General features: G+C 68.0%; 65 protein-coding genes and 3 tRNA genes (1 of these 68 running past the window's edge). 30 read left to right on the top strand and 38 right to left on the bottom strand.

Annotated elements, in window-relative coordinates; translation table 11 throughout:
- Window positions 1-43: 43 nt before the first annotated feature.
- Together DTA22_RS28215 and DTA22_RS28210 are read left to right on the top strand one after the other, a co-directional pair.
- Complete coding sequence (locus tag DTA22_RS28215) at window positions 44-688, top strand: class I SAM-dependent methyltransferase (protein WP_112301650.1); 645 nt, start codon at window positions 44-46, stop codon at window positions 686-688.
- A gap of 52 nt (window positions 689-740) precedes the next feature.
- Window positions 741-1,172 carry a nitroreductase family deazaflavin-dependent oxidoreductase gene (locus DTA22_RS28210; RefSeq protein WP_037228416.1) on the top strand — a complete coding sequence of 144 codons (432 nt, stop codon included), beginning with the start codon at window positions 741-743 and terminating at the stop codon, window positions 1,170-1,172.
- 25 nt (window positions 1,173-1,197) lie between these two features.
- On the opposite strand, the gene DTA22_RS28205 is transcribed toward DTA22_RS28210, so the two are convergent.
- The 4 genes from DTA22_RS28205 to DTA22_RS28190 form a co-directional block, all read right to left on the bottom strand.
- Window positions 1,198-2,001, bottom strand: a complete 804-nt coding sequence (locus DTA22_RS28205; protein WP_112301649.1) for an NAD(P)H-binding protein — start codon at window positions 1,999-2,001, stop codon at window positions 1,198-1,200.
- A gap of 88 nt (window positions 2,002-2,089) precedes the next feature.
- Window positions 2,090-3,403, bottom strand: coding sequence for a serine hydrolase domain-containing protein (locus tag DTA22_RS28200; protein ID WP_112301648.1), 1,314 nt, complete (start codon window positions 3,401-3,403; stop codon window positions 2,090-2,092).
- A gap of 113 nt (window positions 3,404-3,516) precedes the next feature.
- On the bottom strand, window positions 3,517-5,085 hold the full coding sequence (locus DTA22_RS28195; protein WP_037228058.1) for an MFS transporter: 1,569 nt from the start codon (window positions 5,083-5,085) through the stop codon (window positions 3,517-3,519).
- Window positions 5,082-6,320 carry a cation:proton antiporter gene (locus tag DTA22_RS28190; RefSeq protein WP_112301647.1) on the bottom strand — a complete coding sequence of 413 codons (1,239 nt, stop codon included), beginning with the start codon at window positions 6,318-6,320 and terminating at the stop codon, window positions 5,082-5,084. The genes DTA22_RS28195 and DTA22_RS28190 overlap by 4 nt, the downstream gene beginning before the upstream one ends.
- Before the next feature lie 148 nt (window positions 6,321-6,468).
- Here DTA22_RS28190 and DTA22_RS28185 point away from each other — a divergent pair, with 148 nt between their 5' ends.
- The gene (locus DTA22_RS28185) at window positions 6,469-6,897 is read left to right on the top strand and encodes a DUF6325 family protein (RefSeq protein WP_112301723.1); all 429 of its coding nucleotides are present in this window, start codon (window positions 6,469-6,471) and stop codon (window positions 6,895-6,897) included.
- Window positions 6,898-6,925: 28 nt separating this feature from the next.
- Window positions 6,926-7,261, top strand: a complete 336-nt coding sequence (locus DTA22_RS28180) for an SHOCT domain-containing protein (RefSeq protein ID WP_112301646.1) — start codon at window positions 6,926-6,928, stop codon at window positions 7,259-7,261.
- 20 nt (window positions 7,262-7,281) lie between these two features.
- On the opposite strand, the gene DTA22_RS28175 is transcribed toward DTA22_RS28180, so the two are convergent.
- Window positions 7,282-8,355: a D-2-hydroxyacid dehydrogenase gene (locus DTA22_RS28175; protein WP_112301645.1), complete on the bottom strand. Its 1,074-nt coding sequence runs from the start codon at window positions 8,353-8,355 to the stop codon at window positions 7,282-7,284.
- 207 nt (window positions 8,356-8,562) lie between these two features.
- Between DTA22_RS28175 and DTA22_RS28170 the strand changes: the two genes are divergently transcribed.
- From DTA22_RS28170 to DTA22_RS28160, 3 genes are read left to right on the top strand one after another with little or no spacing between them, the layout of a single operon-like run.
- Window positions 8,563-10,011, top strand: coding sequence for an MFS transporter (locus DTA22_RS28170; RefSeq protein ID WP_174233876.1), 1,449 nt, complete (start codon window positions 8,563-8,565; stop codon window positions 10,009-10,011).
- Window positions 10,008-10,748 carry a fumarylacetoacetate hydrolase family protein gene (locus DTA22_RS28165; protein ID WP_112301644.1) on the top strand — a complete coding sequence of 247 codons (741 nt, stop codon included), beginning with the start codon at window positions 10,008-10,010 and terminating at the stop codon, window positions 10,746-10,748. Before DTA22_RS28170 ends, DTA22_RS28165 begins: the two co-directional genes overlap by 4 nt.
- Complete coding sequence (locus DTA22_RS28160) at window positions 10,745-11,512, top strand: SDR family oxidoreductase (protein WP_112301643.1); 768 nt, start codon at window positions 10,745-10,747, stop codon at window positions 11,510-11,512. Before DTA22_RS28165 ends, DTA22_RS28160 begins: the two co-directional genes overlap by 4 nt.
- 4 nt (window positions 11,513-11,516) lie before the next feature.
- On the opposite strand, the gene DTA22_RS28155 is transcribed toward DTA22_RS28160, so the two are convergent.
- Window positions 11,517-12,425: a LysR family transcriptional regulator gene (locus DTA22_RS28155; protein WP_112301642.1), complete on the bottom strand. Its 909-nt coding sequence runs from the start codon at window positions 12,423-12,425 to the stop codon at window positions 11,517-11,519.
- Window positions 12,426-12,525: 100 nt separating this feature from the next.
- Here DTA22_RS28155 and DTA22_RS28150 point away from each other — a divergent pair, with 100 nt between their 5' ends.
- Entirely contained in the window at window positions 12,526-12,891 is a 366-nt protein-coding gene (locus tag DTA22_RS28150) for a YybH family protein (protein WP_037228071.1), read from the top strand.
- Window positions 12,892-12,977: 86 nt separating this feature from the next.
- Entirely contained in the window at window positions 12,978-13,451 is a 474-nt protein-coding gene (locus DTA22_RS28145; RefSeq protein WP_052032922.1) for a hypothetical protein, read from the top strand.
- Between the two features lie 16 nt (window positions 13,452-13,467).
- Here DTA22_RS28145 and DTA22_RS28140 read toward each other — a convergent pair whose 3' ends face one another.
- Window positions 13,468-13,827 (bottom strand): Rv2640c family ArsR-like transcriptional regulator, encoded by a 360-nt coding sequence (locus DTA22_RS28140; protein WP_037228076.1) that lies wholly within the window; start codon window positions 13,825-13,827, stop codon window positions 13,468-13,470.
- Between the two features lie 93 nt (window positions 13,828-13,920).
- On the opposite strand from DTA22_RS28140, the gene DTA22_RS28135 reads away from it, so the two are divergent.
- On the top strand, window positions 13,921-14,379 hold the full coding sequence (locus DTA22_RS28135) for an ArsI/CadI family heavy metal resistance metalloenzyme (RefSeq protein WP_112301641.1): 459 nt from the start codon (window positions 13,921-13,923) through the stop codon (window positions 14,377-14,379).
- 59 nt (window positions 14,380-14,438) lie between these two features.
- Here the strand turns inward: DTA22_RS28135 and DTA22_RS28130 are convergent.
- From DTA22_RS28130 to DTA22_RS28120, 3 genes are all read right to left on the bottom strand, one after another.
- Window positions 14,439-14,511, bottom strand: a tRNA-Arg gene (locus DTA22_RS28130).
- 45 nt (window positions 14,512-14,556) lie between these two features.
- Window positions 14,557-14,648, bottom strand: a tRNA-Ser gene (locus DTA22_RS28125).
- A gap of 99 nt (window positions 14,649-14,747) precedes the next feature.
- A complete protein-coding gene (locus DTA22_RS28120; protein WP_037228087.1) occupies window positions 14,748-15,473 on the bottom strand; it encodes a dienelactone hydrolase family protein in 726 nt (241 codons plus the stop codon).
- A gap of 61 nt (window positions 15,474-15,534) precedes the next feature.
- Between DTA22_RS28120 and hisC the strand changes: the two genes are divergently transcribed.
- Both hisC and DTA22_RS28110 read left to right on the top strand, forming a co-directional pair.
- Window positions 15,535-16,611 (top strand): histidinol-phosphate transaminase, encoded by a 1,077-nt coding sequence (gene hisC, locus DTA22_RS28115; protein WP_037228421.1) that lies wholly within the window; start codon window positions 15,535-15,537, stop codon window positions 16,609-16,611.
- A gap of 89 nt (window positions 16,612-16,700) precedes the next feature.
- Window positions 16,701-18,401 carry a bifunctional metallophosphatase/5'-nucleotidase gene (locus DTA22_RS28110; RefSeq protein ID WP_112301639.1) on the top strand — a complete coding sequence of 567 codons (1,701 nt, stop codon included), beginning with the start codon at window positions 16,701-16,703 and terminating at the stop codon, window positions 18,399-18,401.
- An 8-nt stretch (window positions 18,402-18,409) separates the two neighbouring features.
- Here DTA22_RS28110 and DTA22_RS28105 read toward each other — a convergent pair whose 3' ends face one another.
- Complete coding sequence (locus DTA22_RS28105) at window positions 18,410-19,411, bottom strand: alpha/beta hydrolase (RefSeq protein WP_037228092.1); 1,002 nt, start codon at window positions 19,409-19,411, stop codon at window positions 18,410-18,412.
- 250 nt (window positions 19,412-19,661) lie between these two features.
- Entirely contained in the window at window positions 19,662-20,294 is a 633-nt protein-coding gene (locus DTA22_RS28100) for a maleylpyruvate isomerase family mycothiol-dependent enzyme (RefSeq protein ID WP_037228094.1), read from the bottom strand.
- A 142-nt stretch (window positions 20,295-20,436) separates the two neighbouring features.
- Between DTA22_RS28100 and DTA22_RS28095 the strand changes: the two genes are divergently transcribed.
- From DTA22_RS28095 to DTA22_RS28075, 5 genes are all read left to right on the top strand, one after another.
- A complete protein-coding gene (locus DTA22_RS28095) occupies window positions 20,437-20,703 on the top strand; it encodes an ArsR/SmtB family transcription factor (RefSeq protein WP_245973379.1) in 267 nt (88 codons plus the stop codon).
- Entirely contained in the window at window positions 20,703-21,686 is a 984-nt protein-coding gene (locus DTA22_RS28090; protein ID WP_037228099.1) for a TIGR03086 family metal-binding protein, read from the top strand. The genes DTA22_RS28095 and DTA22_RS28090 overlap by 1 nt, the downstream gene beginning before the upstream one ends.
- A 24-nt stretch (window positions 21,687-21,710) precedes the next feature.
- Window positions 21,711-22,502: a VOC family protein gene (locus DTA22_RS28085; RefSeq protein ID WP_037228102.1), complete on the top strand. Its 792-nt coding sequence runs from the start codon at window positions 21,711-21,713 to the stop codon at window positions 22,500-22,502.
- Between the two features lie 3 nt (window positions 22,503-22,505).
- On the top strand, window positions 22,506-22,868 hold the full coding sequence (locus DTA22_RS28080) for a TfoX/Sxy family protein (protein WP_112301638.1): 363 nt from the start codon (window positions 22,506-22,508) through the stop codon (window positions 22,866-22,868).
- A gap of 154 nt (window positions 22,869-23,022) precedes the next feature.
- Window positions 23,023-23,247 (top strand): hypothetical protein, encoded by a 225-nt coding sequence (locus DTA22_RS28075; RefSeq protein ID WP_146777804.1) that lies wholly within the window; start codon window positions 23,023-23,025, stop codon window positions 23,245-23,247.
- Here DTA22_RS28075 and DTA22_RS28070 read toward each other — a convergent pair.
- The 16 genes from DTA22_RS28070 to DTA22_RS28000 form a co-directional block, all read right to left on the bottom strand.
- Window positions 23,241-24,125, bottom strand: a complete 885-nt coding sequence (locus tag DTA22_RS28070) for a hypothetical protein (protein WP_112301636.1) — start codon at window positions 24,123-24,125, stop codon at window positions 23,241-23,243. The genes DTA22_RS28075 and DTA22_RS28070 overlap by 7 nt on opposite strands.
- A 48-nt stretch (window positions 24,126-24,173) precedes the next feature.
- Window positions 24,174-24,497, bottom strand: a complete 324-nt coding sequence (locus DTA22_RS28065) for a hypothetical protein (protein ID WP_112301635.1) — start codon at window positions 24,495-24,497, stop codon at window positions 24,174-24,176.
- Between the two features lie 9 nt (window positions 24,498-24,506).
- Window positions 24,507-24,935 carry a hypothetical protein gene (locus DTA22_RS28060; RefSeq protein WP_112301634.1) on the bottom strand — a complete coding sequence of 143 codons (429 nt, stop codon included), beginning with the start codon at window positions 24,933-24,935 and terminating at the stop codon, window positions 24,507-24,509.
- 81 nt (window positions 24,936-25,016) lie between these two features.
- Window positions 25,017-25,253 (bottom strand): hypothetical protein, encoded by a 237-nt coding sequence (locus DTA22_RS28055; protein WP_112301633.1) that lies wholly within the window; start codon window positions 25,251-25,253, stop codon window positions 25,017-25,019.
- Window positions 25,250-25,615: a terminase gene (locus DTA22_RS28050; protein WP_112301632.1), complete on the bottom strand. Its 366-nt coding sequence runs from the start codon at window positions 25,613-25,615 to the stop codon at window positions 25,250-25,252. Before DTA22_RS28050 ends, DTA22_RS28055 begins: the two co-directional genes overlap by 4 nt.
- A 130-nt stretch (window positions 25,616-25,745) precedes the next feature.
- Window positions 25,746-26,531, bottom strand: a complete 786-nt coding sequence (locus DTA22_RS28045; RefSeq protein WP_112301631.1) for a hypothetical protein — start codon at window positions 26,529-26,531, stop codon at window positions 25,746-25,748.
- Window positions 26,528-26,677, bottom strand: coding sequence for a hypothetical protein (locus tag DTA22_RS36130; RefSeq protein WP_160118537.1), 150 nt, complete (start codon window positions 26,675-26,677; stop codon window positions 26,528-26,530). The genes DTA22_RS28045 and DTA22_RS36130 overlap by 4 nt, the downstream gene beginning before the upstream one ends.
- Window positions 26,674-27,042 (bottom strand): helix-turn-helix domain-containing protein, encoded by a 369-nt coding sequence (locus tag DTA22_RS28040; protein WP_112301630.1) that lies wholly within the window; start codon window positions 27,040-27,042, stop codon window positions 26,674-26,676. The genes DTA22_RS36130 and DTA22_RS28040 overlap by 4 nt, the downstream gene beginning before the upstream one ends.
- Complete coding sequence (locus DTA22_RS36125; RefSeq protein ID WP_160118536.1) at window positions 27,039-27,203, bottom strand: hypothetical protein; 165 nt, start codon at window positions 27,201-27,203, stop codon at window positions 27,039-27,041. The genes DTA22_RS28040 and DTA22_RS36125 overlap by 4 nt, the downstream gene beginning before the upstream one ends.
- Window positions 27,200-27,466, bottom strand: a complete 267-nt coding sequence (locus DTA22_RS28035) for a hypothetical protein (protein WP_112301629.1) — start codon at window positions 27,464-27,466, stop codon at window positions 27,200-27,202. Before DTA22_RS28035 ends, DTA22_RS36125 begins: the two co-directional genes overlap by 4 nt.
- 35 nt (window positions 27,467-27,501) lie before the next feature.
- Window positions 27,502-28,221, bottom strand: coding sequence for a hypothetical protein (locus DTA22_RS28030; protein WP_112301628.1), 720 nt, complete (start codon window positions 28,219-28,221; stop codon window positions 27,502-27,504).
- Complete coding sequence (locus tag DTA22_RS28025) at window positions 28,218-28,397, bottom strand: hypothetical protein (RefSeq protein ID WP_112301627.1); 180 nt, start codon at window positions 28,395-28,397, stop codon at window positions 28,218-28,220. The genes DTA22_RS28030 and DTA22_RS28025 overlap by 4 nt, the downstream gene beginning before the upstream one ends.
- Entirely contained in the window at window positions 28,394-29,236 is an 843-nt protein-coding gene (locus DTA22_RS28020) for a helix-turn-helix domain-containing protein (RefSeq protein ID WP_146777803.1), read from the bottom strand. The genes DTA22_RS28025 and DTA22_RS28020 overlap by 4 nt, the downstream gene beginning before the upstream one ends.
- Before the next feature lie 278 nt (window positions 29,237-29,514).
- Window positions 29,515-29,706, bottom strand: coding sequence for a hypothetical protein (locus DTA22_RS28015; protein WP_115948483.1), 192 nt, complete (start codon window positions 29,704-29,706; stop codon window positions 29,515-29,517).
- Window positions 29,706-30,584 carry a tyrosine-type recombinase/integrase gene (locus DTA22_RS28010; protein ID WP_112301624.1) on the bottom strand — a complete coding sequence of 293 codons (879 nt, stop codon included), beginning with the start codon at window positions 30,582-30,584 and terminating at the stop codon, window positions 29,706-29,708. The genes DTA22_RS28015 and DTA22_RS28010 overlap by 1 nt, the downstream gene beginning before the upstream one ends.
- A gap of 394 nt (window positions 30,585-30,978) precedes the next feature.
- Complete coding sequence (locus DTA22_RS28000; RefSeq protein ID WP_409372730.1) at window positions 30,979-31,170, bottom strand: DNA-binding protein; 192 nt, start codon at window positions 31,168-31,170, stop codon at window positions 30,979-30,981.
- A 117-nt stretch (window positions 31,171-31,287) separates the two neighbouring features.
- On the opposite strand from DTA22_RS28000, the gene DTA22_RS27995 reads away from it, so the two are divergent.
- Both DTA22_RS27995 and DTA22_RS27990 read left to right on the top strand, forming a co-directional pair.
- A complete protein-coding gene (locus DTA22_RS27995) occupies window positions 31,288-31,833 on the top strand; it encodes a helix-turn-helix domain-containing protein (RefSeq protein WP_112301621.1) in 546 nt (181 codons plus the stop codon).
- A complete protein-coding gene (locus DTA22_RS27990) occupies window positions 31,833-32,969 on the top strand; it encodes a tyrosine-type recombinase/integrase (RefSeq protein WP_112301620.1) in 1,137 nt (378 codons plus the stop codon). Before DTA22_RS27995 ends, DTA22_RS27990 begins: the two co-directional genes overlap by 1 nt.
- 72 nt (window positions 32,970-33,041) lie before the next feature.
- Here the strand turns inward: DTA22_RS27990 and DTA22_RS27985 are convergent.
- Both DTA22_RS27985 and DTA22_RS27980 read right to left on the bottom strand, forming a co-directional pair.
- Window positions 33,042-33,126, bottom strand: a tRNA-Ser gene (locus DTA22_RS27985).
- A 42-nt stretch (window positions 33,127-33,168) separates the two neighbouring features.
- On the bottom strand, window positions 33,169-33,651 hold the full coding sequence (locus DTA22_RS27980) for a MarR family winged helix-turn-helix transcriptional regulator (protein WP_005248780.1): 483 nt from the start codon (window positions 33,649-33,651) through the stop codon (window positions 33,169-33,171).
- Between the two features lie 122 nt (window positions 33,652-33,773).
- On the opposite strand from DTA22_RS27980, the gene DTA22_RS27975 reads away from it, so the two are divergent.
- Window positions 33,774-34,769 (top strand): NAD(P)H-quinone oxidoreductase, encoded by a 996-nt coding sequence (locus DTA22_RS27975; protein ID WP_112301721.1) that lies wholly within the window; start codon window positions 33,774-33,776, stop codon window positions 34,767-34,769.
- A 113-nt stretch (window positions 34,770-34,882) separates the two neighbouring features.
- Here DTA22_RS27975 and DTA22_RS27970 read toward each other — a convergent pair whose 3' ends face one another.
- Window positions 34,883-36,085 carry a cysteine desulfurase-like protein gene (locus tag DTA22_RS27970; RefSeq protein WP_025431672.1) on the bottom strand — a complete coding sequence of 401 codons (1,203 nt, stop codon included), beginning with the start codon at window positions 36,083-36,085 and terminating at the stop codon, window positions 34,883-34,885.
- Between the two features lie 133 nt (window positions 36,086-36,218).
- Here DTA22_RS27970 and DTA22_RS27965 point away from each other — a divergent pair, with 133 nt between their 5' ends.
- The 6 genes from DTA22_RS27965 to DTA22_RS27940 all read left to right on the top strand — a co-directional run bounded on the left by DTA22_RS27965 (window position 36,219) and on the right by DTA22_RS27940 (window position 41,722).
- Window positions 36,219-36,803 carry a bacterial proteasome activator family protein gene (locus DTA22_RS27965; RefSeq protein WP_037228106.1) on the top strand — a complete coding sequence of 195 codons (585 nt, stop codon included), beginning with the start codon at window positions 36,219-36,221 and terminating at the stop codon, window positions 36,801-36,803.
- 48 nt (window positions 36,804-36,851) lie between these two features.
- The gene (gene wzm / locus DTA22_RS27960) at window positions 36,852-37,724 is read left to right on the top strand and encodes a galactan export ABC transporter permease subunit Wzm/RfbD (RefSeq protein ID WP_112301720.1); all 873 of its coding nucleotides are present in this window, start codon (window positions 36,852-36,854) and stop codon (window positions 37,722-37,724) included.
- 12 nt (window positions 37,725-37,736) lie between these two features.
- Window positions 37,737-38,633, top strand: coding sequence for a galactan export ABC transporter ATP-binding subunit Wzt/RfbE (gene wzt / locus DTA22_RS27955; protein WP_112301619.1), 897 nt, complete (start codon window positions 37,737-37,739; stop codon window positions 38,631-38,633).
- Window positions 38,630-39,541 (top strand): galactofuranosyltransferase GlfT1, encoded by a 912-nt coding sequence (gene glfT1 / locus DTA22_RS27950; protein WP_037228110.1) that lies wholly within the window; start codon window positions 38,630-38,632, stop codon window positions 39,539-39,541. The genes wzt and glfT1 overlap by 4 nt, the downstream gene beginning before the upstream one ends.
- 156 nt (window positions 39,542-39,697) lie before the next feature.
- A complete protein-coding gene (gene rsgA, locus DTA22_RS27945) occupies window positions 39,698-40,780 on the top strand; it encodes a ribosome small subunit-dependent GTPase A (protein WP_112301618.1) in 1,083 nt (360 codons plus the stop codon).
- A 66-nt stretch (window positions 40,781-40,846) separates the two neighbouring features.
- The gene (locus DTA22_RS27940; protein WP_112301617.1) at window positions 40,847-41,722 is read left to right on the top strand and encodes a class I SAM-dependent methyltransferase; all 876 of its coding nucleotides are present in this window, start codon (window positions 40,847-40,849) and stop codon (window positions 41,720-41,722) included.
- Here the strand turns inward: DTA22_RS27940 and DTA22_RS27935 are convergent.
- The 3 genes from DTA22_RS27935 to DTA22_RS27925 form a co-directional block, all read right to left on the bottom strand.
- The gene (locus DTA22_RS27935) at window positions 41,694-43,217 is read right to left on the bottom strand and encodes a glycosyltransferase family 39 protein (RefSeq protein ID WP_112301616.1); all 1,524 of its coding nucleotides are present in this window, start codon (window positions 43,215-43,217) and stop codon (window positions 41,694-41,696) included. The two genes, DTA22_RS27940 and DTA22_RS27935, sit on opposite strands and share 29 nt — an antisense overlap.
- Window positions 43,214-45,103 carry a glycosyltransferase gene (locus tag DTA22_RS27930; RefSeq protein WP_112301615.1) on the bottom strand — a complete coding sequence of 630 codons (1,890 nt, stop codon included), beginning with the start codon at window positions 45,101-45,103 and terminating at the stop codon, window positions 43,214-43,216. The genes DTA22_RS27935 and DTA22_RS27930 overlap by 4 nt, the downstream gene beginning before the upstream one ends.
- A gap of 81 nt (window positions 45,104-45,184) precedes the next feature.
- Window positions 45,185-45,988 carry a glycosyltransferase gene (locus tag DTA22_RS27925; RefSeq protein WP_112301614.1) on the bottom strand — a complete coding sequence of 268 codons (804 nt, stop codon included), beginning with the start codon at window positions 45,986-45,988 and terminating at the stop codon, window positions 45,185-45,187.
- Between the two features lie 49 nt (window positions 45,989-46,037).
- Here DTA22_RS27925 and DTA22_RS27920 point away from each other — a divergent pair, with 49 nt between their 5' ends.
- Entirely contained in the window at window positions 46,038-48,254 is a 2,217-nt protein-coding gene (locus tag DTA22_RS27920; protein WP_245973381.1) for a YfhO family protein, read from the top strand.
- Here DTA22_RS27920 and DTA22_RS27915 read toward each other — a convergent pair.
- Window positions 48,226-49,077, bottom strand: a complete 852-nt coding sequence (locus tag DTA22_RS27915; RefSeq protein ID WP_112301612.1) for an SGNH/GDSL hydrolase family protein — start codon at window positions 49,075-49,077, stop codon at window positions 48,226-48,228. The genes DTA22_RS27920 and DTA22_RS27915 overlap by 29 nt on opposite strands.
- Before the next feature lie 61 nt (window positions 49,078-49,138).
- Window positions 49,139-49,753 (bottom strand): helix-turn-helix domain-containing protein, encoded by a 615-nt coding sequence (locus tag DTA22_RS27910; protein WP_181910951.1) that lies wholly within the window; start codon window positions 49,751-49,753, stop codon window positions 49,139-49,141.
- Window positions 49,754-49,847: 94 nt separating this feature from the next.
- Here DTA22_RS27910 and DTA22_RS27905 point away from each other — a divergent pair, with 94 nt between their 5' ends.
- Window positions 49,848-50,804 (top strand): NAD(P)/FAD-dependent oxidoreductase, encoded by a 957-nt coding sequence (locus DTA22_RS27905; RefSeq protein ID WP_112301611.1) that lies wholly within the window; start codon window positions 49,848-49,850, stop codon window positions 50,802-50,804.
- Here DTA22_RS27905 and DTA22_RS27900 read toward each other — a convergent pair.
- Together DTA22_RS27900 and DTA22_RS27895 are read right to left on the bottom strand one after the other, a co-directional pair.
- Window positions 50,794-51,759: a Gfo/Idh/MocA family protein gene (locus DTA22_RS27900; protein ID WP_037228131.1), complete on the bottom strand. Its 966-nt coding sequence runs from the start codon at window positions 51,757-51,759 to the stop codon at window positions 50,794-50,796. The two genes, DTA22_RS27905 and DTA22_RS27900, sit on opposite strands and share 11 nt — an antisense overlap.
- The gene (locus DTA22_RS27895) at window positions 51,759-52,859 is read right to left on the bottom strand and encodes a DegT/DnrJ/EryC1/StrS family aminotransferase (protein WP_112301610.1); all 1,101 of its coding nucleotides are present in this window, start codon (window positions 52,857-52,859) and stop codon (window positions 51,759-51,761) included. Before DTA22_RS27895 ends, DTA22_RS27900 begins: the two co-directional genes overlap by 1 nt.
- A 104-nt stretch (window positions 52,860-52,963) precedes the next feature.
- On the opposite strand from DTA22_RS27895, the gene DTA22_RS27890 reads away from it, so the two are divergent.
- A complete protein-coding gene (locus DTA22_RS27890) occupies window positions 52,964-53,683 on the top strand; it encodes a DapH/DapD/GlmU-related protein (protein ID WP_112301609.1) in 720 nt (239 codons plus the stop codon).
- Between the two features lie 69 nt (window positions 53,684-53,752).
- A protein-coding gene (locus DTA22_RS27885) for a lysylphosphatidylglycerol synthase transmembrane domain-containing protein (protein WP_037228140.1) crosses the window boundary here: on the top strand, window positions 53,753-53,868 show its 5' end (the start). The gene runs 877 nt beyond the window's last position; only the first 116 of its 993 coding nucleotides appear in the window; it begins with the start codon at window positions 53,753-53,755; its stop codon lies beyond the right edge, outside the window.

The following is a 53,868-nucleotide window of genomic DNA, read 5'->3' as shown; positions in this document are numbered from 1 at the left end:
ACGGGATTCCCGGTTCGACGGCTCCGGCGGCCACAGTGGGAGCATGACCCACGAGCAGGCACCGGACATGACCGATTTCTTCAGCCAGGAGTTCTGGGACGAGCGCTATCGCTCGACTACCGCGGTGTGGAGCGGCGACCCCAACCCGCACCTCGTCGAGGAGGTCGCGGACGTGACTCCGGGCAGTGCCCTGGACGTGGGCAGCGGCGAGGGCGCCGACGCGATCTGGATGGCGGCCCGCGGGTGGAGCGTCACCGGAGTGGACGTGTCGGCGGTGGCAGTGGAACGCGCCGCCGAAGCCGGTGCCGGCATCGCGGACCGGACGACGTGGCAGCAGGCCGACATCCTGTCGTGGGAGCCGCCGGCCCGCCGATTCGACCTGGTGTCGGCGCATTTCATGCATCTGCCGGGACCTGCCCGCGAGGCCCTGCACCGTCGCCTGGCGGGAGCGGTCCGCCCAGGCGGGCGGCTTCTCGTCGTCGGACATCATCCTTCCGATCTGGAGACGTCGGCCGGGCGGCCCAATGTTCCCGACATGCTGTTCACACCCGACCAGGTCGCTGCCGTACTGGACGCCGGGGAGTGGGAGATTCTGGTGTCGGCGACGCCCTCGCGTGAGACGCGCGACCCCGAGGGCCGGCCCGTCACCGTCCACGACACCGTTCTGCACGCGGTTCGCCGGGCCTGACGACGGTCTACTGTGTGGGCACGATCTGTTCCGAGTGCCGAGAGAGGACGCCGTGGCCGACCTGTTCGTGAAAGCCCTTCAGCTGCATCAGTTCGTCTACGAACGCAGCGGCGGTTGGGTGGGGCATCGGTTGCTGTTCGGGATGCCGACCCTGTTGCTGCACAGCGTCGGCCGGAAGTCCGGGCAGTCGCGCACGTCCGCGTTGACGTACGGCCGCGACGGCGCACGGTTTCTGGTCGTCGCGTCGAAGGGCGGTGCGCCCACGTCGCCCGCGTGGATGCACAACGTGCTGGCCGCGCCGACCTGCGAGATCCAGGTGGGCCGCGACCACATCACCGTGGTGGCGCGGAAGGTTCTGCCGGGCGACCCGGATTACGACCGGATGTGGGCGACGATGAACGAGATCAACCACGGCCGGTACCGCGACTACCAGAAGAAGACGGACCGGCCGATTCCCGTCATCGCGCTCACCCCGAACCGCTGACTCGGTCGAGCGCCCCGGTACGACGTCAGCGGAACTCGTCGACGTGCCCCGACGCCCACTGCGCGAACGTGGTCGCCGGGCGTCCGGTGAGTTGCTCGACGAGCCGGTTCGCCTGCTGGGGAGCGTCGACCAGGCTTGCCATCCCTTCCAGGTACCAGCGGGCGTACTCCCCCATCGCCGGCGTCAGGACGCCGACGGCCTCGTCCAGCGACACCTGCCGGTACTCGATGTTCCGGCCGAGGGCGGCGCCGAGTTCCCGGACGAGGTCGGCGCGGGTGATCGTCTCGGGTCCGGTGAGTTCGTACGACGCGCCGATGTGCCCGTCCGCGAGGAGAGCGACGGCCGCGACCTCGGCGATGTCGTCCATGGCGATCGGCGCGTTCGCCGCCGTCGGGTACGGCTCGCGCACGGTGTCTCCCGCGGCGATCTGCGGTGCCAGGATTCCCGCGTTCTCCATGAACTCGCCGGGCCACAGGTGCGTCCACTCGATGCCGGACGCCTCGACGGCCCGTGCGACGTCACCCCAGTGGCCGTCGTGGGGACCGGACAGGTCGACGACGTGCCGGACGCCGGCCTGCTTCGCCAGAGCGAGCGCGTCCGGGGCGGTGTCGGGAGTCGGTGCGAGGTAGAGGGAATCAACGCCCTCGAACGCCGCGGGCAGGCTGTCGAGCCTGCGGAGGTATCCCTCGACGACGGTGACCGAGCCCGGAAGTTGCGCCTTGTCAGGATGATTCGTGAGGGCCCGGACGTCCGTCGCACCCCGCGCGAGCAGGTGGTCGACGAGCATTCTGCCGATGTTCCCGGTTGCCCCCGTCACCAGAATCGTCATGCCCTGCACGCTACTGAGCCGGGTCACGCCGCGGCAAGGCATGTGAGTGGCAAAGTGTGCTCGCGCACGCTTTGCCACTCACATGGGGTCAGCTGGTCGGCGGGGCGGAGGTCGTGGACGTCGCCGGGGTCTCCGAGGGCGTCGGCGTGGCCGGGGACGACGCGTCCGGATTCTGCACTCCGGCGCTGAGCTTGTAGATGTGTTCCGGCGAGATGATCTCCGTGACGGCCCCCGCCAGCGCCGTGCTGGGTTCGCTGCCCTGGTAGGGGACGTCGGTGTTGATCATGATCGCGAGGGTGGTCTCCTGCTCGGGGAGGTAGACGCAGACCGTCTGATACCCGGGGAGGCTGCCGTTGTGCCCGATCCAGCCGGCGACGTCGAAGATGCCCAGTCCGTAGCCGACGTCGGATGCCAGACCCGGTGCGTTCACCGTCTCGAGCCGTTGCGCCTGCGTGGCCGGCTGCAGCAGGGTGCCGGTGGCGAGGGCGGGCGCCCAGATGTGCAGGTCGTCGAGGGTCGAAATCATCGCGCCCGCCGCCCATCCCCAGGACGGATTCCAATTGGTGGCCACGGCTTCCTTGTCGTCCAAGGTCTGCTCGGTGTAGCCCTGCGCGTGCGGTTCGGGGAACGCGTTGGTGGTCGGAAAGCTCGTGCCGGCCATCTTCAGCGGCTGGACGATCTTCTGCGTCACGTACTCCGGGAGCGGCAGTCCGCTGACCTTCTCGATGACGAGTCCCAGCAGGGTCGTGTTCGTGTTCGAGTACTCGAATCCCTGTCCGGGCGGGAACGTCGCGGGCTGCGCGAACGCGTAACCCAGCAGTTGTTGCGGGGTGAACGCGGCCTGCGGGTCGCTGAGCAACGCCTTCTGGAAGTCCTCGTTGGCCGAGTAGTTGGCCAGCCCGCTCTGCATCCGGGCGAGCTGGCGCAGCGTGATCTGATCACCCAGCGGCACGCCCTCCACGTACTTCGAGATCGGGTCGTCGAGCGCGACCTTGTCTTCGTCGACCAGTTGCAGCACACCCGTGACCGTGAACGTCTTTGTCACACTGCCGATTCGGTGGTAGAAGTCGGTCTCCATCGGCGCGCCCGTCGTTTTGTCGGCGACACCGAACGCCTTCACGTAGTTGCCGTCGGGCCCCCACACGCCCACTATCGCGCCGGGAATCGCCGCCATCGACATCGTCTTCTCGATCGCCTCGTCGAGTCGGTCCGCGACACCGGGGTCGATCTGCGCGTCGGCCCCGGCGTTCGGTGATCCCGTCTGCGTCGTCGTGGAGGTAGCGGAGGTGTCTGTGGAGGACGAGTCGTCGGAGCACGCCGCAGGCACTACCAGCAGCAGTGCCGCTGCGGCCGCCGCGAGGCCTCGTCGCCGATTCGTCCTGGTCACGACCTGAGCTGTCATCGTGCGTCCCGTCGTCGAGGTGCCCCTCTCGGGAACTTACTCCGCGACCGCCGGGCGAATGTACCTTTCGGCGCTTCTGAGGCGACCGGCGATACATTCGCCCTGCTGCCGCCCTACTGCGCTCTCTCGGTCGCGTATTCGGCCAGCAGCCGCTTCTCCTTCTCCCGGTGCGGGTAGAAGAAGAACACCACCACGGCCCCCGCGCACACCACCAGGATCGCGGCGAGGTACGCGCGATCGTCGCCGTCGAGGAAGGCGTTGCGGGCGGCGGCGATGATCTGCTCGGCGTACTGCGGGTAGCGTTCCGCGAGCACCTCGGCGCTGGAATACGACTTCGTCAGCGCGGCTTGAGTTTCCGGGGTGATCTGGCTCGAGTCCGGCGACGAGGCGATCGTCGCCGACAGCGACTTCGCGTAACCGGCGGTGAGCACCGCGCCGAGGATCGACTGCATGATCGCGCCGCCGAGGTCGCGTTGCAGGTCGGACGTGCCGGACGCCATGCCCGCCCGCGACACCGGCACCGAACCGGTGAGTGACCGCGACGCCGGGGTCCCGGCGAACCCGACTCCGATGCCCACGAACGCGTAGGCGAGCGCCACCCACCAGAAGGTCGCGTTCTCATCCCACCACACCAGCGCGACAACCAGTCCGAGGACGACGAACAGGTAGCCGAGCAGCAGTGTGAACCGGGCCCCGTGCGATTCGACGAGTTTCGCGGAGCGCGGTGCGACGATGACCATCGCGACGGCGGCCGGGATGATCGCCGATCCGGCGGCGAGCGTGGAGTACCCGAGCACGTTCTGCAGGAACTGCTGCCCGATGAACATCGCACCCATCAACGCGCCGAACACGATCACCCCGCCGACGGCGGCCACCCAGAACGTCGGGCGGGCGGCGACGTGCAGATCGAACAGCGGGTGCGCCGCCCGCCGTTGCTGCAGGAAGAACGCGGCTCCCGCGGCGAGGGCGATCACCCCGAGGCCGAGAGCCGCCGCACCGGCGCCGTCCACCGGTGCGAAATTGATCGCGAGGATGAGGGCGGCGATGAAGACGACGGAGATGATGCCGCCGAGATTGTCGACGGGATCGGTCGTCTCGTTGACGTGGGCGGGCACCCACAGGATGGCGGCGACGAGGGCGAGACCCGCGAGCGGAAGGGTCACGAGGAACACCGAGCCCCAATGGAAGTGCTCGAGCAACGCACCCGACACGATCGGCCCGAGCGAGGAGATCGCGCCACCGAGGGCCGACCACAGTGCGATCGCCTTGGTCCGGGGCGGTCCCGACCACAGCGCGGTGATGATCGCGAGCGTGGTGGGGAACGCGAGACCGGCGGACACACCGCCGAGAACACGTGCGAGGAACAGTATTTCGAAGTTCCCGGCAAATCCCGCGATCGCCGACGCCGGCAGCGACAGCGCCATGCCGAGCACCAGCATCTGCTTGCGCCCGTAGCGGTCGCCGAGCGCCCCGAGGTAGAGGACGGAGGCGGCGAGCCCGAGGGAGTACGCCACGGCGACGAGATTCAGCTGCGTCTGACTCGCGTCGAAGGCCCGGCCGATGTCGGGGAGCGCGACGTTCGCGACGGACAGGTTCAGGTTGGCGACGGCGGCGACGAGGATGAGGGTCGCGAGGATCAGCGTCGCTCGGGCCGGCGCCTGCGTCGTTTCGGTTCGAGTCACTGTCCGCTCCCGGGGTTCTGGTCTCCTCGTGGGCGTGCCGCGTCGGCCGCCGGTTCGGGGCTCGACGCGAGCAGCGACGCGGCGAGCGGGAAGAGGAGGACTGTGATCGCGCCTGCCGCGACGAGCACCGAGGCGTTCGCGGACGTCATGTCCCCGGAGTCGACGGCCACTCCCGTGACGGCCACGATCAGCGGCAGACCGGTTCCCGCGTACAGCGCCAGCTGGGTGCGTTCACGGGCGGTGAAGGGTGGATCCGTGCCGTCGGTGCCCCGATCGAACCTCCCGGCGACGTAGACCGGGCCTGCCCGCACCAGCAGGATCAGCACGACGAACGCGACGAGGACACCGGGTTCGGACGCCACCGCGGCGACGTCGATGGCCATCCCGGACGTCACGAAGAAGATGGGGATCAGGAACCCGAACGCGAGGCCGTCGAGCTTCGTTTCGAGCGTTTCGTCGCCCTCGGGTGTGGCCCGCCGCAGGATGAATCCGGCCGCGAAGGCACCGAGAATGGTGTCGAGCCCGAACGACGCCGCGAGCACGGTGAGTGCGACGAGGAGCAGCATCGTCAGCCGGACCGTGGTCTGCGACGTCGTCTCCGAACCCGACCGGATGATCGCGGTGATCCGGGAACCCTCCCGCCGCACGCGGGCGGGTATGAACGCGACCAGCACCGCCGCGGCCGTGAACAGCCCGAGGACCACGATGGACGCCACCGACCCGCGGGAGCCGAGCAGGACCGCCATGGCGACGACCGGTCCGAGTTCGCCGAAGGCGCCGTGATTGAGGATCGTCCGGCCCAGCCGGGTGTCGAGGGCGCCCGCGTCACGAAGGATCGGGAGCAGTGTGCCGAGGGCTGTCGACGTCATGGCAATGGCCACCGCGGTTCCGGCGTCGACCACGTGGACGAGGCTCAGCAGCGATACCACCGCGAACGCCAGGGCCAGCGAGACCAGCCATGTCAGCAGGGCCCGTCTGCCGCCGCGACCGGTGATCTCGGCCGTGTCGATCTCGTACCCGGCCAGCAGGAAGAGCAGGCCCAGCCCCAGGTCGCGCAGTAACTCGATCTCGCTACCCTCGATCGCCAGGTCGAAGACGTGCGGGCCGATGACGATCCCGGCGAGGAGGAGTAGCACCACCTCGGGCACCAGCTTCCGGGGGAACAACCCGGCGAGCAGCGGGGCGATCACGGCGCACGCCACGATCCAGAAGAGTGAGGCTCCCACGGACGGCATGCATCACCTCGTCTCTCGAACCATCGGACACAGCTCTGCGTTCGAGCCTCACAGAGCCCGGACCACTGGACATCACCCGTCGTGGATGATGCGCAACTCCCGGCCGATGGCGAGCATCGACACCAGGCACCCAGCGCAGGGAGAGATGATGTCGAATACAGCTGAAGATGTCGGTCCGGTCGCGTTCCTTTTCCTCACCTTTCCGGGAGAGCGGGCCGATCCCCAGGTGATCGACACGTTCCGCGACGTCGTCGCCCAGGGAGTGGTCACCATTCTCGATCTCGTGTTCATCTCCAAGGGAGCCGACGGCACGCTGCGCCAGGTGGAGGTGGACGAGGACCTCGACAGCATCGGTCTCGCCGCCCTGTCCCTCGAAGCCAAGGCCCTGATCAGCGAGGAGGACCTCGAGGTGGTGCGCGAATCACTGGAGCCGGGCACGTCCGCGGTGGCGATCGTGTACGAGCAGACGTGGGCGCGGAAGGTCGCGGCCGCCTCCCGGCAGGCCGGTGGCGAGGTAGCCCTCCACGTGCACATCCCGCGCGAGGTGGTCGAGGCGGCCATCGCCGCCGCGGTCTGACTCGTCACCCACAGAAACGGAGCACATCATGGTTTTCAGGGGTCCACGCCGCATGGGACGTCCCGGGCTGCTCGGCACGGTGGCCCGGACGGCGGTCATCACCGGCACCGCCCGGGCGACGTCGAACGCGATGAACCGGCACGCCGCCAGCAAGCAGGCGGAGGAGCAGGAGCGGATCGACCAGGCCGCCCAGCAGCAGTATGCGGAACAGCAAGCAGCGCAACAGCAGGCGCCTCCGCCGCCACCGGCACCCGCGGGCGACGATCTGGTGTCCCGCATCCAGGAACTCGCCCGCCTGAAGGAGGCCGGCGTGCTCACGGACGAGGAGTTTTCCGCGGCGAAGGCGAAACTACTCCAGTCCTGAAGATGCGGTGAGCCGAATCGTCAGTAGAACTCGACGGTGTCGACGCGGTTGATGAGCTCCTCGCCGTCGAGGAACCGGGTGGCATTGCGCGCGAACAGTTCCGCGATGAGGCGATCCTCCGCGGGGTTCAACGCTGCAGTGTGCGGGCTGACCAGCACGTTCGGATGAGCCCACAGCGGACTGTCCGATGCCAGGGGCTCGGACGCGAACACGTCGAGCGCGGCGAACCCGACCCGCCCGTCTTCGATCGCGGCGGTCATGGCTTCCTCGTCGACGACGGTTCCCCGGCCCACGCTCACCACCGTGACTCCGGGCTTGACCGCGCCGAATACCTTTGCGCTGACGAGGCCTTCGGTGGCGCTGGTTCCGGGAAGCGTCACGACGATGCCGTCCGCGTCCCCGACCACATCGGCCAGCCGGTCGGGGTGGACGATCTCGTCGACGCCCTCGACCGCGGTGTCGCGCCTGCTCGTTCCCACCACGGTGGCGCCGAGGGCCTTCAGCTTCAGCGCCGTCGCGCGGCCGATGCTGCCCAGTCCGACGATGACGATGCGCTGCCCGGACACGGTTCCCATGGCCCACCGGCCGCTCCACACCTTGTCGCGCTGCTGGGCGAGGAGGCGCGGGAGGGTCTTGGCGCCGGCCAGCAGGCCGAAGACGGCGAACTCCGCCAACGGCTCGGCGTGCACACCGGCGGAGGTGCTGAAGGCGATGCGGGCGAGTTGCTCGTCGGTGAGGCCGCCCGCCTTCACCTGGGCCCCGCCACCGGCGGGCATCGTGTGCACCCAGCGGAGTTCGGGGTTGACGCCCGCCGTCCTCGTCAGTGCCGCGGGATTCTCGTCGGGCACGCCGTACAGGGCTTGCGCCGAATCGACCAGGTCGTCGAAGGCTTGCTGCTGCTTCGCGGTCCGGGAGAACGTCGGATCGCCGGAGTGATCACCCGGGAATCGGGAGGGCGGCAGCAGATCCTGCTCGCGGATGAAGTCGATGCGCGGTTCCGCCCGGGTGACGAGACTGATGAGTTCCTCGCTCACGGGGGTTGCGGCGACTACGCGGAGTCGCCCGTCGAGTGGCTTCGAGTCATGTGCGCTCACTGGAGATTCCTTCGTACGGGCCGTTGTTGACCATATGTTCAGAGTAAAAACTCTGCACTAACCATGTGATTCAGTCAACACTTCTCTTTACGTATGACAAATAGCTCCTCGGGCGGTATCGTCCTCCGCATGCCAGTGACCTGGGTCACTACACCGACCTGTTTGTGACCGCGCTCGACGTGGTCCCGTCCCACAACGGAGCAGAAGATGTCCCCAGAATCGAAGATTCACGTAGGCGCAGACTCGAAGACGCCGGAAGGCCCCAGCCGCTCCACCCCACCGGCGCGTGCCTCCGACGACCCGGACTACGCCGCGAATCTCAAACGCGCGACGCTCGCCAGTTCCATCGGCAGCGCACTCGAGTACTACGACTTCGCCCTGTACGGCCTGGCCTCGGCCCTGATATTCGGCCAGCTGTTCTTCCCCGCCATGGGTGCGTCGGCCGCGTTGATGGCCAGTTTCGGCACGTACGCCGTCGGCTTCCTCGCCCGGCCCGTCGGCGGCCTGTTCTTCGGCGCGCTCGGCGACCGCCTCGGACGCAAGGCCGTCCTGATGATCACGATCGCGATCATGGGCGGCGCGAGCACGCTGATCGGCGTCCTGCCGACCGGCGCGCAGGTGGGTATCTGGGCCCCGATCATGCTGGTCGCGCTGCGACTGCTGCAGGGCTTCGGCGCCGGAGCCGAGCAGGCCGGTGCCACGACGCTGATGGCGGAGTACTCGCCCACCCAGCGCCGCGGATTCTTCTCCGCACTCCCCTTCGTCGGGATCATGGTGGGCACCCTGATGGCATCCGGGGTCTTCGCGATCCTCGGCCAGATCGATCGCGACCTCCTCCTCGACTGGGTGTGGCGGGTGCCGTTCCTGGCGTCGATCTTCCTCATCGCGGTCGCCGTGTTCATCCGGCTCCGCATGCAGGAGAGCCCCACGTTCATCAAGCTGGAGAAGCAGGATCAGATCAGCGAGAGCCCGTTCCGGGAACTGATCGGCAGCTCGATGCCCAGCGTGCTCCGCGGCATCGGCCTGCGGATGGCCGAGAACGGCGGCTCGTACATCTTCCAAACCCTCGGCATCAGCTACGTCACGACGGTGGTCGGTGTCAGCAAGTCGATCGGACCGCTCGCCATCGCCTGCGGCGCCGCCATCGGCATGCTCGTCATCCCGTTCTCGGGCGCGCTGTCGGACCGCTTCGGCCGGATGCGGGTGTACCGGTTCGGTGCGGCGCTGCAGCTCGTCCTCGCGGTCCCGTCGTGGTGGCTGCTCTCGCTCGGCAACCCGTATCTCGTGGTGGCGACGCTCGCGGTCAGCTACGGGATCGGCGTCAACGTGATGCTCGGTGCGCAGTGCGCCGCCCTGCCCGAGCTGTTCGGAAATCGGCACCGCTACATCGGCGTCGCTGTCGCCCGGGAAACGAGCGCCATCCTCGCCGGCGGTATCGCCCCCTTCGTCGGCGCACTGCTGCTGTCGCTGCTGAACAACTCGTGGGTGCCGCTCGCGATCTACGTTCTGGTCCTCAGCGTCATCACGTTCGCCACCACGTTCGTGACGCCCGAAACCCGTGGCCGCGACCTCGGGCTCGCCTGGGACGCGATGGCCGACCCGGTCCACGGACCGGAGGCCGTCGCCTCCGAGTCGAAGGATCGGGTCGACGCATGAGGCTGGCCCGCATCGCCACCGATTCGGGACCGCGGCCGGTCTGCCTGCACGACGGTCGCTGGCACGAGGTGGCGGATCCGTACGCCGATACCCTGACGTTCACCGGGCCCGCACACGACCTCGACGGCGCACGGTTGCTCGCGCCCGCCGAACCGCGGGTCCTGCTCGGGATGGCCCACAACGGCGCACCCGGAGATCGCGACCTGCCGTTGCAGGCGTTCATGAAGTCGACGCGCACGGTGATCGGCCCCGAGGATCCGATCGTCGTCGACGAAGGGCTGGGGCAGGTCAACGTGGAGGGCGAGCTGGCCGTCGTCATCCGCCGCACGTGCCGCAGGCTTCGCCCGGAGGACGTCCCGTCCGCGATCCTCGGATACACGATCGGCAACGACGTCACCGCCGTCGAGCAGATAGCGTTGGACGACAAGCTCACCCAGGCGAAGCACGGCGACGGGTTCACCCCGCTGGGGCCGTGGGTCGAGACGGATCTCGACCCGATGGACGTTCCGATCACCGTGCGCGTCGACGGTGTGACCGTGGCGGAGGCGTCCACCCGGCAGCTCGCGTGGAACGTGTCCGAGCAACTGGTCCACCTCACCCGGTATCTGACCCTCGGGCCGGGAGACGTCGTGCTCACGGGTTGTCCGTTCACGTTCAGCCCCATCAAACCGGGCGACCGTGCCGAGATCACGCTCGACGGAATCGGCACGCTGGCCAACCCGGTGCGTGCACTGTGAACCTGTTCGATCTGTCCGGGCGCATCGCCCTCGTCACCGGTTCGAGCCGGGGAATCGGTTACGCACTGGCGCAGGGCCTGGCCGAGGCGGGCGCCACGATCGTCCTCAGCGGGGTGTCGGCCGACCGTCTCGCACAGGCACGCGAGCGCCTCCGCGAGGAGTTCGGCGAGGCCCGCGTCCACGCGTACGCGTTCGACGTCACGGATCCCGATCGGGTGACCGGCGTCGTCGAGCGGATCGAGTCGGAGGTCGGGCCGATCGAGATCCTGGTGAACAACGCTGCGCTGCAACACCGTCAGCCGCTGCTCGACGTCTCCCTCGAGGATTGGAACCGGGTGCTCACGACCGACCTCACCAGCGCGTTCCTCGTCGGGCGCGCGGTCGCACGGTTTCAGATCGCCCGCGGGAGCGGGAAGATCATCAACGTCTGCTCGGTGCAGAGCGACCTGGCCCGGCCCACCATCGCGCCGTACACCGCCGCGAAGGGCGGACTGCGGAATCTGACCCGCGCGATGACGGCCGAATGGGCGTCGTCCGGGCTGCAGATCAACGGCCTCGCGCCCGGCTACATCCACACCGAGATGACGCAGGCCCTCGTCGACGACACCGAGTTCGACGCGTGGCTCCGCGGCCGCGCGCCGGCAGGCCGGTGGGGCACGCCGGACGATCTCGTCGGTCCCGCGGTGTGGCTGGCGTCGGACGGATCCCGGTACGTCAACGGTCAGGTGATCTTCGTCGACGGCGGGATGACGTCGGTGGTGTGAGGATTCACCCGCCGACCGCGGCCGGTGCGGTCTGCACGTCCCCGAAGGAGCGGCGGGTGTGCTGGACGAGTTCGCGGAGCGCGGGACCCGCGGGACTCTTCCAGACCAGCGCGAGCACGGCCGGGATGTCGACGTCGTCCAGGGCGACCGCCGTCAACCGGCCTCGGTAATCCGTCGCCATCGACTCGCTGAGGATGGCGACTCCCAGTCCGCGGATCGCGAGGTCGGCGACGGCGTCCGGCGCACTCGCCTGCAGGGCGATGTCCGGGCGGAGGCCGGCCGCCGCACACGCCTGGTCGAACACTGTCCGGATCCCCGTTCCGGTCGGCATACATACGATCGCATGGTCGCCGAGTTCGGCCAGGGTGACGCGCGAACGACCGTCCAGCGGGTGCCCGGGCGGCACCGCCGCGACCAGCCCCTCGCTGATGATCGGGAAGGCGTCCAACCCTTCCGGCGGGGCCGTCGCGGTGCCGACGAGAGCGAGATCGATCGCACCGGCGCGGACCCGTTCGACGAGGCGGTCGGAACTGTCCTCGGTCAGCGTGATCTCGATCCCGGGGTGCGCGACGTGGAACGCGGACAGTGCGTCGAACAGCGGTTTCACCGTGCAGGCGGTGACCATCCCGACGACGAGCCGGCCCCGGATCAGCTGGTTCACGTCGTCCACGGCCTGCCGCATCGCGTCGGCCGAGGCGAGTGCCGCACGCGCGTGCACGAGCGCCGCTTCCCCCGCGGACGTGAGCGTCGCGGTCCGGCTCGACCGGTCGATGAGCGTCGCGCCGAGGTCGTGCTCGAGCTGCCGGATCTGCGCGCTGATCCCCGACTGACTGATGTGGACGCGTTCCGCGGCGCGGGTGAAGTTCGCTTCCTCGGCGACCGCGACGAAGTACTCGAGCTGCCTCAGTTCCATAAGCAGTAATTCTAGTTCTCAGCAGAACTATCTGTTGGACTTCCGGTTGCGTCGACACCATCCTGGGAAGTGACAGCAGTTCACCCACGAAAGGATTCCCGTGTCCGACTACGAGAAGGCCCTGAACCCCGAAGACCTCACCCGGCTGTTCGTCGAGCGCAGCAATGCCGGCGACGCGGCCGGAGTCGCCGCCCTGTACGAGGAGGACGCCGTCATGGCATATCCGCCCGGCAGCCGGACGGTCGGCCGGGCAGCCATCCAGAAACTGTGGGAGTCGGTACTCGCGAACGCGCCGCACTTCGAACCGGAAACGCCGCTCCCCACGCTGATCAGTGACGACATCGCACTCACGTCCACCCCACCCAGGGACGGATCCGGCGCGCGGGCGCAGGTCGTCCGCAGGCAACCGGACGGAACCTGGCTCCGACTCCTCGACCAGCCGGAGTTCGTCCCGCCCACCAGCTGAGGTCACGGCTGCATCGGCCCCTACACGGCATGAACTTCGTTGTCCACCATTGCATCTGCATTCGGATCGGTGGGACTATAGGGGTCATGCGCAGACCGCGTTGGCCGGCAGTAGCACCACCCACCACCGGAGGACACCGGGTGCACGGCCCCCTGCTCCTCACGAGTGAAGACCACCTCACGCTCGAGCTGTTCGAGGTCGTGGCATTCCCGGACGGCCTCCACCTCCGGATGGCCCTGACGGCGACGGGCAGGCCCGCGGAGTTGGCGCAGTACGAGACCCGCTCGCTGTCCGACCCCGACGATCCCTCGACGCGGTGGTCCTATCTCTCGGTGCGGGCGCGCGTCGACGACATCGAAGGCGAGGCCGACCCCTACCATCCGGCGGCGGCGGCGAAGCCGTGCCGGAGCGGGCCACCCGAGTACCGGACCGAGCCGAACTACTGGCTGGACGCGATACCCACATCGGGGTTCATCGCGGTCACCGCCGGCTGGCCACGGATCGGTCTCGGTTCGACAACCACCACGATCGGTCTCGAATCGAGCACGCGAACGTCCTGACCGGTCCCGGTCGGCCTCAGGCGCAGCAGTGGGGGTCGAGGACCACCCGCAGCGCGTCGAGGGCGTCCGGACGCGCACTGTAGAAGACGTTCATGCCGCGGCGGACGGACTGGACCATTCCCGCCTTCTTGAGCTGGCCGAGGTGATGACTGACGGTCGATTCGGACAGGCCCACGCCGGTCGCGAGATCGCACGTGCATACCTCGCCGTCGCTCGCGGTCAGCAGGATCGACATCAGCTTGATGCGGACCGGGTCGGCCAGCGCCTTGAGGCGCAGCGCCAGATGCAGGGCGGCCTCGTCGGTCATCGGGGCGGCCGAGACGGGCGCGCAGCAGATCGGTGCGGAGACATCTACGACCGGCAACGTCTTGGGCATGAGCCCATCCTCCCAGCTTCTTGACATATGTCAAAAAGGTGGGATTCTGTGAAGACAATTAATTCGATATATGTCACACAGGTGGAGGTTGTCATGTCCCGCGCCCAACTCGCCCTCAATGTCGACAATCTGGAGGAAGCAGTCACGTTCTACTCGAAACTGTTCGATACCCCACCTGCGAAACTGAAGCCGGGATACGCGAACTTCGCCATCGCGCAGCCACCCCTCAAGCTGGTGCTGCTCGAGAACCCCGGCGCGGGCGGCACCATCAACCACCTCGGGGTCGAGGTCGAATCGAGCGCCCGGGTGCACGAGGAGATCGCGCGGCTGACCGGGGAAGGCCTGTTCACCGACGAGGAGATCGGCACCACCTGTTGTTTCGCGACCCAGGACAAGGTGTGGGTCACCGGCCCCGCAGGCGAGAAGTGGGAGGTCTACACCGTCCTCGCCGACTCCGAGACGTTCGGGTCGAGCCCCGGGCACCTCGACACCGACGCCGAGGGGGCCACCGCGGACGGGGAGAAGGCCACCGCGGGCACGTCCTGCTGCTAGCCGGACCGGCAAAGAGAAACCCCGCCACCTGCATCGCTGCAGTTGACGGGGTTTCTTTGTGCGCCCGAAGGGATTCGAACCCCTAACCTCTTGATCCGTAGTCAAGTGCTCTATCCGTTGAGCTACGGGCGCATGTTCTTCAGTTGTCTAGCTTGCACCGGCCGACTAGGCCCGGTGTGGCGGAGGCGAGAGGATTTGAACCTCCGGTCCCTCGTAAAAGGGACAACTCATTAGCAGTGAGTCCCATTCGGCCGCTCTGGCACGCCTCCCTGGGGTGGTTCCGATCCCTTCGGACCGCCGGTGCGAAAGATTACACACCTTTCCACCACAAAGGCAAAACGGCTGGTCAGAGCGTAAGGATGGCCGCTTTATCGCAGGTGGCTGTCGAACCAGTCGAAGATCCGCCGCTGCGCGTCGACGATGGCCTGGGCACCCGGGTCGTCGTCCCTGCCGTCGAGTACCTGAGGCGGTTCGTCGGCTCGGTGCGCAAGGCCGGCGTAACTCACGACGAGCCCCGCGACGTCGGACTTGGCGGTGGCGTCGCGCAGCAACTCGACCTGATCGGGCGGCGTGGACGGATCGTCCTCCCCGTACAGACCGAGCCACGGGGCCTTCAGGTCGGGGGCGGCGTGCACCAGCGCAGGCGCGTCATCCGACAACGGCTCGACGATCCCGCGGGCGGCAACACTCACGGCGGCGCCCACGGGACGCGTCGTGGCGACGAGCAGGGCGGCGGTCCCGGCGTCGTCGAAACCCAGCACCCCGACGCAGTCGGCGTAGATGCCCCGCGCGATCAGCCAGTCGAAGGTGGCGTCGAAGTCGGCGAACAGGGCGTCGCCGAACACCTCGACATCGCTCGGCGCCGGTTCCCGGTGGAAGAGGTGTGGCGCCACCGTCACCCACCCCTCCATCGCGAACGAGCGCATCAGATCGAGGAGAGGTTCGCTGAAGGTACGCGACTCGTGCAGGACCACGATCCCGCCCCGCGCCGGACCGTCCGGCTCCACCGCGGTGAGCGGAACACGCAACTGAGGGTTTTCCGGCGCGTCTCCGGACGTCCGCAGGGCTGCACTGTCCCTGAAGAATCCCGACATGTCCCTACCTTGGCACGAAGGGGGCGTCGGCGCAGTGGATCGGGAGGCGCATAATCGCCTGGTGACTCCGCGAACCAGGGCAGACCTCGACACGATCCCGGCTTACATCCCCGGCAAGAACTTTCCGGGCGCGATCAAGCTGGCGAGCAACGAGACCACGCTGGGCCCGTTGCCGAGTGTGCGCGACGCCATCGCGGACGCCGCCGCCAACGCCAACCGCTACCCGGACAACGGCCATGTCGCCCTGATCGCGGCACTCGCCGACCACCTCGGGGTGGCCACCGAGAACATCGCCGCGGGTTGCGGTTCGGTGAGCCTGTGCCAGGAGTTGGTGCAGGCCACGTGCAACGACGGTGACGAGGTCATCTTCGCGTGGCGGTCGTTCGAGGCCTACCCCGTGGTCACGCAGGTGGCCGGGGCAACACCCGTCAAGGTTCCCCTGACCGCCGACCACGGTCACGACCTCGACGCGATGCTGGCCGCGATCACCGACCGCACCCGGCTGATCTTCGTCTGCAACCCGAACAACCCCACCGGCAACGCGCTGACGAAGGCCGAACTCGAGCGGTTCCTCGACGCCGTGCCCGCCGACGTCCTGGTGGCCCTCGACGAGGCTTACTTCGAGTACAGCCGGTCCGACGCCGACGGCATCGAACTGTTCCGCGGACGCCCCAACGTGGTGGTGCTACGCACGTTCTCCAAGGCGTACGGCCTCGCCGGCATCCGCGTGGGGTACGCGGTCGCCGATCCCGCGGTCGTCACCGCGCTGACCAAGGTGCACATCGCGTTCGCGGTCAATGCCGTCGCGCAGGCCGCCGCCATCGCGTCGCTGGCCGCGTCCGGAGAACTTCTGGCACGCACGGACGGCGTCGTCGCCGAGCGGGGCCGGGTGCGCGACGCCCTGCTCGCCGCCGGGTACGAGGTGCCCGAATCGGCCGCCAACTTCGTCTATCTCCCGTTGGGCGCCCACTCCGGGGCGTTCGCCGCCGCCAGCGCCGAGGCCGGTGTGCTGCTGCGCCCGTACGGCGACGACGGGGTGCGGATCACGATCGGCGACCCCGAGGAGAACGACGCGTTTCTCGCCTTCGCGACGAGCACCGAGGCACGCTCGATCGCGAACGTCGCGGTCCGGGCGTAACGCTCGAGACGTAAACGTTACCCACGGGTATAACGCCCGTGACTCCCTGTTGGCAGACTCAGTGAGGTTTTGCCGAAGGGAGCCCCTACATGCGTCGCCGCGCCGCGCTCCGCACAGCTGTGCCTGCTGCCGGACTCGCGATGGCGCTGGCGATCTCGGTGACGTCGGGTCTGTCCGCGGCGCAGGCGCAGGACGCTCCGGTCTCCGTCCGGCTCCTCGCCTTCAACGACCTCCACGGCAGCCTCGAGCCGCCGCCCGGCGTCCGCAGTCAGGTGAAGCACGCCGACGGCTCGCTGGTCCCGGCCGGCGGCGCCGCCTACCTCGCCGCATACGTCGACCAGCTGCGCGGCCAGGCGACCCATTCACTGCTGTATTCGGTGGGTGACAACTGGGGGTCGTCGGCGCTCGAATCCGCGATGTTCCACGACGAACCGACCGTGCACCTGCTCAACAGGATGGGCGTCGACGCATCCGCGATCGGCAATCACGAACTCGACGAGGGCTACCCGGAGTTCCGGCGCATGCAGACCGGTGGCTGCCATCCCGCCGACGGCTGCCGGTTCGGAAACACGTTCGAGGGCGCGAACTTCCCGCTCCTCGCGGCGAACATGGAGTTCGACGACGGCGCGCCCGCGACCCTGCCGTTCACCGTCGACTACGTCGAGGGAATCCCGGTCGGGGTCATCGCGACCATGCCCGCCGACACCGCAACAATGGTGACCATGGAGGGGGTCGGCGGGCTGCGCTTCACGGACGAACTCGCCGCCGTCGACCGGACCGCGGACCTCCTCGACTTCTTCGGCGTGCGGGCCATCGTGCTGCTGATGCACAAGGGAGCCGAACCCGTCGCCGACAACGGCCCCAACTCGTGCGAGGTGACATCCGGACCCGCACGCGACCTCGCGCTGCGGGCATCCCCGAAGGTCGACGTCATCTTCACGGCCGACAGCCACCAGCAATACAACTGCTCGTTTCCCGACCCGATGGGCAACCCGCGCGTCATGATGCAGGGCGCGTCGCACGGCCGCATCGTCTCGGTGGTCGACGTGTCGATCGACCGCACCACCCGCGACGTCCTGCGCGACCGCGCGTCGGCGTTCAACCAGGTGGTCACCCACGACATCCCGTCGGACCCCGGCATCCAGGCGCTCGCCGACGGTGCCGCCGCTCAGGCCGCCGAGATCGGTGCGGCGCGTGTGGCGTCGTTGACGGGCGACCTGACCCGCGACGAGACCGGCAGCGGCGAGTCCACCCTCGGCAACGTCGTCGCCGACGCCCAGCTTGCGGCGGGGTCCGGGCACGGCGCCCAGGTGGCACTCACCAACCCCGGCGGGCTCCGCGAGGATCTGCTGCGGGGCCCGGAGGGCGCCGTCACCTACGGGCAGACCTACGCCGCTCAACCCTTCGGCAACACCCTCGAGGTCCTGGCGGTCACCGGCGCGACTCTGAAAACTGCGCTGGAGCAGCAGTTCCAGCCGCGGGGAGACGGCACGATCACGGAGCGGATCCTCGCCCCGTCGAGTTCGCTGACGTACACCATGAACCGTTCGGCGACTGTCGGCGAACGCATCTCGGACATTCGCGTGAACGGCGGCGCCGTCGTCCCCGACGGCACCTACCGGGTGGCCGTCAACAAGTTCCTCGCCGATGGCGGCGACGGCTTCGACGCCTTCCGCACCCGCGCCGAGGCCGTGCACGCGGGCTGCGACCTCGACGCCTTCACGGCCTACCTGGGGACGAATTCACCGGTGCCACCGCCGAACACCGACCGGATCACGGTGGTCGGATAGGAACGCCGTCAGACGCCGAGCGCACTCTTCAGGACGGGCCACGAGGTGCGCAGTTCGTCCTGCCAGTACGGCCACGAATGGGTGCCGACGTTGCGGTAGACGAACGTCGCCGGGATCGCGAGCTGGGACATCCGCTGCTGGAACGTCTGCGTGCAGACGTTCGCCGCCGCCTCGAGGGGGCCGCCCACCGCGATCGTGGACGCGATGTCTCCGCTGATCTCGTACGGTCCGGGGAGCCCGTTGCCCGTCGAGATGTAGATTTGCTTGCCCCGCAGAGCTTCGGCGTTCACCGAGGGGTCGTGCGCGGTCCAGGCCGGATCGGTGTCGGGACCCCACATGTTGGCCGGGTTTCCGCCCTTGAACGCCACCGTGCCCCGCACCGAGTCCCGCGAGCTGGGCTGGGAGTTGTCGAGGCATCCGCTGTAGGCGGCGAGTCCGCGGTAGAGCTGCGGATGCCGGGTGACGAGGTTGGCGGCGCCCATCGCGCCCATCGACACACCCGCGACGGCGTTGACGCCGTTGCCGCTGAAGTTCTTGTCGATGATCGGCGGGAGTTCGTTGGCCAGGAACGTCTCCCACTTGTTGACACCCAGCGTGGGGTCGGGCTGCTGCCAGTCGGTGTAGTAGCTGGCGGTGCCGCCCACCGGGAGCACCACGTTGACCTTCTTGTCGGCGAAGAACTGGACCACGTCCGTCTTCTGCGTCCAGGTGCTCTCCCGGAAGTCCGACTCGGCGCCGGCGCTGACCCCGTCGAGCAGGTACAGCGACGGCCTCGACCCGCCACCGGCGGGATGCAGCACCTGCACCTGCACGACGCGGCCCATGGCGGGGGAATTGATGAACACGGCACTACGGGTGTCGGTGAGCGGGACGATCTTGTCGACTCTCGCGACGCCACTTCCCGGAGGCGCGACCGGAGCAGGCACCGGATCGGCCACCGCAGTGAACGCCGGCCCCATGAGGGTCAGTGACACTGCCAGACCGACGGCAGCCAATGCTTCGCGACGCATAAAGAAATCCCTCTTCCCCGGACTGTGTGGACCCCGATTGCACAGTACAAAATGCGTCCGGTCAACAAGAGCTTAGAGGTTTTGTGACAGCTGTGTGCCCCAGCGTGATCACGTTGTAGTCATCACGGTCCGCGGCCGGTCGTCCCGGCTCATCCGCCTCGACAGACGCACCCGTTTCACGCAGCCGCACCCCTTCCGAGGCTGATACGGGTGCGGCTACGCAGAAGGGATGCGTGTGGATGCCGGGCCGTTACTTGGGCAGGGCGGACTTCAGCTGGTCGAGACCGTCGCCGCCGAGTTCGTCGAGGGCCGCGCGGCGACCCGTCATCGCCAGCACGAGCGCCAGCATCGGGCCGGACACCTCGGGACCCGATCCGGTGGACCAGTCGGTGTCGGTTGCCCGCAACGTCAGTCCCGCGACCCGGGATTTCGACCCGATCAGCAGGTTCGAGTTCTTGTAGAAGTCGGCGACGCGGACGACTGCGTCCATCGGGTACTCGTGTGCGATGCCGAGCGGTCGGCGGATGTCCTCGCCGTGGACGATCATCTCGCCCAGCATGGCGTCGATCGGGCCGGGCGGATGCGTGGAGTCACCCATGTGCGCCCGGAACTCGTCGAGCGACTCCGCCGGTGTTCCTTCCTCCTCGTGTGCGATGTCCTTCTCGAACATGGTGTTGATCCGGAATCCCGACCCGACGAGTTTTCCGACGAACTTCGGCGGCGTCATCTTCTCCGTCGCCGTCATGTGCGCGAACACGTCCCGCACGGTCCACCGCTCGCAGAGCGACGGCGTCGACCACTGTGTATCGGTCAGCGGTTCGAGGTCGTCCACCAGTGCGCGGCGTTCGTCGTGAATCGTGGGCCAGGGGCTTGACGTTGTCATTTCTCACTCCCTCGTCGCTTTGAATTCTCCCACCTCACGACCGCTGCGGCGAGACCCATTGCACAACGTGTTAGTCACGACTAACGTATTGATCGTGCTCGATCAGTTGGAAGTCGCAGCTGAGCCCACCCGGAGACGCCTCATGCAACTGCTGACATCAGGTGAACAGACCGTCAACAACCTCGCCGCACACTTCCCCGCGAGCCGGTCGGCGATCTCGCAACATCTCCGGGTGCTCACCGAGGCCGGACTGGTCACTGCGCGTAAGGACGGACGCTTCAGGTACTACCGGCTCGACCCGCAGGGACTCGCGCAACTTCGCACGTTGTTCGACTCCTTCTGGATCGACGAACTCGACCGCCTCGTCGCGGACGCCACCGAGGAAGCAGCTTCCGAAGGAGACAGCTGATGCCATTCGACAAGACCGTCGTCGTCCCGCTGGACCCGGACGCCACGTTCGACCTCGTCACCCGACCGGAACGATTGCGGCGATGGCAGACCGTCGCGGCCCGCGTCGACCTGCAGGCAGGCGGCGAGTACCGGTGGACCGTCGTTCCCGGGCATTCGGCCGCGGGCACTTTCCGTGAGATCGTCCCCGGCAAGCGGGTGGTGTACACGTGGGGATGGGAAGGCGACGACGAACTCCCACCGGGATCGTCCACCGTGACGGTGACTCTCACCCCCACCGCCGGCGGGACCGAGGTGCGACTCGTGCACGACGGGCTCACCGAAGAACAGGCTGTCCGCCACGCGGAGGGCTGGAACCATTACCTCGACCGTCTCGTCGTCGCCGCGCAGAGGAGCGACGCCGGGCCCGACGACTGGGCGGCCGTTCCGGATCCGCTCGACGAACTGTCCAGCGCCGAGGCGACATTGGCCGCGGTGCAACGTGTCCTGCGCGACGTCACGGCCGACGACATGTCCAAGCAGACGGCGTGCACCGAGTTCACCGTCTCGCAGCTCGCCGATCATCTCGTCGGTTCGATCACCGCCCTCGGCGGCGCGGCGGGCGCGACGTTCGACGACGACCCCGGCAAACCCGTCGAGGCCAGAATCGCCGACCTCGCCCAACCCGCGCTGGAGGCGTGGCGCAGTCGCGGCCTGGACGGCACGGTGACGATCGGGCCGAACGACATCCCCGCCACTGTCGCCACCGGGATCCTCTCCATCGAATTCCTCGTTCACGCCTGGGATTTCGCGGCAGCGATCGGAGGCGAGGTCGCCGTGTCCGAGCCTCTCGCCGAATACGTGCTGTCGCTGACCCACAAGATCATCACGCCCGAAGGCAGGAAGGCCGTCGGGTTCGACGACCCCGTACCCGCCCCACACACCAGCGACGCGGTCACCCGGCTCATCGCCTACACCGGCCGCCACCCCGTCCCGGCGGTCTGACACCTCACACGGAAAGGTCCAGTCATGCCCATCAAGTCGGAATACGCCCAGGGAACACCGGACTGGGTAGACCTCCAAACCAGCGATCAGGACGCCGCCAAGGAGTTCTATGCGGAACTGCTCGGCTGGGAGTACGACGACCGGCCGATGCCCGAAGGCCCCGTCTACTCGATGGCCACCGTGCGCGGCGAGAACGTCGCCGCCATTGCGCCACTACAACCCGACGCGGCCGCGGCCGGGGCGCCGGCGAACTGGAACACCTACATCGCAGTCGACGACGTCGACGCGACGCTCGCGAAGGTCCCCGGCGCAGGCGGCCAGGTTCTGATGCCGGCGTTCGACGTGGGGGAAGCGGGCCGCATGTCCTTCGTCACCGACCCCACCGGGGCGGCCGTCGGATTGTGGCAGGCGAACAAGCACATCGGCGCCACCCTCGTCGGCGACCCGGGCGCCTGCCTGTGGAACGAACTGAACACCGGCGACGTGGAGAAGGCGCTCGCGTTCTACAACAGCGTCTTCGGGATCACCTCGTCGAAAATGTCGATGGGACCGGAGTACACCTACACGCTGTTGGAGGTGGGCGACGACCAGGTCGGCGGATGCGGTGAGCCGATGAAGCCCGGCACACCGAACCACTGGCGGGTGTACTTCGCCGTCGACGATGTCGACGCCAGCGCTGCGAAGGTCGTCGAACTCGGCGGCACGATCGTCGAAGAAGCGATGGACATCCCCACCGTCGGCCGCATGGCCGCCGTCACCGACCCGCAGGGCGCGATCTTCAGCATCATGACGCCAGAGGAACGTCAGGAATCCTAGACAGTGAAGATGCCGAAACCCTCCGAGGAGGACAAACAGTTCTTCCGGTCCCTGATCCCCGACGTCCCCGGCGTCGAGGTGAAGCCGATGTTCGGCAACCTGGGCGCGTTCGTCAACGGCAACATGTTCGCCGGGCTCCTCGGACCGAAAGTCGGGGTCCGGCTGCTCACCGAGCAGGCGAGGGACGAGCTGGCGTCGTCCGACGGCGCGGGCCCGTTCGGTCCGGGCGAAAAGCCGATGCGCGAGTACCTGGCCCTGCCGGACCGGTGGCGCGGCACCCCGGACCGCGCCACACCGTGGGTGGAACGCGCGCTCGCCGAGATCGCCGCACTGCCGCCGAAGCAACCGAAACCCCGGAAGAAGTGAACAAACGCCGGCAGCCCTGACCTGGAGAGAAACCAGATCAGGGCTGCCGGTCGTTGGCGGAAGCGGAGGGATTTGAACCCTTCTGGCGCCCCTGAATATAGGCCCGATATTGCCTCTACCTGCGCTTTCATTGCTCGCTCACTACCACTAAATCATGCTGATTCGTGGGCAAGTGTGGGCAAAGTGTGGGCACGAGAAGTCGGGCAGAATCGCGCGTATCGACGAATCACTGCGCGCCCTCGAGCTTCCACCCAAGTCCCGCCTGGTCGACGTGCCCCGCGAGAGTCGCGTCGCTCGGTATCGACGCGAGAACGCCGAGTGGGCCGCGAAGAACGGCCCGGTGGTCGTGCGCAGGATCGGCGAGGAGAAGGCTCAGTGATCGAACAAGCTGCCCTGGACCGGGCCGGGGAGGTGCTCGATCACTCTCTCGATCGTGCGTTGCGTGGTCAGCGTCCCGTTCGTATCCATTGTCTGGATAGTTCGTATCTCGGCGCGCAATTTGTCGCCCTCACCGAACTGGACGTCACGCCGACGAATGCGGTCGCGGAAGGCAGCGTCCTGCATCGTCGCCGTGAAGTTGGTAGATCCGTCATTGAGTCGCCACTGCAACGTCTCGCGGAAGGGAACCGAGTCAACGGTCACGACCTGTTCGATCGTGTTATCGGAAACCACCGTGAGGTCACCAGCACTGGGATTGAATGCTGGAAGGTCGCTCTGGTCGATCATGAGCGGCGGAAAGTTCGGTCCGCCGATCGACACGCTCGTGATCCCCTCCGAGTTCAGCGGAGCGGTGAATCGCTGTGTCGCCTGGCGAAAATCGTTCGATTGGACCAATGAGATGGATTCAGCGGGCAGGGTAATGCTGTCGCCGTCCGCGGTGGTGATCCGAACGGTACCGTCGCCAATATCCTGGCTGGTGTAGGTCCGATTGCGGAGCCACTTGATGCCATTGACCGCTAGCAAGACCAGGCCGAGTAGACCACCGCCGTTCGCGGCCGCGGTCACATGCCGGCCGCCGAGCAGGTTCAGCGCTTGGTCGATCAGGTTCGAGTTCAGCACAAGGTCGACTGCGAACGAACCCTCCCGCGACGCGGTTATTTCGAGATTCGCACGGCGTGCGTCCGGCGCCACCACAGTCTGGGCGGTCTGGAATGCGTCAGCCAGCGCCAGAAGTGCCGGTGCCAGCTCGCGAACATCCATCCGATGCTCGTCCAGCGCGGGACCGTCAAAGGTCACGTCGAACTGCTCGGTTGCCATTGCGTCACCGTACCGCTGGGGTCTGTCACCCCGGCGCAACCCCTACACCTACCGCCCAGCGCGCCACGCGGTCGGCGACGACGGCAGGCGGCGGAGGCGGGGCCGCACTCGGTCGAGGTCGACCGGACGGAAGTTGCCGTACACCCCTGCCATCTCACCGGCGAGGTACTGCTCATGTTGCCGCTGCGCCTCGTCGGCGAGCAGCTCCTGTTGCCAGCGGTGGTCAGCACGCCGTCGCCACCAGGACCGCCCGCCGAGCGCGGCAGCGTAGACCAGAGCGCCGACAAGAACCGCGCCGAGAACGGCCTGCCAGTAGTGCAGGAGCCAGCCGATCAGGAGTACTGCGGCGATCAGGGCGACGAAGGCCTTCATGGGATGTCCCTACTTCTCCTGCGCCGGGTGGTCCACTCGCTCGGTGATGAACAGCGGGTAATCGATGTGGCCGCTGTGCCGGAAGTGGATGTGGACCGACTTCATGCAGCTGATGACGGTGCGAAGGTCAACATCGTGCAGCATGATGCTCGACACCGGAAGGCCATTCTCGCGCGCTGCGTACGCCTGCATCTCGTCGAAGGTGTCAACGCCGATCTCCTCGGTGTTGACCGCGTACACGATCACGTCGTCCTTGTCGGGGAATCGGCCGCTGGCATAGAGATTCATGCCGAGGATCGACCACTTGCTCCGATCGAGTCCGGCAAGTTCGTACAGGTCGGGGCCGTTCACGATGTCTTCCTCGGCAGAGGCCGTCCCGATCCAGTCCCGGTACCCACCAGTGCCGGGCTTCTCCACATACTCGCGATTGTCAGTCACAGCTCTCCCATTGCGTCTCGGCGCGGCTCCTCCGATTCGGGCCGCCCGACGATGAGGCTACTGACTAGCTATCTGCACCGGCTAGATCTTGCTCCAATCGAACGGGTCCTCGTCCGGGACCGGGGCGACGACTTCCTCGGCCAGTCGCTGATCGTCGCCGCCAGGCCAGCCGTGCGCATCCGACCAGGCGGCGCGGTCGTCACACCACTGATCGAATATGACTTCCTCGTAGCCGATGTGCCCGCGGTGCTTGCACCACAGCCCGAAGTCGAGCAGCTCCGCGGGCACCTGGCCGGCGGCCTTGACGCGCCTCCTCACGACGCGACTCCGGCGATGCCGTAGACGCCTCGCGTCGCTCGACGCGGCTGCTTCGGCTGTTTCGGTGCCGAATCCTCCTGCACGCCACTTTCGAGCCCCAGCGCGGCCACCAGACGGGCGAAAGCGATCCTCTGCTGACGCAGCTCGGGCAGCGCAGGGTGTACCCGGGTACCTTGCGATGAGTTGTTCAGCACGCCGTCGCGATCGAGTGCCTTCTGCAGCGCGTCGAGCGCGTCGGCGGTGCGGCAGGCCTGCAGGAGAAGTCCGAGTTCGTGTTCGGCAAGCTCGAAGTCATCGACGGTCGACGACCACAGGCGCTTGCCGGCGGCGCGGAGACCGGCCGGGGTCCGGGGCTTGGACATTCTGACCTCCTGAGGGTCGATGTGGTTCGCGTGCCGTGGATAGAAGGCCGCCTATGCCGTGAGAGGCGACTCGCGACCGGGGCGGGGGTGCCTCCCCCTGGTCCGTGATTGACCAGAGGGGGCGGGCCTGTCACCGGACGCGGTTCCAGCCGGTCGGGGCGCTGCCTTCGAGCTGCCGCTGCTGCCGCTCGTGCCATTCCTGCTGCACACGCTCGCAGCGCCGCAGGAGTTCGTCGGGATCGGCCAATGAGAGTGGCTGGCCGGCCAGCACGGGGGCGTCGTAGCTGCGCGGGGCCGGGATTTCGTCGAGCTGATCGGCGGAGAGGTCGGCGATCAGCAGGGGGCGCAGGTCGTTCTGAAGGGCTCCGAAGCGACGAGTGAACGTGGCGAGCATCGTCCACAGGCCGACGATGGTGCGGATACGCCCCGCGGCGTCGTACGCCTCGCCCCACGTAGTCATGTGAGCAGCCGGGACGCTGGACAGTGCGCCTCGGCTGGAGAGGTCGACTCGGGGAATGACTTCGCGGGCAGCCTCGATCGCGTCGGCAGCTTCATCGAACGCGGAGGTGAGTTCACCGAAGAGCACGTCGGCGTGATCGGTGATGATGCGGCGACGCTCCTGCTCGACGTGATCGGCGACCATGCCGGGCACACCTACGTCCCGCAACTGCCTGCTCATCAACAAGGTGCGCACGGTCTTGTCCTCGGCGAGAGGTTTTCCTGCGGACAATGCAGCGGCGACCGCGGCGCTCAACTCGGCCCGCCACGTCGGGTCTGTGGAGTCGAGCACCTGATTCGACGTGTCGAAGGTGGTGTTCAGGTCGGCGAGCGCGACGGTGAGCGTGGGGGGGATGGCGGCACCGGCTCGAGGGAAGTCCTGCTCGAGCATCCGCATGACGATGGTGGGGGTGGTCACTGCTGGGTCTCCTCGTCCTTGTGGAACAGGTTGCGCACGAACGCGCGGGCCTCGTTGGTGCCGCGGGCTTCAGTGGCCAGGGTGGTGTACTCGTCGTCGGTCAGGCTGGCGAGGTAGTCGGCTACCTCGTGTCGAGTCGGCGTCATGCGGTTCTTCCTTCCAGGTGTTCGGTGACGGCAGCGCGGTCGAGCAGCCAGCGGCCGCCGGCCAGCTTCCCGCCGAGCTGGGGGGCGAGACGACGGGCCTGCCGGTTACTGCATCCGAGCATCTGGGCCGCCTCCTCGGTTGTGATGTGACGCGGCTCAGTGTTGCTGCCACCCTTCGCCTTTGCGTCCGTATGTCCGCCGACGGACAGTTCTGCTGCGAGTTCGGCGAGAGGCACTGGGACAGGCAGCCCGTTGCGGCGGCGGGCGGCGAGCGCGATGGCCAGAGCGAACCGCACCGCGCCGACCGCGGGCCCGGTGAGTAGCACGACATCGGGGGCGAGTCGCTGGACGGTAGGTCCGCTCATGGCGCGGACCTCTCGGCAGCGTCGTGCAGCTCGTCGGCCAGGGCGCGGGCCTCGGCCGCGGTCATGACGACGTGGAGTCCCGCGAACCGGAGCGTGATCGGACGGTTGGCCGCGGGGTCGGTGCTCACCTCGGCGGCGAGGTTGCGCGTGAGGAGTCTCATTCGCGATCGTCCTCGTCGTCCGCGGCCGCCTTGAGCTGCGCGATTCGCTCATCACGGGCGGCGCAGTCTGCCCTCATCTCGTCGAGCATGCCCCACACGTCGAAGTCAGACAGGTCAACGTAGGCGCAGCCTCGGCGCGCACGAGCGATTCTGTCGAGTTCGCGACGCTGCGGAAGCGTCAGTCCGGCGAGGGGGTCGACGCCCGTGCGCTCGAGCAAGGTCGAGTAGGGGGTGTCCATTGCGTCGATCTGGGTGTAGGTCACGCGAGTTCCTTTCTGGGGGCCAGGCTGTGGCACAGCTAGTGACCTGCCGATTGACGATGAATGGGGCACAGCTCCTGCCCTGTGATGTTGTTGCAACCGGGGTGACCGCATCGCGACCGCGGCGCAAGGGCGTGAGCGTGATCGCTTGAACGATCGGCCATCATCCCTCCAATGCCAACCACGTCGGCACTGGTGAACGGGTTTGTCAGGCTGGGATGGCCGGCAGCGGGTGGCGCAGAGAGTCGGTGGGCATCCTCTGCTGCCTGTAACGCGTACCGGGTGATTCCCACGTGGACGGGGATGCCGTAGGCGTTGGCGAGGTGTTCTGCGCGCTCCGTCCGCCTCATCCTCGTGTCGATGACGATGGCAGCGAGTCGGACCTGCGCCGCGCGCCAGACCTTCGCACCGCTGAACACCGGCTCGATTGGCGCATCGACAGTCCGGCCCACCGGTTCGACCAGTGTCAGCACTGGCATTGGAAATTCCGGGTTGTAGCTTCTCTCGAATTCGGTGAGTCGGAATGTCTCTCGGAGCATCGCGTCGATGTCCTCGACGAAGTAGATTCCGCATCGGCAGTTCGGACCAGGAACGTCGACGCACCCGTACACGGCACATTCGGCAGTGACAAGCGTGGACCGGTACGACTCGCGTCCTCCCCACTTCGAGGTCAGGTAACCGTCTTCGCTGAGCCTCCACATCCGCCATCCGAAGCGCGGGACTGAGTGCGGTGAGATCTTGTCGGGGGTGAACCTCATCGCTTCGAGCAATCGTTGATGTCGGCGGTGCGCGCCAGGTGCGGACGGCACTGCAGGCACGGCACGGGCCGGCCGTCGAGGTCTTCACCGAGCCAGCCACTGCGGCAGTCGGGGTGGTGCGGGACTTTCGGTGCGGGAGCGTCATCGACGCGTTCTCCCGTGCGGTCGTGTTTCATGCGCCCTCCTGGGCATGCGGTGGGTCGATGTACGGACGCGCCCTTCGCAGTCCGCGGGGACGGCGAGCGTTGCGATCGTTGAGGATTGCGTATCGGACCGAGCCGTAGTCGCTTCCGGAGGCGAGCAGATCGCGGGCCCGCGATCGCTCACCGGTCATGAAGCCGCCCGGCAACTCCTGATCGATCCACGCGAGGGGGTTCAGCGCGGGGTCGACCTCGGCGCCGAAGACGGTGGGGGTGTCCTGCGGCCGCGCGGGCTCGCGCGGCACTCCCCCCAGCAGCTCGGCGAAGTCGGCGTCGTCGACATCCGAGTCAATTTCGATCTCTGCGCGTTCTTCGGTGATCGCCGCAGAACTCTCGCGCGCGTTACTTAGGTGAGACGAAGAAGGATCTGGTGTAAGAGGATCTGGTGTAAAGGATCTGGTGGTTAGAACCTCAGGGTTCCGGTAGTCGGGGTCAAAACTTCCGGTAGTCGTGTCAAAACTTCCGGTAGTCGCGGCTCGACTGGTGGAACCCTGAGGTTCCGGCAGTTCTTCGTGAATACCGGAACTCTGAGGTTCCACCAGTGCGAAGACATCCGCGTGATTCCTGGCCCGCCCCCGACGCCCTCCCTCGGTCTTCACGATCAGTCCGAGTTCCTCGCCGCGGGACAGCGCCAGCCGGACTGTTCGCTCCGAAATACCGAGGTTCGATGACATGAGTTTCGCGCCGGGATGCGCCCTCGTCCCGTCAGCATTGGCGTACGACTCCAGCTCGAGGAGCACGCGCAGCTGGGCGTGAGTCAACCGACGATCGCGGACGATCCTTCGACGCCAGTCGAAGCGCATCGATTCGGTCACTGAGTCGGCTCCCTGTTTGTCGATCGACGAGCCGGATTGACCGGTCGGCGGTGGTTACCCTGTATGTCAGGCATCGGTCTGCCTGCCTTTCTGGGAAATCGAGGGGCGCGAGTTACGGGACTCGCGCCCCTCGACTGACTGTTTTCCAACGGTTCGTTGCACCGGGCCTGTTGAAAAACGTTGTGACTCAGGTCAGTTCGGCCACCTCCGATAGTCCACGCAGACCCATGCTGTCGACTGCGCGAGCAGGAGTGCGGCCAGGACGGCCTCGAGGACAGTCACTGTGGGCTCACCTCCTCGCCCTGGGCCTCGCCGAGCGCGGCCGCCAGCTCGGCCACCAGGTGTGCGGCCTCGTCGATCGTGAGCGAGAGGTGCCCGTTCAGCCCGAAGGTGATCCTGACCCGCTTGGTCTCGGCGACGTGGTTCACCGTGGGAAACTCGTCCATCACGAGGTCGGTGAGCAGGTGCATCACCGATCACCGCCGTAGTCGATGCGCGCAGCACTCGCAGCGGACCGCATCGAGTCGTCCGCGACCTTGGTGTAAATCGCGGTCGTGACCGGTGACGTGTGACCCATCAACTCCTGCACCGCGCGGAGGTCTCCCCCGGCCTGATAGGCCATCGTCGCGAAGCGGTGTCGGAGAGTGTGCGTCGTCCAGTCACCCGGCAGGGCGCGCGAAATCAGCTTGCCCAGGTGCCGCGGGGTCAGGTGCCCACCTCCGAGGACGTCAGGGAACAGGTGCACGGTTCGGCACTCGAGGATCGCGCCCGCCAGATCGTCGCTGATCGGCACGGTGCGCTCATGCCCGCCCTTGCCGACGACATGGAGCGCGTAGTCGCCGGGCCTGCCCTCGACGTCGCCGGGCTTCGCCTGGGCAATCTCGGCGCGCCGCAGCCCGGTCTCGACCGCGATCCGCAGCGCCAGCACAACCTTCGGATCGGCGATGCCGGCGAACGCCTGACGCACCACGTGATCAGGGCACGGTCGCGGGCGGGAGCGCGGCAGCCGGACCTGCGGGAGCGTGCGGGCCGGATCGTCGGACCGGTGGCCCAGTTCGCAGAGCAGGCGGAAGAACACTCGGAACGTCGCACGGTTGCTGTGCGCGGTGTGCGGCGACCAGCTCTGCGCCGAGGTGTACGCAACGAGGTCGGCGCGAGTGATCGTCAAGGGGGTGGCCTGAGGGACCGCGTAGGCGAGCTTCCGGAGGTGGTGCACTCGAGTACGGATCGTCTCAGCCCGGCGACGCGCGGCCGACTGCTCGGACACGAAGAGATCGACCCACGGCCGCCAATTCTCGGGCACCGGCGTCGGCGCCGGACCTGGACGCTTGCGCTCCGTCGTCGTCATTACGCACCACCGATCGGCGCGATGCAGCCAACGAGCTGCCCGCGGGACTCGAACAGCTCGCCGCAGGCCGCGCATGGCTGCGGCAGTTCGATCGCGCGGTAATACTCGAGGCACGTGCCGCACATCAATACGTGGTCCATGCGGCACGGCCAGACGTGCACGCGAGCAGTCCAGCGGGCGGGCGCGGACTTGCAGGTGTCGCACCCCAGGGCGAGGTTCAAGCTCGGGTGCACCGAGCTGGAGTCTCGGACGCATGTGGAGTCAATCCGGCCGTGGAGAGTGGCAGTAGTATGCATGTGAGCTGCTCCTTGGTGAGTGTTGGTGCGGTTCTCGCGGCCCTCGTCGCCCCTGGTCCGGGCGGCGGGGGCATTCTCGTGGGCGGCGTCGGCCGGCATCAGACGGCAACCGGGCGGTCGTCGGTGCGCTGGTAGGTGTTCGCGTCCACGTAGGCGCGCAGGTCATCCCAGCGGTAGAGCACGCGGCGGCCGTGCTTGATGAAGCGCGGGCCGGTCCCCTGGTAGCGATCCTGAGCGAGCCGCTGGGTCGTGGTGCGAAGGAACTCTGCCGCCTCGTCAGCGGTAGCCAATGGCGATTCGGGCATAGTCTCGGCCTCAATTCTGCAAATTGTGAACAGTTGGTCGGATCATGCTTAGTTCTACTCGATCAATTGGCGTACTGCAAGCTCTGAACTAAAATCTGCAAAATGGCGACAAGACGAGTTGAGACCGGCCCAACTGGCGACACCGTGCGCACGAACATCGCAATCGTGCGTAAAGAACTGAGGCTGACACTGCGCGACCTCGCGGACCGCATGACCGAAGGCGGCCGGCCAATGGCGCACAACACTCTGAGTGAGATCGAGCGGGGTGCCCGTCGTGTCGACGTGGATGACCTCGTAGCGATCTCCATCGCCCTGGACGTTTCCCCTAATACCCTCCTCCGACCCAGAGGCCAGGACTCCAAGGTGGCCGCAGAAGTCACCGGTGCACGCGTGCCGTCGACCGTCGAGGCGGTTCACTACTTCCTTGAGGGAGTGCGAACCCTAAACGGCCACAACAATTTAGAGTTCGCACTGCGCTCGCTACCTGACTTCATGCAGATCAGGCGCGATAAGCGCCGGCGAGACTCATGGAGCGAGCCTGGGCATACATGGATCCACCGCGCGATCGAGACGGATGGGCGCGATGTGAAGTGGAGCGTGAGCGAGTCAGACGAGAGCGTCCTGGCGCGAGAGGACGAGGATGACTGATGGCCACCATCGAGAGCTACGAGACGAAGGCCGGCAAGCGCTGGCGAGTCCGCTACCGAACGCCAGACCGGCGCCAGACCGACAAGCGCGGCTTCACGAGCAAGCGACAGGCTCACGACTTCGCCGCCACGGTCGAGGTCGAGAAGATGCGCGGCGAGTACGTGCCGCCGAAGCTCGGCCAGATCACAGTTGGTGAGATCGGGCCCGCATGGCTCGAGCGCAAAGAGTCCGATCTGAAGCCGTCGGCGTACAAGTCGCTCGAGACGGCCTGGCGAATCCACGTCGAGCCACGCTGGGGCACCGTGCGGCTGTCGGATATCGACCTCGATGCCGTCGAGCGCTGGATTGCCGACCTCGGGCGGACGAGGACCGTCGACGGCGAGAAGGTGAAGGGCAAAGGTGCGACCGTCGTCATTCGCGCCTATGGCGTGCTGGCCGGCATCCTCGACAGCGCCGTGAAGTCGAAGCGTCTCGCGAAGAACCCCGCGCGTGGCGTCGAGAACCTCCCCCGGAAGCAGCGGAAGCCGCGCGTCTACCTCACTCACGGCCAGGTCGACCAGCTCGCTGCGGCGGCCGGTGAGCGGAGCACGCTCGTCTACGTCCTGGCTTACACGGGCGTCCGCTGGGGCGAAGCGATCGGGCTACGGGTGAAGCACCTCGATCTGTTGCGGAAGCGTCTGACGGTGATCGAGAACGCCGTCCAGGTGAACATGGAGGTCCACGTCGGTACACCGAAGAACCGCAAGAGTCGATCGGTGCCCGTCCCTGACTTCCTCGTGGTTGAGCTGGCGCGCCAGTGCGAGGGCAAGGAACGCGACGACCTCGTGTTCCCCGGCCGCGACGGCGAGTACCTGCGCCGCTCGGTGAGCTTCACGGGCTGGTTCACGAAGGCAGTCGAGAAGGCCGGTGTCCCGCGGGTCACTCCGCACGATCTGCGGCACACCGCAGCGAGCCTGGCCGTATCGGCCGGAGTCAACGTGAAGGCGCTGCAGCGGATGCTCGGGCACGCGTCCGCGGCGATGACGCTCGACACGTACGCCGAACTGTTCGACGACGATCTCGACGCGGTGGGCAGCGCGCTCGATCAGGCTCGATCTGCGGCAAGTGTGGGCAAAACGTGGGCACGGGCCGACTGACCCCGACCAGCAACAGGAACGAAAAAGGCTCTGACCTGGTATCTATCACCAGATCAGAGCCTCTTCACTCTGCGGAAGCGGAGGGATTTGAACCCCCGGTCGCTTTCACGACGCTCGCTTTCAAGGCGAGTGCATTCGGCCGCTCTGCCACGCTTCCGTGGGCGATCTTATCGGTACCCTGGCGCCGGCGGGCAACCGGTCAGCGGTCGCCGATGGCCTTGTCGACGCGTTCGAACACCTCGGCGAGAACCTTCAGCTGAGACTTGGTGAGCAGATCGACGAGGTTGCTGCGCACCCCGGCCACATGGGTGGGGGCCGCTTCGGCCAGCCGGGCGCGACCTTCGTCGGTGATGACGGCGAGCACGCCGCGGCCGTCCTCGAGGCACGTGTCGCGGGTGACCATGCCCTGCGCTTCCATCCGCCGGATCTGGTGGGTGAGGCGGCTGCGGGAGGACAGGACGCCGTCCGCGAGATCACTCATGCGCAGCGAACCGTCCGGCGACTCGGACAGCAGCACCAGAATGCGGTAATCCGCCAGGGACAGATCGTGTTTCTCCTGCAGATCCCGGTTGAGGACGTCCATCAGCCGCTGGTTGCCGTCCATGTACCCGCGCCAGGCGCGCATCTCGGCCGGGGTCAACCAATTGGTCGCGGCTTCGGCGTCGGAGGTTTCTGCTGTCACAGGTTCACAGTCTAGTAGTGCGACATTACTTTCCAGTAGCGTGCGGTCCCCGGAACGCCGAGCGCGCCGCTGTGATCGGTCACCGCCACCGGGCGACGGCGCATTTCGCTAGCGTCGTCCCCATGTATGCGATCACGATCGATCAACCGGGCGGCCCCGAAGTCATGAAATGGGCGGAGCAGCCGGACCCGGAACTCCCACCCGGTCACGTCCTCCTCGACGTCGCCGCGACGGCCGTCAACCGCGCCGACCTGCTGCAGCGTCAGGGGTTCTATCCCCCGCCGCCCGGAGCCAGCGACGTCCTCGGGCTCGAATGTTCCGGCACGATCGCCGAACTCGGCGAGGGAGTGTCGGGGTGGTCCGTCGGCGACCAGGTGTGCGCGCTGCTGGCCGGCGGCGGATACGCGGAGAAGGTGGCCGTCCCCGCGTCGCAGCTTCTCCCACTCCCCGAAGGGGTGGACCTGCTCGTCGCCGCGTCACTGCCGGAGGTCGCGTGCACGGTGTGGTCGAACGTCGTGATGGGCGCCGGCTTGTCCCGCGGCGACGTGCTGCTGGTGCACGGCGGTGGCGGCGGCATCGGGACGCACGCCATCCAGGTGGGCGTCGCGCTGGGGGCCCGGGTGGCCGTCACCGCCGGCTCCGAGGAGAAGCTGGCGCGCTGCCGCGAACTCGGCGCCGACATCCTCGTCAACTACCGCGAGGCCGATTTCGTCGACGAGATCCGCAAGGCGACCGACGGACACGGCGCCGACGTGATTCTCGACAACATGGGTGGCTCGTACCTCGACCGCAACGTCGACGTGCTCGCCGCCGACGGCCGGCTCGTCGTCATCGGCATGCAGGGCGGGCGGAAGGGCGAACTGGACCTCGGCAAGTTGCTGTCCAAGCGCGGCCACGTGACGGCGGCCGGACTGCGGGGGCGGGCCGAGTCGGGATACGAGGGCAAGGCCGACATCGTCGCCGACGTCCGCAAGCGACTGTGGCCGCTGATCGCCGAGGGCGCGGTCCATCCCATCGTCTCGGCGGAACTGCCCATCACCGAGGCGCCGCGCGGGCACGAACTGCTGGACTCGGCGGAGACCGTCGGCAAGGTGATCCTGACGATCCCGCGGAACTGACGGTCGGCCGGCTGCCGTCGTCGCCCGATGTGACATTCGTCCGCTCCAACGAAACGAATGTCACATTGGGCGCCGCAGGGCGGCGGGCACAGCGGGCAAAAGCCGGCGGCGGGTCAGCCCAGGGTGGCGAGCTCGTTCACGAGCTGGTCGATCTCGTACCGGGTGGTGTACGGCGCGAGACCGATGGTGACGGCGCCGCCCTCGTCGTTGACGCCGAGTGCGTCGAGCAGCCGGGAGCCGCCGTGGACCCCGCTGACGGTCGCGATGCGCTTGTCGGCGAGATGCGACGCGACCTTGTCGGCCGAGACTCCGGCGACGGTGAAGCTGAGCGTCGGAACCCGGCTGGGCGAGCGCCCGATGACCATGACCTGCGGTAGCCGCTTCAGCGACGACATGAGGTGGTCGAACAGGGTGTCCTGGTAGTTCTGCAGCGAACTGATGGACGCCTCGAGCTTCTGGCGGCGGGAACCGGTGGCCGACTCGTCGAGGTTCGCGAGGAAGTCGATCGACGTGGTGAGGCCGGCGAGGAGCGCGAACTGGTGTACCCCGACCTCGAGACGTTCGACACCCCGCGCATACGGGTTGAGCGACACGGCGGGGATGCGGTCGAGGAGGGTGGGGTCGCGGAAGACGAGTGCCCCGACCTGCGGTCCGCCCCAGGAGGTGGCGCCCACGGCGACGACGTCCGCTCCGAGTTCGTTGATGTCGACGTGCGCGTAGGGGGCGGCGCCGATCGCGTCGACGACCATCAGCCCACCGACTTCGTGGACGCGGTCCGAGGCGACGCGGACGTCGGGCGCCGAGCCGACGATCGGGGATGCGGCGGTGAGTGCGACGAGACGCGTCGTGGTCGTGATGAGGTCCTGGAACTGCCAGCTGGGGAGTTCGCACGTCTCGATCTCGACCTCCGCCCACCGCACCTGGGCGCCGTAGCGGCTGGCGACTCTGAGCCAGGGCGCGACGTTCGCTTCCTCGTCGAGGCGGGAGAGCACCAGCCCGGTTCCGAGGCCGAGTCGCGTGCTCAGCGACTCCGCCAGCCAGGCGAGGAGAACGGATCGGTCGGGTCCGAGGACGACCCCGGCGGGATCGCCTCCGACCAGGTCGGCGACGGCTGCTCGGGCCGCATCGAGTACCGCCGCACTGCGCCGGCTGGACACATGTCGCCCGGTCGACGAAGAGGCAGACGCCCGGAAGGCCGTGGAGACAGTGCGCGACACCGCGTCCGGAATCTGCATGCCGGCCTGCGGATCGAGATGGATCCAACCGTCGCCGAGTGAGGGGATGAGTCCCCGAACGCGGGCAACGTCGTAAGCCATGCCCGACACTCTAAGACCCCAAGTCAATACGGTCGAAGCCAGCCATCGATTGTTGCGAAGTGCAACAAAGATGGAAACGGCTCAAATCGGACGCACCTTCGCACTGCCGAGCGGGAACAGACAAGATGGAGGCATGACGAACTCGGAGAATGAACACGTCGTCGTGATCGGCCCCGACGGTCAGCCCATGGCCATCCCCGTCGCCGAGGCCGCGAGCAAGCCCGAGGGCCCCGAAGCCGGCGGGGACGGGATCGGGAACGGCACGGAGTCGGTGGCCGACATGGTGGAGCAGCCGGCCAAGGTCATGCGCATCGGAACCATGATCAAGCAGCTCCTCGAGGAGGTGCGCGCGGCACCGCTCGACGATGCCAGCCGCAACCGGTTGAAGGAGATCCACAAGTCGTCGATCCACGAGCTCGAACAGGGCCTCGCCCCCGAGCTGCGCGACGAACTCGAGCGCCTCACCCTGCCCTTCACGGACGACACCGTCCCGACCGACGCCGAACTCCGCATCGCGCAGGCGCAGCTGGTGGGGTGGCTCGAAGGACTGTTCCACGGCATCCAGACGGCCCTGTTCGCCCAGCAGATGGCGGCCCGCTCCCAGCTCGAGCAGATGCGTCAGGGAGCACTGCCTCCGGGCATCAGCATGGGCAACCCGCACGGGGCGCACAATCACGATCCGGGGTCGCAGTCGAGCGGTACCGGCCAGTACCTGTAGCAACGGGCGAAACAGCATGGAACTCGACTCCCGGTAGGCTCGGTGCCCGTGTCAGCATCCGCTATCGAAACCGAGGCCGCAGGCGGCCCGCTCCCGGCGTCCGATTCGCAGACCTTCCGTCGCGCGTTCAAGGACCTCAGGGACGGCTTCGCTCAGCGCGAGCTGTGGCTGAGCCTCGGCTGGCAGGACATCAAGCAGCGTTACCGGCGGTCGGTGATCGGCCCGTTCTGGATCACGATCGCGACCGGCGTGCAGGCCGCGGCGATGGGCATCCTGTACTCCGCCCTGCTCGACATCCCGCTGGACGAGTTCCTGCCGTACGTCACCGTGGGTCTGATCGTCTGGAACCTGATCAGCGCGAGCATCCTCGAGGGCTCCGAGGTGTTCATCGCCAACGAGGGGCTGATCAAACAGCTGCCGTCGGCGCTGAGCGTCCACGTCTACCGGCTGGTGTGGCGGCAGCTGCTGCTGTTCGCCCACAACCTGGTGATCTACGTGATCATGCTGTTCGCGTTCGGGGTGTGGCGGCACCTGACCTGGATGTCGCTGGCCGCGATCCCCGCGATCGCGCTGATCGTCGTCAACGCGGCGTGGGTGTCGATCATGTTCGGCATCTTCTCCACCCGGTACCGGGACATCGCGCCGATCCTCGGCAGCATGACGCTGCTGCTGTTCGTGCTCACACCGATCATGTGGACGACGCAGAGCCTCGAGGCGCAGGGCGGACAGGCCGCCGAGCGCGTCAAGCTCGCCGAGCTGAACCCGCTGTTCCACTACCTCGACATCGTGCGCGCGCCCATGATCGGGCAGGACCAGCAGGCGTACCACTGGTACATCGTGCTGACCATCACCGTCGTCGGGTGGGCCGCCGCCATCCTCGCGCTTCGCAAGTACCGGGCCCGTGTGCCCTACTGGGTTTAGGGGTCTGAAGCAATGACAGAACATGTGAGTATCGAGACGCGGGACGCCTGCGTCGACTTCCCGATCTTCGACGCCAAATCCCGGTCGCTGAAGAAGGCGTTCCTCGGCAAGGCCGGCGGGTCGATCGGGCGCAACAACTCGGACGTCGTGGTCGTCGAGGCCCTGCGCGACATCAACCTGTCGCTGAAGGAAGGCGACCGGATCGGCCTGGTCGGCCACAACGGCGCCGGCAAGTCGACGCTGCTGCGGCTGCTGTCCGGCATCTACGAACCGACCCGCGGCAGCGCGAGCATCCGCGGCCGCGTGGCCCCCGTCTTCGACCTCGGTGTGGGCATGGACCCCGAGATCTCCGGCTACGAGAACATCATCATCCGCGGACTGTTCCTCGGGCAGACCCGCAAGCAGATGCTCGCGAAGATGGACGAGATCGCCGAGTTCACCGAGCTGGGCGAGTACCTGTCGATGCCGCTGCGCACGTACTCCACCGGTATGCGCGTGCGCGTCGCGATGGGCGTGGTCACCAGCATCGACCCGGAGATCCTGCTGCTCGACGAAGGCATCGGCGCCGTCGACGCGGAGTTCATGAAGAAGGCGCGCGTGCGTCTGCAGGCGCTGGTGGAGCGGTCCGGCATCCTGGTGTTCGCCAGCCACTCCAACGAGTTCCTCGCCCAGCTCTGCGACACGGCCATGTGGATCGACCACGGTCGGATCCGGCAGCAGGGCGGCATCGAGGACGTCGTCCGCGCGTACGAGGGTGACGACGCCGCCGACCACGTCCGCCACGTCATCTACGAGTTGGACCGCGAGAAGTCGGGGCTCACCGCTTCGGCCGAACGGGACGCCCGTAGCGACAGATCGAACGAGCGTCCCGTTCACACGGCCGCGGAAGCCGAGGCGGAGTCCGCGTGAGCGCTGCTGCCGAGCGGATCGTCGGTGTCGTCGTCACCCACAAGCGCCGCGAACTGCTGGCGGAATCGCTGAAGGTCCTCGGCTCGCAGACGCGTCCGCTGGACCACCTGGTGGTCGTGGACAACGCCGCCGAGGACGACGTGCGTGAACTCGTCGAATCGTCCGGGATCCCCACCAGCTACCTCGGTTCGCAGCACAATCTGGGCGGGGCCGGCGGCTTCGCGCTGGGAATCCTGTACGCCCTCTCGCTCGGCGCCGACTGGGTGTGGCTCGCCGACGACGACGGCCGCCCCGAGGGACCGAAGGTCCTGGAGACGCTGCTCGACTGCGCGCAGCGGCACGGGCTGGCCGAGGTCTCCCCCGTGGTCTGCGACATCGACGACCCCGACCGTCTCGCGTTCCCGCTGCGCCGCGGTGTGGAGTGGCGACGGCTGCGCTCCGAGCTGTTCGCCGACGGCGACGACTCGGCCGACCTGCTGCCGGGCATCGCGTCGCTGTTCAACGGCGCGCTGTTCCGCGCGTCGGCGATCGACACGGTCGGCGTTCCCGACCTGCGTCTGTTCGTCCGCGGCGACGAGGTGGAGGTGCATCGCCGGCTGGTGCGGTCGGGGCTGCCGTTCGGCACCTGCCTGCAGACGGCGTACGTGCACCCGAACGGCGCGGAGGAGTTCAAGCCGATCCTCGGCGGCCGGATGCACACGCAGTACCCGGACAACGAGACGAAACGGTTCTTCACGTACCGCAACCGCGGCTATCTGCTGTCCCAGCCGGGCATGCGGAAGCTGCTGCCGCAGGAGTGGGTGCGGTTCGGCTGGTATTTCCTCGTCACGCGACGGGATCCGCAGGGTCTGCGGGAGTGGATGCGGTTGCGGAAGCTGGGCCGTCAGGAGCGGTTCGAGCGCCCGTAATTCGGTTGCGCCCGGGTCCGCCCGGTGGGAGCATCGTGGGGTTCCGGTCTGAGAATCTCGATGTGTTGCGAAGGAGTGAGTGTCCGATGACTGTCTCGTCGGTCGACGCCGTGTGCGTCCACTCCCCCTTCCCCCTCGCCTGACCGAACCCGCGCAGTGGTCCGGTCGGCGCTCATCGACCCGAGGATCACACCCACCATGTTCGACCCTGGACTACTCCTGCCCTACGGCTGGAACGACACACTTTCCGACACCTTCGACAACTACCCGGCCGACGGTCGCGAGCCCGGGCGGGTGATCCGCGTGGACCGCGGTCGTTGCGACGTCGCCGTACCCGCCGGCGTCGTCCGCGCACTCGCAGGCGAGCACACGCTCTGCACCGGCGACTGGGTGACGCTCCACCGTCACGGCGACGAGATCGCCGTCGCCGACCTGCTCCCCCGGCGCAGCGCGATCGTCCGGTCGTCCGCGTCCGGCCGGTCGGAGGGCCAGCTCCTCGCGGCCAACGTCGACACGGTGGTGATCGCCGCCGCACTCGACACCGCCCTCGATCTCGGACGCATCGAACGCCTGCTGGCCCTGGCGTGGGAGAGCGGCGCCCAGCCGGTGGTCGCACTCACCAAATCCGATACCGTGCAGGATGTTTCGCACGCGACCACGGAAGTGGCGGCGGTGGCGCCGGGTGCGACCGTGCTCGCGGTGAGCGCCGACACCGGCGACGGCATCGACGTCCTCACCGCCGTCATCGACGGGACGGTCGCCCTGATCGGACCGTCCGGCGCGGGCAAGTCGACGCTTGCGAATGCGTTGCTCGGCGAAGACGTGCTCGCCACCGGACGCGTCCGCGAGGGCGATCACAAGGGACGTCACACGACGGCGCACCGTGAACTCCTGCCGCTGCCCCACGGAGGCGCCCTGATCGACACGCCGGGACTGCGGGGTGTCGGCATGTGGGACGCCGCCGACGGCATCGACAAGACGTTTCCCGAGATCGAGGAACTCGCGGCGCAGTGCCGGTTCGCGGACTGCTCGCACGGGACGGAACCCGGCTGCGCGGTGCTCGACGCGGTGGAGCGCGGCGAACTGCCCGAGCGCAGACTTGCGAGCTACCGCAAGCTGATTCGCGAGAACGGGTGGATCGCGTCGCGCACCGACGCGAGGCTGCGAGCCGAGCGCGAACGCGAGTGGAAGAGCATCGCCCGCTGGCAACGGCAGATGTACCGCAGCCGCGGTCACTGACACGGGCGTGCGACCCGCATCCCGGTTCGAGCGGTGAGCCGGGATGTGGACTGGCAACATGGGTATATGTTCGATCTTCGGAGAAAGGCCCGTCTCAAGCTTCAACGTGCCGTGTCCGAGGTGGTGTCCGAATCGGACCGCCGGTCCCGCGAGCTCACCGAGAACCAGCACGACCAGACCCTGGCGGAGCTCAGCGCGACCAATCAGGAACTCGCCCGGGTGCTGTCCGAGCTGTCCGATGCCCGCATGGAGATCTCCGACGTCCAGCAGCGGCTCGGCGAACTCGAGCAGCAGGCCCGACGCGACATCACGCAGGCGCTGGACGTGCGGGCCACGAACGAGGCCGCGGCGTTCGTGCTCGAACACATGCCGAAGGCGCCCGTGTTCTGGAATCCGCAGGACACGCTGCGCTACGGCCTGTCGCAGGTGGAGGTCGAGGGGCTGGCCCTCGAGTTCGGGGTGGCGTCGGGCACCACGCTCCGGATCATCGTCGAACAGTTGAAGGACGCCGAGCACGAGGTGTTCGGGTTCGACGTGTTCTCCGGTCTGCCGCAGACGTGGCGCACCGGATTCCCCGCCGGGGAGTTCGCGCAGGAGAAACTGCCGCAGGTGCGGGGCGCGCAGTTGGTGCCCGGACTCTTCGAGGACACATTGTCGGGCTTCCTCGATACGCACCCGGGACCGGTGTCGTTCGTGCACCTCGATGCCGACCTGTACTCGTCGACGAAGGCGGTGCTCGACCGGCTCGAACGCCGGCTGATCGCGGGCACGGTGATCGTGTTCGACGAGTTCTTCAACTTCCCGGGCTGGCAGGAGCACGAGTACCGGGCGTGGACGGAATTCGTCGACCGCACCGGCGTCGGCTTCGAGTACCTGAGCTACACCGCGAACCACGAGCAGGTGGTCGTGCGGATCACCGCACCAGCTTCACCGCCTGCGTGACGTTGAACGTCGCGCGTTCGTCGATCCGCAGTCCGGACCGCGCGAGCGCGGCGAACGCCTCGGTGTCCTCGAAGTGGTACGGCGGCAGCGTCCACACCTCGTTGGACGTGTGCCGGATGACGCGCTCGGTGTCGCGTTCGTAGTCGGTGAAGAACCAGACCACGGTGCACGATTCGAGCGCGCCCGCGAGGTCCGGGACGGCGAGTTCGTCGTCCCACAGCGACCCCCGGCTCGCGGCCGTGGTCCCGAGCCCGATGTCGCGGGTGCCGTCGAATGCCTCCGGCCGCACGTTCTTCACGAGCCGCAGCGACGTGGGGTTCCAGGCCGGCTTGTCGAACAGCACGCAGTCGCCGGGGCGGAGGTGCTCCCCGGCGAAACCGTTGACGGTGCTGAAGTCCATGCCGCTGGGTTTGGCCCACTGCTCGCGCTGTTCGAGGTAACTCGGCGACGCGGCCACCGCGAACACCGCCAGCACCGCCGCGGACTGCCACCACTGCCGGGTCAGGGCGGCCAGGCAGAGTCCGCCGACGAGAGCCACCGCCGGCGTCGTGAACGTGAAGTACCGCGGGAGATACACCGGGCTGCGCAGCAGCGAATAGGCGAGCAGCGCCGCCATCGGCACCGCGATCCACGGCAGCGCGACGGACAGCACCGGGGGCAGGCGGTGACCGCGCAGCAGCGCCACGAACCCGGCCACCACCAGGAGGGCGAACAGCGCCGCGAACCACGGTGCGCCGACGAACCACTGGTACTCGGCGACGGCCCGCGGCAGGTGGCCGTCGAGCGGCGGGATCCACGCCACCTGGACCGATTCCCGGCGCACCAGCGCCACGAACGGCGCCGCGGCCACCGTCCCCGCCGCCGTGGCCGACGCCCACCCGAGCCAGGACCGCCGGGCCTCGCGCAGCAGCAGGATCGTCAGCAGGTGCGCGGGAACGAGGGTGATCAGGTAGACGAACAACACGATCGACACCGCCAGGCCGGCGGCGTACAGCGCCCACAGCCACCAGCGCCGGAACCTCAGTGCTGCAAGGAGAATCACGGTCAGCCAGACCGCGGCCGCCGCCGTGGCCGCGTACCCGCGGGCCTCCGCGGCAGCCCACGTGACGCTGGGCAGGATCACGAACAGGATCCCGGACAGCACCGCCACCCGCCGGGTCGAGATCAGCGCACCGAGCACCACCACCCCTGCGCCCGCCGCACCCGCGGCCAGGGCGCTCGGGAACCGCGCCGAGAACTCCGAGGCACCGAACGTCGCGAACCAGTAGTGCATCCCGACGTAGTACAGCCCGTGCACGGCGTCGATGTGGCCGAGCAGATTCGACAGGTCGGGCCGGGATCGCTGACTCGAATACAGCGTCGCGACCTCGTCGTACCAGAACGACGGACGCCAACTCCACGCCGCGCCGAGCACCACACCGACAGCGAAGACGAGGAACGAATCCCGGAGCAGCCCACGCACATCACGGGCCTGCACCGGTCCGGCCGACGTCACTTCCCGTACAGGCGAGCCCAGTTCTCCCGGCTGGTGAGCTGCGGCAACGCGTCCCGGTACTGACGCTGCGTCGACGCCGCGTGGTCGCGGAACCGCTTCATCAGCTTCGCGGTCCGGGCGGTGAGCTCACGGGCCGTCTCCTTGTCGCGGCGGCGTACCCGCACCCCGGACTGGGAGGCGTCGGTGATGACGGCGGTGTCGAACAGCGACACGTGCCACCAGTGCGCCTCGGCCACAGGAATACTCGCGACCCCGTGCTGCGTGCGGCCGAGCCACTGGTATGCGGCCCGCTTGGCGAGGACGAGGTCGATCTTGCTCTTGTCCGGCTCGAAACCGGCGTACCGGGTGACGAGGTCGGAGTTACGCACACCGGGAATGTTCGACGCGGGGTGCTTGACGGTTTCGGGGAACCGCTTGCGCTCCTCCCGGATCGACGCCAGCACGGCCTGTCCGCCGTCCTCGAGCACCTTCGGGCCCTCGAGGAAGTCCTCGATACCGCGGATCATGGTGTACGCCAACCCGTACTGCATCGACACCAGGTACTGGGTGATCTCCCGCGTCATCATCTTGCTCAGCGACTTGGCGTCGAAGTCACTGTGCAGCGCGGCGGCGATCAGCGAGTTGCGGATGCTGAAGTACTTGGCCCAGTCGTCGCGGTCCTTCCAGTGGAAGTCCGCATGCCACACACCGGCGTTGGGCAGGGTGACCGTGACGAATCCGGCGGCGCGGGCGCGGATGCCGTACTCGATGTCGTCCCACTGGAAGAACATCGGCAGCGGGAGCCCGATCTGCGCGACAACCTCCGCGGGGATCAGGCACGACCACCACGCGTTGTAGCCGGCGTCGACGCGCTTGTGCTGCTTCTTCTTGAGCAGGTTGATGTCGTGCCGCGACCCGGCCGCCCAGCGGCCCGCCTTCAGCTTCGACAAGTCCGCTTCCTCGGCGCTGACGTGCAGGTGCTCCGGGTTCATCAGGTACAGCATCTGCGCGCCGACCAGTGTCGGCTCGGTGGTGACGTTGGCGAAGGCGTTCATCCGCAGGATCGACTCCGGCTCGCACAGGATGTCGTCGTCCATCAGGATCAGGTTGGCGTGCTCGTTGATGCCCGACACCTCGTACATGCCGCGGGTGAATCCGCCGGCCCCGCCGAGGTTCGGCTGTCGCAGATAGACGAGTTTGTCGCCCAGGATCTCGGCGACCTCGGTGAACCTCTCCCGGTCCGACACGTGGTCGCTGCCCTGGTCGACCACGTACACGGCGTCGATGCCGGACGCCATCGTCGGGTCGTTCGCGATGGCGGCGACGGTCTCGGCGCAGTCGTCGGCGCGGTTGAACGTGCAGATCGCGATCGCGGCGGGACGGATCACCGACGGCGCGGCGACGGTCCACTCCAGGTCGGTCACCGCGAGGGGGCCGTCGACGGCGGTGAACTCCACCCACAGGGAGCCGCCGTCCAGGTAGGCGTCGAGCTTCGCGGACAGCGTCGCCGTGCCCGAGCCGTCGATCTCCGTCGTCGCGAGGATGCGGGAGTTGCCGCCTGAATCGGAGCCGCGCAGCGCCACCACGGCGCGACCGTCGGCCTCGTGGTGGAACCCGACGGTCACGTCGGTGACCGTGGTCCAGCGCTGGTAGTAGCTGGCCGCGAACCGGCCGAAGTAGGTGTCGGTGTCGACCGTCGCGCCCTTTTCGAGGTGCACGACGTAGCGCTCGCGGTGGGCGCGGCCCTTGACGATCCTGGCGTACAGATCGTCCTTGACCCGGGTGGTCGGTCCCGTGAAGAGACCTCGCGCCACCACGAGGCGGTCGGGTGCGCGATGCTCGGTGAGAGCACTCCGTACCGCGGCCGTGCTCCCGTCCACAGGTGCTACCGACGCAGACTCGTTCATAGTGCTCCTACTGTTCCCCGCGAGAGGTGGGCTGGACCGCGCCACGGCGACGGCACGATCCTCTTCTCGGTTCGCAGGGTATCAACCTCGCGACGCGCTCCCTGACCATGCGAGGCGACCTCCGTCCCGGTGACGGGCCCGCAGCCGGAACAGTCCCATCCCCATGGCGAGCACATCGGCCCTGGATATGCGGGTTTCGTGGCTGTCGTGATCGTCGCTCAGACGCACCGGGACCTCCACCGGCACGATGCCCGCCCGCTCCGCGAGGTAGACGAGTTCGGTGGTGAACAGGAACCCGGGCTCGACGAGGCCGGGAACCAGTCCCCGCATCAGGTCGCCGTCCATCAGGACGGTGCCCTGGGGGTCGCCGGTGCGCATCCCGAGAATCACGCGGCGCAGCGCGGCGAAACCCCACGTCAGGGTTCCCCGGAGGGCGCCGCGCCGCACCTGAGAGTCGGGGTGGGCCTTCGAACCGATCACGACTTCGGGTAGCCGGCCGTCGTGGCCGGCGGCGAGCTTCTCGGCGCCGTCGAGATCGTCGAACCCGAACGGCAGGTCGTCGGCGGTCAGCAGCACGTGCGCGCCGCGACTCGCCGCCGCTCCCGTCCGCAACGCATTGCCCATTCCCTTCTCGCTCCGCAGGACGGTGAGCGACACGGGTCCGGGCGTCCAGTCCGCGGCGAGTCGGGTGCAGATGTCCATGGTGCCGTCGGTGGATCCGTTCTCCACGACGATGATCTCGACGTCGTGGCCGGCCAGTCGTTCGGCCACCCGGTGCACGGTGTGCTCGATGACGGCGGCGGAATTGTAGGCCGGGATGACGACGGACAGCGCCTTCGGCGCACGTGCGTCTTTCTGGTCGTGGGAACAACCGAAAAGGCGCACGGGCGCAGCCTAACTCGTAGGCTCGGAGTCCGTGGCACCCTCCGCGTCCGTGTCTTCGACGTTCACCCGATCGATACGCGGGGTCCCCGAGTGGGTGGTGGCACTCGCGGTCGCGGTGACTGCCGCGGCCATCGCGACGGTTCCCCGGATCGTGTACGACCGCTTCTACTACGGCGGCGACATGCTGGAATCGTTCGTGCCGTCCTGGCACCGGATCGGCACGGAACTCCTGGCCGGGCGGTGGCTCACCGTCAATCCCGACGCCTGGATCGGCGGAAATTACGCGGGCGAGGCCGCGTACGGTCTCTACAACCCCGTCAACCTGGCCAACTACATCCTGGCCGCGACATTCGAGAACCTGTCCGTCGCGGCGTTCGTGGTCATGGCCGAGTTCCTCGCACTGTTCGCCCTCGCCACGTACCTGCTGTGCCGCGAATACGGTGCCCGGCGTGGTCCCGCGATCCTCGCCGGACTGACGATTCCGTTCAGCGGTTTCACCCTGTTCTACGAGGCGGCGGGCTGGCCGTCCGGGATGATGGCCGTCGCGTGGGTGACGCTGTTCTGGTGGTCGGCGCTCCGCCTCTCCCGCGGTCGCACGAATCCGATGGTCACGTTCGTGATCGGTGCACTGACGGTGAGCATGGGCAACCCGTACGCCGCGCTGGGCGCCGTGGTCGTTCTCCTGGGCATCGGGATCGGCCTGCTCGTCGCGCGGCAGTTCTTCCGGTTGCTCGTGCTGGTGATCACCGGCGCATGCGCAGGCACCGCCGCGCTGGTGACGTATCTGCCGCTGTTCCTCAGCGTCGACGTCACCACCCGCGCCGGCAGCACCGGCATCTTCAACGACACGTTCCTGCAGCCGCAGATCGGCGGTCCCGCGGGAATGAGCAGCCCGTCGTACCTCCCCGTGATCATGACGTTCGGGGGTCCCGTCGAGGTGATCCCGTCGCTCTACCTCGCGTGGTTCGTGCTGCCGCTGCTGCCGTGGCTGCCGTGGGGCCGCATCCGCGCGCTGTTCGCGTCCGCGGGGTTCCGTCGCGCGCACGGGCGGCCGCTGATCAGCCTGGTCGTGATCGCGGTCGTCTACTTCCTCTTCACGTTCGGACCGTCGAACGTCGGGATGTTCCGGTGGCCGATCCGGCTGGTCGAATACCTGTACCTGTGCGTGGTGATCGGTTTGTCGCTCGCGCTGTCGCTGGGGATCGCCCGCGACCGGGTGCGTCACCGGGCGACGGCGTCGGCGGTGCTGATCGCGCTGGGCTTCTACCTGGCGTTCGCGTCCTCACCGGCCCTGACTCTGCGGCACACACTGTTCGCGCTGCTCGTCGCGGCGCTGTGCATGCTGGCATACACCGCCTGGCGCACTCGGGGCCCGAATGCTCTCGTCGCCGCCCTGGTCCTGGGGACCGTGGTGGTGACCGCCGCGCAGGTGTGGTCCCTCACCCGCGACGTCGAGCGCGGCAGCCGTGTCGACCCGGCGAGTACGACGGTGCTGTCCGCGCAGACGGACCGCTACCAGGGCACCGTGCTGCAACTCGCCGATCTGGACGACACCTCCCACGAGGACGTCACCGCAGGCCGGATCCTGTTCGGCAACGAGATCATGGCGTCGTCCGCGGAGGGCAGCGTCAATGCCTACACCGGCATCGGGTTCACCGAGTTCCAGGAAGCCCTGTGCATGGACTACCGCGGCGCCGTCTGCCCCGGGGTGTACGGGGCGCTCTGGCAGCCGGTGAACGCGGACATCCCGATCCCGCTGATCGACTACCTGCGAGTGTCGACGCTCGTGGTGGAGCACGGGCTCGTGCCCGAGGTCGCGACGGCGCCGCCCCCGCCCGGCTGGCACGTCACCGAACGCAGCGACTCCCGGACGGTGCTGCAGCGTGACCGGCCGCTGCCCCTGCCCGGACGCGTGTCGTTCGCGTCCGAGGGTGTCCGGGTGCTCTCGTCCGACACGAGCGCGGCGACGGAGACCGTGCGGGTTGCGGGCAGCGGCGGGACCGTCTCGTTCGCGCGCCTCGCGTGGCCCGGCTACTCCGCCACCGTCGACGGCGAGCCGGTGGACGCGACCGCGGGGTGGCACGGCCTGCTCGAGGTGCCGGTGCCGCCGGGTGACCACGAACTGGTCGTCACGTTCCGGCCGCCGCGGCAGAACCTGTCCGTCGCGGCGTTCGGTGCCGCGACGGTCGTGGTGCTGATCCTGTCCGTCGTCGATGCGGTGGTGCGCCGGCGCAAGCTCAGCGCGGCGACCACTCGGACGACGTGAACGCCGACGCCTCGGTGGAGCCGGATCCCGCGACCGCCGCGGACGACAACGCGTCGGCGATCAGCTGGTGGCCGATCTGGTTGGGGTGGTCGCCGTCGTCGGCCAGCAGTCCGGTGGGGTCGCCGTCGCCCCACGTTCCCTTGAACGTGCTGAACAGGTCGACGTACGTGGCGCCCTCCGCGCCCGCGACCTCCGAGATGACGTCGTTGGCGCGCAGCGTCAGCGCGGCACTGTCCCGGAGGAACTGCGGTCCGTACAGCTCGCGGGCCACGTCGCCGTCCGGGAAGACGTCCCAGTACCCGGTGACCAGCACCGCGGTCGGCTGTCCGGCGCGCAGTTCGGCGATGCGGTCGAGCACGGACGTCAGCGTGGTCTGCAGCTCCGGGAGCACCGGCTCGAAGCAGCCGAGCCCGTCGTCGCCGCCGCAGTCGCCGTCCAGGTAGTCGTCGAGTTCGGCGTAGAAGTCGTTGGCGCCGATCGTGACGGTGACGAGGTCGGCGTCGCGCACGGCGTCGGCGTCGTATGCGCCGGGTTCGAGGGAGTCGAGCAGGTCGGTGCTGGTCCAGCCCCCGACACCCAGGTTGGCGACCTGGACGGGCAGCGCGTCGTCGCCGGACAGCTGATCGCCGAACAGTTCCACGAACGGCGTGCAGCCGGGGCATCCGTCACCGGCCGGGATGGAATCCCCCAGGCCCACGAGAGTCGCGCCTGCGGGCGGCGATTGTGGCTGCGGTTGCGCCACGGGCGGTGCCACAGTCGCGGAACACCCGGCGAGGAGCGGAATCACGACCGCTACGGGAACACCGAGAATCCAGCGTCGCACGGGGCCTCCCCATCACGTCCTGCGCCTCGGAGGGAGCGCTCGTCACCGGTCCGGACGAATTCTACCGACGGTCGCGCTCGGCTGCCGTTCCCCGCGGGACCGTGCGGACGTGCGCCCGCTCGCCCTGAGGACCGAACAGGCTGAGGATCTCCACCGGTTGCGGTCCGGGGTTGCCGAACCAGTGCGGGACGTGGGTGTCGAACTCCGCAACCTCCCCCGGCGTCAGGATCACATCGTGTTCGCCGAGCAGCAGTCGCAGCCGGCCGGACAGCACGTACAGCCATTCGTAGCCCTCGTGGACCTGCAGGCTCGGGACGACGTTCGGGTCACCCGGCGGGATCACGTGCTTGAACGCCTGGATCCCGCCGGGCCTGCGGGTCAGCGGGATGATCGTCGTGCCGTTGCGCTCGAGGGGCCGCAGATGAACGCGGGGGTCGCCGGTGGCGGGTGCGTCGACGAGTTCGTCCAGGGGCAGCTGATGGGCGCGGGCCAGCAGGAGCATCAGCTCGAGCGTGGGTTTGCGCTGGCTGGACTCGAGCCGCGACAGGGTGCTCACCGAGATCCCGGTGGACTCGGAGAGCTGGGCGAGGGTCGCCCCGCGCTCCTGTCGGAGAGCTTTCAGCCGCGGTCCCACGGCATCGAGGACGCCGTCCAGATCGGGTACGTCGTCGTTCACACCACCATGTTGCCACAGCGGCAAACATACTTGCCAGTTTCGCGGTCTCCCCGGACAGTGGACATCACGAGGTCGACGAGCGAAGGAGAACGCGATGAAAGACAGTTACGACGTAGTGGTCGTCGGCGGTGGCGCAGCCGGACTCGGCGGGGCACTGGCCCTGTCGCGAGCACGGCGATCGGTGCTCGTGATCGACGCCGGCTCCCCGCGCAACGCGCCGGCCGGGCACATTCACAACTACCTCGGCCGCGAGGGCACCCCTCCCGGTGAACTACTGGCCATCGGACGCGAGGAGGTCGCCGAGTACGGCGGCGAGATCGTGACCGGCACCGTCACGTCCGCCGACAAGGTCGGGGACGGCGAATTCCGGGTGACGCTCGCCGACGGCGCGACCGTACGGGCGCGGAGACTGCTGGTGACCACCGGCCTCGTCGACGTGCTCCCCGACATCCCCGGGGTGGCCGAGCGATGGGGACGCGACGTCCTGCACTGCCCGTACTGCCACGGCTGGGAGGTTCGCGACCAGCCGGTCGGCGTCCTGGCCGGCAGTCCGCCGGCGGTGCACCAGGCGCTGATGTGGCGTCAGTGGACCGAGGATGTGACGTTGTTCCTCGACGACGCGAACGAACCGACCGGCGAGGAGTACGAGCAGCTCGCCGCACGCGGGATCGCCGTGATCGACGGCGGTGTGGCCGGACTGGAGGTGCAGGGTGACCGGCTGACCGGTGTGCGGCTGCGCACAGGTCAGGTCTTCCCCCTCACCGCCGTGGTGGTCCCGCCCCTGTTCAGGGCCCGCGCCGACTTCCTCACGAGCCTCGGCCTGGACACCACCGAGATGGAGATGGCCGGACACGTGATCGGCACCGCCGTCGCCTCCGACGCGACCGGCGCCACCGCGGTTCCGGGGGTGTGGGTGGCCGGTAACGTCGCCGACCCGAAAGCGCAGGTGATCGTCGCCGCCGGAGCCGGCCTGAGCGCTGCGGCAGCCCTCAACGCCGACCTCGTCGCGGAAGACACCCGCCTGGCGGTCGCCGGAGCGCTCAGCCGGTAGCCGACACCGTCGCCTCGTGGACCACGCGGTGCGCGGGCAGGATCGAGTCACGCTCCGCGTCGGCGTCCCCCTCGCCGCCGATCAGCCCGACGTAATGCGCGAGCTGGGCGGCGAGGGGTTCGTCGCTGTAGCGGAGGGTGGGGATCTCGATCACCGTCTGCTGCTTGTAGCCGTCGCGGTCGGCGGGCAGGTCGTCGTCGATGTGCCGGTAGATGGTGATGTCACGGCGCAGGAGATCGATCTCGATCAGGCGGTCCGGCTCCAGCAGCGACAACTGCCGGACCTTCCGCTGACTCACCCGGCTGGCCGAGATGGTGGCCACCGCACCGGATTCGAATCGCAACACCGCCTCCGCACAGTCCTCGGCCTCGTTCCGCCGCGAACTGTCGTGGAAGTACCCGAACTCGGCCTTCACACCGACCGGCGGTGATCCGACGAAACCGATCGCGAGGTCGACGTCGTGGATCAGCAGGTCGGTCGCGACGCCGGTGGGGATGCGGGAGACGAACGGCGAGTGCCGGATTCCGTTGACCTGCCACACGTCACCGGCGAATTCACGTGCCGTCCGGACCGCCGGGTTGAACCGCTCGAGCAGGCCGCACATCAGCGGGACACCCGTCGCGGCGGCGCGTTTCACCAGATCCGTGCTCTCCTCGTACGTTGCGGCGAGCGGCTTTTCGACGAGCAGCGGCTTGCCGAGGTCGAGGACGCGGCCGGCCAACTCGTAGTGGGCGGGTGTCGCCGCCGCGACGACGGCGGCGTCGATGCCGTCCAACTCGTCGAAATCCGCAGCCCATGCGGTGTCGAACCGTGCGGCGACCTCCCGCCCGTGTTCCTCACGCGGTTCCACGAGCAGGGCGAGGTCACACAGCGGCGACTGCGCGAGAACGCGGGCGTGCAGCGAACCCATCCGGCCGGATCCGACGAGCGCGATCCGCGGTCGCGTGGACGTCATCACGCCTCCATCGCCTCGCGGACCGCGGCGACGATCCGGTCGACGTCGTCGGTGGAGAGCGCGGCATGGACGGGAATGCTCAGGCACCGGCGGGCCACGGATGTCGCGACGGGCGTCGGCGACGCGATCACCCGGGGATGCTCGCGGTAGCAGTCGTAGTCGTAGACGGTTCTCGGGTAGTAGACACCGCTGCCGACTTCCCGATCGCCCAGACGCTGCGCGAGGGTGTCGCGGTCGATCGGCGCATCGGGTGCGAGGATCACGGTGAACTGGTGCCACACGTGCCCGCGGCCCGCGAGTTCCGAAGGCAGAACTAGACCTTCGACGTCCTTCAGACCGGTCCGCAGCGCCTCGGCATTGCGCCGGCGCGACTCCACCTGTTGCAGATAGGAACCCAGCTGCGGCAACCCGAGACTGGCCTGCAGATCCGTCATCCGGAAATTCTGGCCCGCCATCTCGTACTCGTAGCGGCGTCGCATGCCCTGATTCCGCAGCACCCGCAACCGGTCGGCCACCGCGTCGTCGTCCGTCGTGACCATGCCGCCCTCGGCGGTGGTGAGATTCTTGGTGGCATAGAACGAGAAGCAGCCGAGCCCGAAACTGCCCGCACCCTTGCCGTCGAACGTGGCACCGTGCGCCTGCGCGGCGTCCTCGACGACGGCCAGTCCCCGGGACTCGGCCAGCGGCATCAGCGCACCCATGTCCGCGGTCTGCCCGTACAGATGTACCGGCATCAGCACCCGGGTGCGGTCGTTCACGCACTGCGCCACGACGTCGGGGTCGAGCGCGAAATCGGCCTCCCCGATGTCCGCGAATCGTGCCGTCGCGCCGGAGTCGAGGATCGCGTTGAGCGTGGCCACGAACGTGAAGGGGGTGGTGAGCACCTCGTCGCCCGGCCGGAGATCCAGCACCCGCAGTGCCGCGATCAGCGCGGTGGTGCCACTGTTGACGGCCACGGCGTGCCGGGTGCCGACGAGTTCGGCGAACCCCTCCTCGAACCTCGCGACCTTCGGTCCCTGCGCGACCATCCCGGATCGCAGGGTGTCGAGAACCTCGCGCTCGACGTCCTCTCCGAAAGAGATACTCGAGATCGCGATCACGGTTCCTCCGATAGATTGACGTGCGTTCACACCGTCTTCACAGATTGCACCCACTTGAAGGTTCCCACGGTCTGCACGGCTCCTGGAAGGAATCGCCAACTTTCATGACCATCGGTGAAAACTGCGAGATCCACCCGACCGTCGTGATAGGCGACGGCGTCACCGTCGGGGACCGGGTGAGCATCGGACCGTATGCCGTCCTCACCGGCCCGCTCGACATCGGCGACGACTGCTGGATCGGCGCCCACGCGACGCTCGGGGCGCCGCCGGAGTGGATCGGGAAGACGCATCCCCGCACGTGGACGGAGGTCAGTCCGCATCAGGGTGTCGTGATCGGCGCGGGCACCGTGATCCGGGAGATGAGCGCCGTCCAGCAGGGCGCGGAGCGGCCGACGACCATCGGGCGCGGCGGATTCGTCATGAACCACACGTCCGTCGAGCACGACGTCCGGATCGGCAAAGACTGTGTCCTCTCGCCGTCCAGCACTCTCGGCGGCCACGTGACCCTCGGCGACGGTGTCAATCTCGGTATGAGCGCGGTGGTGCATCAGCGGCGGGTGATCGGTGCGCGTGCAATGGTCGGGATGGGATCGGTCGTCGCCAAGGACATTCCGCCGTTCGCCACGGTGTTCGGCAACCCCGCCGCCCTGCGCGGCACCAACCGGGTGGGCATGAGCCGCGCCGGGATCGCCGACCGCGACATCGCGGCCGTGGCGACGCTGTACGCCTCGGGGCGGCTCGACGCCGACGCGGAACTCCCGAACTCACTCGCCGACGCGTTCGCCTGGTGGCGGGAACTGGCGGCGAAACCGCTCGTTTCCTGATCCGGTGCCCTCCGATTGCTATCGTCGGAAACGAACGCTGCACCGCCGCAGCGCACTGCCGGTGAGGGGGTGGCTCTCGTGGACGCCGATCCCGAGATCGTCCCGGACCGTGGCGGTCGCGCCGTCCTGATGAACGCGCTGCGGATCCTCGTCACCCTCGCGATCGTCGTCGCCATCGTGTTCGC

The sequence above is a fragment of the Rhodococcus wratislaviensis genome, assembly GCF_900455735.1.
GTDB classification, from domain to species: Bacteria; Actinomycetota; Actinomycetes; order Mycobacteriales; family Mycobacteriaceae; genus Rhodococcus_F; species Rhodococcus_F wratislaviensis.
The sequence above is the reverse complement of the archived record's forward strand: the minus strand, read 5'-3'. Positions and strand labels throughout refer to the sequence as shown.

Bases quoted from the DNA above. Each gene is read 5' to 3' on its own strand.
- DTA22_RS28095 (WP_245973379.1), top strand. From the start codon at position 20,437: ATGCAACTGCTGACATCAGGTGAACAGACCGTCAACAACCTCGCCGCA.
- DTA22_RS28030 (WP_112301628.1), bottom strand. From the start codon at position 28,221: ATGAGGTTCACCCCCGACAAGATCTCACCGCACTCAGTCCCGCGCTTC.
- DTA22_RS28200 (WP_112301648.1), bottom strand. From the start codon at position 3,403: ATGACAGCTCAGGTCGTGACCAGGACGAATCGGCGACGAGGCCTCGCG.
- DTA22_RS28090 (WP_037228099.1), top strand. From the start codon at position 20,703: ATGCCATTCGACAAGACCGTCGTCGTCCCGCTGGACCCGGACGCCACG.
- wzt (WP_112301619.1), top strand. From the start codon at position 37,737: ATGACAGAACATGTGAGTATCGAGACGCGGGACGCCTGCGTCGACTTC.
- DTA22_RS28015 (WP_115948483.1), bottom strand. From the start codon at position 29,706: ATGCACCTGCTCACCGACCTCGTGATGGACGAGTTTCCCACGGTGAAC.
- DTA22_RS28120 (WP_037228087.1), bottom strand. From the start codon at position 15,473: ATGTCGGGATTCTTCAGGGACAGTGCAGCCCTGCGGACGTCCGGAGAC.
- DTA22_RS28205 (WP_112301649.1), bottom strand. From the start codon at position 2,001: ATGACGATTCTGGTGACGGGGGCAACCGGGAACATCGGCAGAATGCTC.
- DTA22_RS28070 (WP_112301636.1), bottom strand. From the start codon at position 24,125: ATGGCAACCGAGCAGTTCGACGTGACCTTTGACGGTCCCGCGCTGGAC.
- DTA22_RS27970 (WP_025431672.1), bottom strand. From the start codon at position 36,085: ATGGCTTACGACGTTGCCCGCGTTCGGGGACTCATCCCCTCACTCGGC.
- DTA22_RS28170 (WP_174233876.1), top strand. From the start codon at position 8,563: ATGTCCCCAGAATCGAAGATTCACGTAGGCGCAGACTCGAAGACGCCG.
- DTA22_RS28215 (WP_112301650.1), top strand. From the start codon at position 44: ATGACCCACGAGCAGGCACCGGACATGACCGATTTCTTCAGCCAGGAG.
- DTA22_RS28010 (WP_112301624.1), bottom strand. From the start codon at position 30,584: ATGACGACGACGGAGCGCAAGCGTCCAGGTCCGGCGCCGACGCCGGTG.
- DTA22_RS27995 (WP_112301621.1), top strand. From the start codon at position 31,288: ATGGCGACAAGACGAGTTGAGACCGGCCCAACTGGCGACACCGTGCGC.
- DTA22_RS27890 (WP_112301609.1), top strand. From the start codon at position 52,964: ATGACCATCGGTGAAAACTGCGAGATCCACCCGACCGTCGTGATAGGC.
- DTA22_RS28075 (WP_146777804.1), top strand. From the start codon at position 23,023: ATGCTGATTCGTGGGCAAGTGTGGGCAAAGTGTGGGCACGAGAAGTCG.
- DTA22_RS28100 (WP_037228094.1), bottom strand. From the start codon at position 20,294: ATGACAACGTCAAGCCCCTGGCCCACGATTCACGACGAACGCCGCGCA.
- DTA22_RS36130 (WP_160118537.1), bottom strand. From the start codon at position 26,677: ATGACGCCGACTCGACACGAGGTAGCCGACTACCTCGCCAGCCTGACC.
- DTA22_RS28065 (WP_112301635.1), bottom strand. From the start codon at position 24,497: ATGAAGGCCTTCGTCGCCCTGATCGCCGCAGTACTCCTGATCGGCTGG.
- DTA22_RS28190 (WP_112301647.1), bottom strand. From the start codon at position 6,320: ATGCCGTCCGTGGGAGCCTCACTCTTCTGGATCGTGGCGTGCGCCGTG.
- DTA22_RS28155 (WP_112301642.1), bottom strand. From the start codon at position 12,425: ATGGAACTGAGGCAGCTCGAGTACTTCGTCGCGGTCGCCGAGGAAGCG.
- DTA22_RS28110 (WP_112301639.1), top strand. From the start codon at position 16,701: ATGCGTCGCCGCGCCGCGCTCCGCACAGCTGTGCCTGCTGCCGGACTC.
- DTA22_RS27905 (WP_112301611.1), top strand. From the start codon at position 49,848: ATGAAAGACAGTTACGACGTAGTGGTCGTCGGCGGTGGCGCAGCCGGA.
- DTA22_RS28105 (WP_037228092.1), bottom strand. From the start codon at position 19,411: ATGCGTCGCGAAGCATTGGCTGCCGTCGGTCTGGCAGTGTCACTGACC.
- DTA22_RS28135 (WP_112301641.1), top strand. From the start codon at position 13,921: ATGTCCCGCGCCCAACTCGCCCTCAATGTCGACAATCTGGAGGAAGCA.
- DTA22_RS36125 (WP_160118536.1), bottom strand. From the start codon at position 27,203: ATGAGACTCCTCACGCGCAACCTCGCCGCCGAGGTGAGCACCGACCCC.
- DTA22_RS28140 (WP_037228076.1), bottom strand. From the start codon at position 13,827: ATGCCCAAGACGTTGCCGGTCGTAGATGTCTCCGCACCGATCTGCTGC.
- DTA22_RS28085 (WP_037228102.1), top strand. From the start codon at position 21,711: ATGCCCATCAAGTCGGAATACGCCCAGGGAACACCGGACTGGGTAGAC.
- DTA22_RS27975 (WP_112301721.1), top strand. From the start codon at position 33,774: ATGTATGCGATCACGATCGATCAACCGGGCGGCCCCGAAGTCATGAAA.
- DTA22_RS28165 (WP_112301644.1), top strand. From the start codon at position 10,008: ATGAGGCTGGCCCGCATCGCCACCGATTCGGGACCGCGGCCGGTCTGC.
- DTA22_RS27990 (WP_112301620.1), top strand. From the start codon at position 31,833: ATGGCCACCATCGAGAGCTACGAGACGAAGGCCGGCAAGCGCTGGCGA.
- DTA22_RS28050 (WP_112301632.1), bottom strand. From the start codon at position 25,615: ATGTCCAAGCCCCGGACCCCGGCCGGTCTCCGCGCCGCCGGCAAGCGC.
- DTA22_RS28025 (WP_112301627.1), bottom strand. From the start codon at position 28,397: ATGAAACACGACCGCACGGGAGAACGCGTCGATGACGCTCCCGCACCG.
- DTA22_RS27900 (WP_037228131.1), bottom strand. From the start codon at position 51,759: ATGACGTCCACGCGACCGCGGATCGCGCTCGTCGGATCCGGCCGGATG.
- DTA22_RS27930 (WP_112301615.1), bottom strand. From the start codon at position 45,103: ATGAACGAGTCTGCGTCGGTAGCACCTGTGGACGGGAGCACGGCCGCG.
- DTA22_RS28185 (WP_112301723.1), top strand. From the start codon at position 6,469: ATGTCGAATACAGCTGAAGATGTCGGTCCGGTCGCGTTCCTTTTCCTC.
- DTA22_RS28145 (WP_052032922.1), top strand. From the start codon at position 12,978: ATGCGCAGACCGCGTTGGCCGGCAGTAGCACCACCCACCACCGGAGGA.
- DTA22_RS27965 (WP_037228106.1), top strand. From the start codon at position 36,219: ATGACGAACTCGGAGAATGAACACGTCGTCGTGATCGGCCCCGACGGT.
- DTA22_RS27940 (WP_112301617.1), top strand. From the start codon at position 40,847: ATGTTCGATCTTCGGAGAAAGGCCCGTCTCAAGCTTCAACGTGCCGTG.
- DTA22_RS28180 (WP_112301646.1), top strand. From the start codon at position 6,926: ATGGTTTTCAGGGGTCCACGCCGCATGGGACGTCCCGGGCTGCTCGGC.
- DTA22_RS28040 (WP_112301630.1), bottom strand. From the start codon at position 27,042: ATGAGCGGACCTACCGTCCAGCGACTCGCCCCCGATGTCGTGCTACTC.